General features: G+C 58.2%; 54 protein-coding genes and 2 pseudogenes (1 of these 56 running past the window's edge). 23 read left to right on the top strand and 33 right to left on the bottom strand.

Annotated elements, in window-relative coordinates; translation table 11 throughout:
* A protein-coding gene (locus FJ145_02560) for a TIGR03619 family F420-dependent LLM class oxidoreductase (protein ID MBM4260301.1) crosses the window boundary here: on the bottom strand, positions 1–558 show its 5' portion. The gene continues 378 nt to the left of window position 1, outside the view; only the first 558 of its 936 coding nucleotides appear in the window; its start codon is at positions 556–558; its stop codon lies beyond the left edge, outside the window.
* 204 nt (positions 559–762) lie between these two features.
* Here FJ145_02560 and FJ145_02555 point away from each other — a divergent pair, with 204 nt between their 5' ends.
* From FJ145_02555 to FJ145_02540, 4 genes are all read left to right on the top strand, one after another.
* Positions 763–2079 (top strand): hypothetical protein, encoded by a 1317-nt coding sequence (locus tag FJ145_02555; GenBank protein ID MBM4260300.1) that lies wholly within the window; start codon positions 763–765, stop codon positions 2077–2079.
* Between the two features lie 262 nt (positions 2080–2341).
* A complete protein-coding gene (locus tag FJ145_02550) occupies positions 2342–3649 on the top strand; it encodes a hypothetical protein (protein MBM4260299.1) in 1308 nt (435 codons plus the stop codon).
* A gap of 142 nt (positions 3650–3791) precedes the next feature.
* Positions 3792–4853 (top strand): glycine/betaine/sarcosine/D-proline family reductase selenoprotein B, encoded by a 1062-nt coding sequence (locus FJ145_02545; protein MBM4260298.1) that lies wholly within the window; start codon positions 3792–3794, stop codon positions 4851–4853.
* A 27-nt stretch (positions 4854–4880) separates the two neighbouring features.
* Positions 4881–5123: a glycine/betaine/sarcosine/D-proline family reductase selenoprotein B gene (locus FJ145_02540; protein ID MBM4260297.1), complete on the top strand. Its 243-nt coding sequence runs from the start codon at positions 4881–4883 to the stop codon at positions 5121–5123.
* 316 nt (positions 5124–5439) lie between these two features.
* Here FJ145_02540 and FJ145_02535 read toward each other — a convergent pair whose 3' ends face one another.
* Complete coding sequence (locus FJ145_02535) at positions 5440–6474, bottom strand: cupin domain-containing protein (protein MBM4260296.1); 1035 nt, start codon at positions 6472–6474, stop codon at positions 5440–5442.
* Between the two features lie 138 nt (positions 6475–6612).
* Complete coding sequence (locus FJ145_02530) at positions 6613–7509, bottom strand: hypothetical protein (GenBank protein MBM4260295.1); 897 nt, start codon at positions 7507–7509, stop codon at positions 6613–6615.
* Here FJ145_02530 and FJ145_02525 point away from each other — a divergent pair.
* The 7 genes from FJ145_02525 to FJ145_02495 all read left to right on the top strand — a co-directional run bounded on the left by FJ145_02525 (position 7421) and on the right by FJ145_02495 (position 17273).
* Positions 7421–8350, top strand: a complete 930-nt coding sequence (locus FJ145_02525) for an ABC transporter substrate-binding protein (protein MBM4260294.1) — start codon at positions 7421–7423, stop codon at positions 8348–8350. The genes FJ145_02530 and FJ145_02525 overlap by 89 nt on opposite strands.
* 152 nt (positions 8351–8502) lie before the next feature.
* On the top strand, positions 8503–10794 hold the full coding sequence (locus tag FJ145_02520; GenBank protein ID MBM4260293.1) for a xanthine dehydrogenase family protein molybdopterin-binding subunit: 2292 nt from the start codon (positions 8503–8505) through the stop codon (positions 10792–10794).
* A 63-nt stretch (positions 10795–10857) separates the two neighbouring features.
* Complete coding sequence (locus FJ145_02515) at positions 10858–13152, top strand: xanthine dehydrogenase family protein molybdopterin-binding subunit (protein ID MBM4260292.1); 2295 nt, start codon at positions 10858–10860, stop codon at positions 13150–13152.
* Positions 13153–13302: 150 nt separating this feature from the next.
* Complete coding sequence (locus FJ145_02510; protein MBM4260291.1) at positions 13303–14166, top strand: xanthine dehydrogenase family protein subunit M; 864 nt, start codon at positions 13303–13305, stop codon at positions 14164–14166.
* 90 nt (positions 14167–14256) lie between these two features.
* Positions 14257–14748: a (2Fe-2S)-binding protein gene (locus FJ145_02505; GenBank protein MBM4260290.1), complete on the top strand. Its 492-nt coding sequence runs from the start codon at positions 14257–14259 to the stop codon at positions 14746–14748.
* A gap of 7 nt (positions 14749–14755) precedes the next feature.
* Positions 14756–15724: an ABC transporter substrate-binding protein gene (locus tag FJ145_02500; protein ID MBM4260289.1), complete on the top strand. Its 969-nt coding sequence runs from the start codon at positions 14756–14758 to the stop codon at positions 15722–15724.
* A 145-nt stretch (positions 15725–15869) separates the two neighbouring features.
* A complete protein-coding gene (locus FJ145_02495; GenBank protein MBM4260288.1) occupies positions 15870–17273 on the top strand; it encodes a UbiD family decarboxylase in 1404 nt (467 codons plus the stop codon).
* 3 nt (positions 17274–17276) lie between these two features.
* Here FJ145_02495 and FJ145_02490 read toward each other — a convergent pair whose 3' ends face one another.
* The 12 genes and pseudogenes from FJ145_02490 to FJ145_02435 form a co-directional block, all read right to left on the bottom strand.
* Complete coding sequence (locus FJ145_02490) at positions 17277–18206, bottom strand: hypothetical protein (GenBank protein MBM4260287.1); 930 nt, start codon at positions 18204–18206, stop codon at positions 17277–17279.
* A gap of 224 nt (positions 18207–18430) precedes the next feature.
* Entirely contained in the window at positions 18431–18796 is a 366-nt protein-coding gene (locus FJ145_02485) for a hypothetical protein (protein MBM4260286.1), read from the bottom strand.
* Between the two features lie 39 nt (positions 18797–18835).
* On the bottom strand, positions 18836–19411 hold the full coding sequence (locus tag FJ145_02480; protein MBM4260285.1) for a hypothetical protein: 576 nt from the start codon (positions 19409–19411) through the stop codon (positions 18836–18838).
* A 177-nt stretch (positions 19412–19588) separates the two neighbouring features.
* Positions 19589–20197, bottom strand: a complete 609-nt coding sequence (locus FJ145_02475; protein MBM4260284.1) for a tetratricopeptide repeat protein — start codon at positions 20195–20197, stop codon at positions 19589–19591.
* 20 nt (positions 20198–20217) lie between these two features.
* A complete protein-coding gene (locus FJ145_02470) occupies positions 20218–20940 on the bottom strand; it encodes an aquaporin family protein (GenBank protein ID MBM4260283.1) in 723 nt (240 codons plus the stop codon).
* A 168-nt stretch (positions 20941–21108) separates the two neighbouring features.
* A pseudogene (locus tag FJ145_02465) lies at positions 21109–22203 on the bottom strand (hypothetical protein).
* Positions 22204–22305: 102 nt separating this feature from the next.
* Positions 22306–22755 carry a zf-HC2 domain-containing protein gene (locus tag FJ145_02460; protein MBM4260282.1) on the bottom strand — a complete coding sequence of 150 codons (450 nt, stop codon included), beginning with the start codon at positions 22753–22755 and terminating at the stop codon, positions 22306–22308.
* The gene (locus FJ145_02455) at positions 22682–22909 is read right to left on the bottom strand and encodes a hypothetical protein (protein ID MBM4260281.1); all 228 of its coding nucleotides are present in this window, start codon (positions 22907–22909) and stop codon (positions 22682–22684) included. Before FJ145_02455 ends, FJ145_02460 begins: the two co-directional genes overlap by 74 nt.
* Positions 22910–23154: 245 nt before the next feature.
* Complete coding sequence (locus FJ145_02450; protein ID MBM4260280.1) at positions 23155–23361, bottom strand: hypothetical protein; 207 nt, start codon at positions 23359–23361, stop codon at positions 23155–23157.
* Positions 23362–23533: 172 nt separating this feature from the next.
* Complete coding sequence (locus FJ145_02445) at positions 23534–23824, bottom strand: zf-HC2 domain-containing protein (GenBank protein MBM4260279.1); 291 nt, start codon at positions 23822–23824, stop codon at positions 23534–23536.
* 3 nt (positions 23825–23827) lie between these two features.
* A complete protein-coding gene (locus tag FJ145_02440) occupies positions 23828–24541 on the bottom strand; it encodes a sigma-70 family RNA polymerase sigma factor (protein ID MBM4260278.1) in 714 nt (237 codons plus the stop codon).
* Between the two features lie 37 nt (positions 24542–24578).
* Positions 24579–24848, bottom strand: a complete 270-nt coding sequence (locus FJ145_02435) for a hypothetical protein (GenBank protein MBM4260277.1) — start codon at positions 24846–24848, stop codon at positions 24579–24581.
* Positions 24849–25030: 182 nt separating this feature from the next.
* Between FJ145_02435 and FJ145_02430 the strand changes: the two genes are divergently transcribed.
* Positions 25031–27889 (top strand): GAF domain-containing protein, encoded by a 2859-nt coding sequence (locus FJ145_02430; GenBank protein ID MBM4260276.1) that lies wholly within the window; start codon positions 25031–25033, stop codon positions 27887–27889.
* A 58-nt stretch (positions 27890–27947) separates the two neighbouring features.
* Here the strand turns inward: FJ145_02430 and FJ145_02425 are convergent, their stop codons facing one another.
* The 7 genes from FJ145_02425 to mutY form a co-directional block, all read right to left on the bottom strand.
* Positions 27948–28568, bottom strand: a complete 621-nt coding sequence (locus FJ145_02425; protein MBM4260275.1) for a sulfoxide reductase heme-binding subunit YedZ — start codon at positions 28566–28568, stop codon at positions 27948–27950.
* 45 nt (positions 28569–28613) lie between these two features.
* On the bottom strand, positions 28614–29585 hold the full coding sequence (msrP, locus tag FJ145_02420; protein MBM4260274.1) for a protein-methionine-sulfoxide reductase catalytic subunit MsrP: 972 nt from the start codon (positions 29583–29585) through the stop codon (positions 28614–28616).
* A gap of 63 nt (positions 29586–29648) precedes the next feature.
* Entirely contained in the window at positions 29649–29969 is a 321-nt protein-coding gene (locus FJ145_02415) for a redoxin domain-containing protein (protein MBM4260273.1), read from the bottom strand.
* Positions 29970–30161 (bottom strand): hypothetical protein, encoded by a 192-nt coding sequence (locus tag FJ145_02410; GenBank protein MBM4260272.1) that lies wholly within the window; start codon positions 30159–30161, stop codon positions 29970–29972. It lies immediately after the preceding gene.
* A 160-nt stretch (positions 30162–30321) separates the two neighbouring features.
* A complete protein-coding gene (locus FJ145_02405) occupies positions 30322–30531 on the bottom strand; it encodes a hypothetical protein (protein MBM4260271.1) in 210 nt (69 codons plus the stop codon).
* 102 nt (positions 30532–30633) lie between these two features.
* Positions 30634–31395 (bottom strand): monofunctional biosynthetic peptidoglycan transglycosylase, encoded by a 762-nt coding sequence (gene mtgA, locus FJ145_02400; protein ID MBM4260270.1) that lies wholly within the window; start codon positions 31393–31395, stop codon positions 30634–30636.
* Positions 31376–32440 (bottom strand): A/G-specific adenine glycosylase, encoded by a 1065-nt coding sequence (gene mutY / locus FJ145_02395; GenBank protein ID MBM4260269.1) that lies wholly within the window; start codon positions 32438–32440, stop codon positions 31376–31378. The genes mtgA and mutY overlap by 20 nt, the downstream gene beginning before the upstream one ends.
* 204 nt (positions 32441–32644) lie before the next feature.
* Here mutY and FJ145_02390 point away from each other — a divergent pair, with 204 nt between their 5' ends.
* A complete protein-coding gene (locus FJ145_02390) occupies positions 32645–33508 on the top strand; it encodes a DMT family transporter (protein MBM4260268.1) in 864 nt (287 codons plus the stop codon).
* A 61-nt stretch (positions 33509–33569) separates the two neighbouring features.
* Here FJ145_02390 and FJ145_02385 read toward each other — a convergent pair whose 3' ends face one another.
* From FJ145_02385 to FJ145_02365, 5 genes are all read right to left on the bottom strand, one after another.
* Positions 33570–33971, bottom strand: coding sequence for a hypothetical protein (locus FJ145_02385; protein MBM4260267.1), 402 nt, complete (start codon positions 33969–33971; stop codon positions 33570–33572).
* A complete protein-coding gene (locus tag FJ145_02380) occupies positions 33968–35164 on the bottom strand; it encodes an MFS transporter (GenBank protein MBM4260266.1) in 1197 nt (398 codons plus the stop codon). Before FJ145_02380 ends, FJ145_02385 begins: the two co-directional genes overlap by 4 nt.
* An 84-nt stretch (positions 35165–35248) precedes the next feature.
* Positions 35249–36112 (bottom strand): mechanosensitive ion channel family protein, encoded by an 864-nt coding sequence (locus FJ145_02375; GenBank protein MBM4260265.1) that lies wholly within the window; start codon positions 36110–36112, stop codon positions 35249–35251.
* A gap of 61 nt (positions 36113–36173) precedes the next feature.
* The gene (locus tag FJ145_02370) at positions 36174–36950 is read right to left on the bottom strand and encodes a TatD family deoxyribonuclease (protein MBM4260264.1); all 777 of its coding nucleotides are present in this window, start codon (positions 36948–36950) and stop codon (positions 36174–36176) included.
* Positions 36951–36964: 14 nt separating this feature from the next.
* The gene (locus FJ145_02365) at positions 36965–38134 is read right to left on the bottom strand and encodes an MFS transporter (GenBank protein MBM4260263.1); all 1170 of its coding nucleotides are present in this window, start codon (positions 38132–38134) and stop codon (positions 36965–36967) included.
* A 167-nt stretch (positions 38135–38301) separates the two neighbouring features.
* On the opposite strand from FJ145_02365, the gene FJ145_02360 reads away from it, so the two are divergent.
* The 5 genes from FJ145_02360 to FJ145_02340 are packed head-to-tail and all read left to right on the top strand — an operon-like array spanning position 38302 to position 42092.
* The gene (locus FJ145_02360; GenBank protein MBM4260262.1) at positions 38302–38970 is read left to right on the top strand and encodes a site-2 protease family protein; all 669 of its coding nucleotides are present in this window, start codon (positions 38302–38304) and stop codon (positions 38968–38970) included.
* 11 nt (positions 38971–38981) lie between these two features.
* Complete coding sequence (gene trpS, locus FJ145_02355) at positions 38982–39959, top strand: tryptophan--tRNA ligase (GenBank protein ID MBM4260261.1); 978 nt, start codon at positions 38982–38984, stop codon at positions 39957–39959.
* Positions 39956–40732 (top strand): segregation/condensation protein A, encoded by a 777-nt coding sequence (locus tag FJ145_02350; GenBank protein MBM4260260.1) that lies wholly within the window; start codon positions 39956–39958, stop codon positions 40730–40732. Before trpS ends, FJ145_02350 begins: the two co-directional genes overlap by 4 nt.
* Positions 40722–41306 carry an SMC-Scp complex subunit ScpB gene (gene scpB, locus FJ145_02345; GenBank protein ID MBM4260259.1) on the top strand — a complete coding sequence of 195 codons (585 nt, stop codon included), beginning with the start codon at positions 40722–40724 and terminating at the stop codon, positions 41304–41306. The genes FJ145_02350 and scpB overlap by 11 nt, the downstream gene beginning before the upstream one ends.
* A 57-nt stretch (positions 41307–41363) precedes the next feature.
* Complete coding sequence (locus FJ145_02340) at positions 41364–42092, top strand: rRNA pseudouridine synthase (protein ID MBM4260258.1); 729 nt, start codon at positions 41364–41366, stop codon at positions 42090–42092.
* Positions 42093–42267: 175 nt separating this feature from the next.
* Here FJ145_02340 and moeB read toward each other — a convergent pair whose 3' ends face one another.
* From moeB to FJ145_02320, 4 genes are all read right to left on the bottom strand, one after another.
* Positions 42268–43437 carry a molybdopterin-synthase adenylyltransferase MoeB gene (gene moeB / locus FJ145_02335; protein MBM4260257.1) on the bottom strand — a complete coding sequence of 390 codons (1170 nt, stop codon included), beginning with the start codon at positions 43435–43437 and terminating at the stop codon, positions 42268–42270.
* A 262-nt stretch (positions 43438–43699) separates the two neighbouring features.
* Complete coding sequence (locus FJ145_02330) at positions 43700–44053, bottom strand: VOC family protein (GenBank protein MBM4260256.1); 354 nt, start codon at positions 44051–44053, stop codon at positions 43700–43702.
* A 386-nt stretch (positions 44054–44439) separates the two neighbouring features.
* Positions 44440–45240 carry an ABC transporter permease gene (locus FJ145_02325; GenBank protein MBM4260255.1) on the bottom strand — a complete coding sequence of 267 codons (801 nt, stop codon included), beginning with the start codon at positions 45238–45240 and terminating at the stop codon, positions 44440–44442.
* A gap of 32 nt (positions 45241–45272) precedes the next feature.
* A complete protein-coding gene (locus FJ145_02320) occupies positions 45273–46190 on the bottom strand; it encodes an ABC transporter permease (protein ID MBM4260254.1) in 918 nt (305 codons plus the stop codon).
* Positions 46191–46278: 88 nt separating this feature from the next.
* Here FJ145_02320 and rlmD point away from each other — a divergent pair, with 88 nt between their 5' ends.
* Positions 46279–47478, top strand: a complete 1200-nt coding sequence (rlmD, locus tag FJ145_02315) for a 23S rRNA (uracil(1939)-C(5))-methyltransferase RlmD (GenBank protein MBM4260253.1) — start codon at positions 46279–46281, stop codon at positions 47476–47478.
* Between the two features lie 183 nt (positions 47479–47661).
* Here the strand turns inward: rlmD and FJ145_02310 are convergent, their stop codons facing one another.
* Positions 47662–48936, bottom strand: coding sequence for an MFS transporter (locus FJ145_02310; protein MBM4260252.1), 1275 nt, complete (start codon positions 48934–48936; stop codon positions 47662–47664).
* 105 nt (positions 48937–49041) lie between these two features.
* Between FJ145_02310 and FJ145_02305 the strand changes: the two genes are divergently transcribed.
* Together FJ145_02305 and FJ145_02300 are read left to right on the top strand one after the other, a co-directional pair.
* On the top strand, positions 49042–50145 hold the full coding sequence (locus tag FJ145_02305; protein MBM4260251.1) for a hypothetical protein: 1104 nt from the start codon (positions 49042–49044) through the stop codon (positions 50143–50145).
* Position 50146: 1 nt separating this feature from the next.
* Entirely contained in the window at positions 50147–52441 is a 2295-nt protein-coding gene (locus tag FJ145_02300) for a VWA domain-containing protein (protein ID MBM4260250.1), read from the top strand.
* Between the two features lie 311 nt (positions 52442–52752).
* Here the strand turns inward: FJ145_02300 and FJ145_02295 are convergent, their stop codons facing one another.
* Positions 52753–53427, bottom strand: a complete 675-nt coding sequence (locus tag FJ145_02295; protein MBM4260249.1) for a Crp/Fnr family transcriptional regulator — start codon at positions 53425–53427, stop codon at positions 52753–52755.
* A gap of 1401 nt (positions 53428–54828) precedes the next feature.
* Here FJ145_02295 and FJ145_02290 point away from each other — a divergent pair.
* Complete coding sequence (locus tag FJ145_02290; protein MBM4260248.1) at positions 54829–56013, top strand: lipopolysaccharide biosynthesis protein; 1185 nt, start codon at positions 54829–54831, stop codon at positions 56011–56013.
* A pseudogene (locus tag FJ145_02285) lies at positions 56012–56290 on the top strand (dehydrogenase). The gene FJ145_02290 and the pseudogene FJ145_02285 overlap by 2 nt, the downstream one beginning before the upstream one ends.
* Positions 56291–56672 lie beyond the last annotated feature (382 nt).

Below are 56672 nucleotides of genomic sequence, written 5' to 3'. Positions count from 1 at the left end.
CCAGATCGGGATGCGCGGCTGACGGTGCGGCTTAGGCAGAAACGCAATGTCGTCGGCATGGTAGTAATTGCCGTGAAAGGTAATGTGCTCTTCGCTCCAGAGTTTTTTCAGCAGCGTGAGCTGTTCGTCGGAAATTTTGCCGCGCTCTTTGAACGGCAAGTTCATCGCTTTGAACTCTTCCGCCATCCAACCGACGCCGACGCCGAGAATCAGCCGCCCAGTGGCGAGCTGATCGATGGTGGTGGCAATCCGCGCCCAATGCAGCGGATGACGATACGGCAGTACCATGACGCTCATGCCGAGCTCGATTTTTTCCGTGCAGCCGGCGAGAAACGCCAAACAAGTCATGGTATCGAAAAACGGCCGATCCGGCGGCACGATGAAAGTCGCTTCTTTGCTGTACGGATAGGTCGTCGAGATTTTCCACGGAATCACGAGGCGATCTGCTGCCCACACAGAATCGTACCCGAGGGCCTCTGCTTCTTGTGCCGCTTGCATCAAAGTTTTGCGGCTGGCGGCTCTGCCGGATACGGGTAGAAAAACACCGAACTTGGTCATCGAAATTGCCTCCCAACGTGTCCATTCGAATAGCACAACGAAACGGTCAATTCACCATTATCGATGTTTGGCTTGTTCGTCATGCCGGCGCAGGCCGGCATCCACACTGTGGCGCGAAATGCTTCGGATGGATACCGGCCTGCGCCGGTATGACGTATCGTGATTACATTGACAGATTCTGAAAGCTGCCTGTATAAATGAAACATGCCGCCTGGTATGCGCCTCGAAATCGCCGATTTTCCGGTAAGTGAAATCTGCTTCAGTAAAGCTTTCGCGTACGAGAACGGCGTGCTCGAGGTTGATCGTCAAGAGCTGACGAACTTGATCCTGCAAGATTCTCGGGTGCTCGAGGTCTCCTTCGCCGTCGTGCATCCCGGTGAGAGAGTCCGGGTCACGGGCATTCGCGACGTCGTCGAGCCGCGCGTCAAAGTCGCGGGACAGGGTCAAGTTTTTCCCGGCACGCTGACGGAGGTTGCGCCCGTAGGTGAGGGGAGAACTCACCGTCTCTCCGGTATGGCGGTGTTTCCCACGGCGGCGTTTCAAGGACAAGCGCGCGCCGGTTTGTTGGTGCAGCGCAGCGCGATTCTCGACATGTGGGGGCCGGGTGCGGCAGCCTCCAAGTTCAGTAACCTGGCCGGGCTCGTGTTGATTCTAAAGCTCGCCGAGGAGCTTTCCGACTGGGACTATCACAGCGCCATTCAAACCGCGGAGTTCAAGACCGCACGACGCTTGGCGGAAGTTACCATCGATAAGACGCCTGCGAACATCGAGGTCCTCGACAATCGCAGGATCGCTGCGGGTTTACCCAAAGTTGTCCTGGTGCAAGGCTGCATCGCCCACGCCGAAGGATTCCACTCGGGGATCAGCTACTACGGCATGCCGGTGCGCGAGTCGCTGGCGACCTACGTGCACCCCAACGAGCTGATCGACGGTGTGTTTGCTAGCTCTGCGACACGCGCCGTGGGCTATTTCCCGATTACTTGGGACTGGCAGAATCATCCGCTGTCGCTCAACTTATATCGCGCCCATGGCAAGACGTTGAACTTTCTCGGCGTGGTTTTTGAGCGCATTCAGTTCGAGGTGTTTCGCAATAAGGAAATCATCGCGCAGAATACCGCCGGGCTGGTGCGCCAACTCGGCGCCGACGGCGCTCTGGTCGCGTGGACCGGGTCGGGCAATGCTTTTGTCGATTTGATGCTGACAGTGCAGGCCTGTGAGAAACGCGGCATCCGAACTGTGCTCGTGAGCTACGAATTTGGCGGCAAGGACGGCATCGATTCGCCGCTGTTATTCTATGTCCCCGAAGCGACGGCAGCGGTCAGCACCGGCAGCCGCGACCGCTGGTTAGAGCTACCGGAGCCGGAGCGTATTATCGGGCCGTATGAACGTTTTTCGGTTTTGAGTTATCCCGGCGCGCCGTTGGTGGAGGCGAAGGGGCCGTTGACCTTGGATGCGCGCGACTTGATCGTCGGTGGCGTTGACAACTGGGGGGCGCGCGATTGGCAGTGCGCGGTTTATTAACGAATACTAGAAAGAGTTTCGACAGAACACGAGTGCGCAGCGGCACTCTTCGCACGAGTTCGTGATCCCTATCCCCCTTTGGAAAAGGGGGATTTGTGCGGGTTGTGGAGAGGTATGTCGTCGCGAACCTTTGGCTTCACTACCAGTGATGCAAGAAATCTCCCCTAACCCCTCTTTTTCAAAGAGGGGGACCGGAGCGGATGAAACGCAGAAGGAATCTTACTTCGCTAAGCGAACCGTATAGTCAACACAGGGCAGTCCCGTGAAACTCGAACTCGCAGAATTTCCCGTTAAACGCATTCGCCTCGGCCGGCGCTTCGCCTACGACGCCGGTCAGTTGGAAGTCGACGAAGGGGCCTTGCTCGATCTGCTCCAACAGGACAAACGCATAGAAGACGTCTCCCTCGCCGTCGCTGCCCCGGGCGACAAAGTTCGCATCACCGGCATCCGTGATTTGGTCGAGCCGCGCGTTAAAGTTTCCGGCACTGGGCAGGTGTTTCCTGGTGTTACTAATCCCATCACCGATGTTGGTGACGGTAGAACCCATCGTCTGTCAGGAATGACTGTCATCGTCGCGGCGGAATACGAAGGTACTATTCGCGCCGGTACGACGATACAACGCAGCGCGATCCTCGATATGACCGGCCCCGGCGCCGAGGTCACGCGCTTTAGCACTTACAAGCATCTCGTCATTAGCTTCCGCATTGTTGACGGCTTGGGAGAGTTGGAAGCGCATCATGCGTTCCAACAGGCTGAGTGCAAAGTGGCGCAGCGCTTGGCCCAAGTCACCGAAGCTATGACGCCGGTCGCTGTGCAAACCTACGACTCACCGCAGCAGAACTCGTCTTTGCCGACGGTCATGCTGATTCAAGGCTGCATCACCGATCCGCAGCATGGCCATTCCGGGGTGGGCTACTACGGGTTGTCGTTTCGCGAATCGCTGGCAACTTTCGTTCACCCCAATGAGGTGTTCGACGGTGCTATTACAGTTGATACTACGCGCTCAGGCCGCGGCTATTACCCGACGACGTGGGATTGGCAAAATCATCCGCTGATCCTCGGCTTGTATGCCGAGCATGGCCGGACGTTGAATTTCGGCGGGGTGATTTTGCAGCGCATTCGCTTCGACACCGCGCATGGCAAGGAGGTCGGCGCGCAAAATACTGCGCGTCTGGCCAGGGCGCTGGGAGCCAACGGTGCGCTGATCACCTGGATTGGCGGCGGCAACGCCTTTGTCGATGTCATGTTTACGGTGCGCGAGTGCGAAAAGCGCAGCATCAACACGACTCTGGTGACTTACGAGGGCGGCGGCCAACAGGGCACTGACAGCCCGATATTGTTTTATGTCGCCGAAGCGACTGCTGTCGTCAGTACCGGCACCCAAGATCGTGCCATGACGCTACCGCAAATGGAACGTGTGGTCGGACCCTATGAGGATTTCAAGATACTGCCTTTTCCCGGTGCCAAACCGGTGCCAGCGTTGGGTCCGTTGGCGATCGAATCGCGCGAGGTCATCATCGGCGGGGCCGATCTCTGGGGGCAAAAAGAGTGGCGCTGCGTGGAGTATTGAAGATAACGGATTTCACCACGGAGACGCCGAGAACACAGATTTCAGAAGCAGAGGTCTGTCACAAGAAATATCTTTATTCCGATCTCTGTGCTCTCCGCGCCTCTGCGGTGAGTCTCTTGATTCCATCTAAGGAGGAATTGCCATGATCACTGTCGTCCATGTCGTCAATCAGTTTTTCGCCGGCATCGGTGGCGAGGACAAAGCCAATGTTGGTGTTGGCGTGAGTGATGGCGCCGCAGGTGCTGCACGAGGCTTGCAATTGCAGCTTGGTGACCGCGCGCAGATACTCGGCACGGTTTACTACGGCGACAACTATTTTCACGAGCACAAAGATGAAGCGTTCAAAGCAATTCTCGATGCGGTGAAAGCCAAACACCCGCAAGTCGTGGTGGCCGGGCCGGCGTTCAACGCCGGACGTTACGGCATGAGCTGCGTTGAGATCTGCAACGCGATTACCAAGGAGCTAAACATCCCCTGCGTCACTGCTATGCACGATGAGAACCCGGCCATTGGCACCTATCGCGATCACGTTAACCCTAACTATTTCTGCTTGCCGACCGCGGAAACAACGGCGGGGATGGCGGATGCGCTGAAAGCGCTGGCCAATTTCGCGGTTCGCTTGGCCTCCGGTGAAACCATCGGCGCGGCGAAAAAAGAGGGATACTTGCCGCGCGGCATTCGTCGCTTAGAAAAGACCGATCGCCCGGGTTTCGAACGGGCCATCGATATGCTGCTCAAGAAGATCAACAACCAGCCGTTTGAGAGCGAAATTGCCATGGAAGTATGGGACGATATCTCGGCGGCGCCCAAGCTAGACCATGTCAAAGACCGCAACATCGCGGTCATCACCACCAGCGGCGTCGTGCCCTGGGGCAACCCTGGCAAGTTCAAGACTTTTCGCAACACGCACTGGGAAAAATACAACATCTCTGAGGTCAGGCACCTCGAAGCAGGCAAGTGGGAGGCGGTGCATGGTGGCTACAACACGGCCTTCATGAACAAGAACCCGCACTATGGCGTGCCGCTGGATGCGCTGCGCAAATTAGAAGAAGAAGGCGTGATCGGCAAGGGCAAACTGTATCCGGCGTACTACGTGATACCCGGCAATCAAGGCTCGCCGGCAGTAATGCGCCGGGTCGGCAAAGAAATCGCCGACGATTTAAAAAAGGACAACGTCGAGGGCGTCCTCTTCGTCTCGACGTGAGGAACCTGCACTCGCAGCGGCGCTGTGATGAGCAAAGAACTCGAGAAGGCAGGTTTGCCGGTGGCGTTGGTCACCGCGATGTATCCCGTAGCGGAACAGGTGAAGGCGCGCAGAATAATAAAAGGCATCAGCATCCCGCATCCCTGCGGCGACCCAGCATTACCGGCCGAGCTGGATGCAAAGCTGCGCAAGCAAATCGTCGAGACCGCGTTAAAAGCGTTGGAGAGCGACGTGCAGGAGCCGACGGTGTTTGCCCCGAGCGGCGGGTGAAAACGAAAAGAAGCTTGGCCGCAAAAAAGCGAAAACGAGTTTGGATGTAGGGACGCGATTTATCGCGCCATCCGTATCCGGATTCGGAATTGCTAACCGCAAAGAACGCAGAGAACGCAAAATCAAGATGCGAATCGTTGGGGCGGGTCTGAGCGCTTTCAAGCGCTGCAAGCCTCGGTTGACTTGCCGATCGCCGCGATTTGCGTTGTCCATGCGGCGATTTCAATTTCACGCAATCGCCGGGATTTCGAGAAAGTTCCGGAGTTGTCGATCGAATTTAGGTCCTGAGCTGCGACTGTTTATTCGAATCCTGCCGTTAACTCGACTGTGCCTCCTCCCGATAGAGCCCAAAAACTCGCAAGATCGGCTCGTCGTGCATCGAAAACAGTAGGGCTTCGTCGCTCGCCGAAGCGTTGGCGTGCTCATGCCAGTGCCATAGCGGCACGACGAACGTGTCGCCTTTTTGCCAGCGAAAGGGATGGTCGTTGATCATTGTCGTGCCGCTGCCGCGGAAGGCGTGGTAGATGCTCGTGCTGGTGTGGCGGTGTGATTGAGTTTTCTCACCCGGTCGGAGCATTTGGATGCGGCACGACATGGTTGGGAAGGTCGGACCGCCGGTCTGCGGGTTGATGTATTCCAGCGCCACGCCGTCATACGGATTGTTCGCAGCGCGCGCCAGGCCTTGCAGCTTGGGGTAGGTTTCGCGCCAACGATAGTGCAGTACTTTCGGAGTTTCAGGCAGCTCGTTACCGACAGGGCGGGTCATGCCGTAAAAGCTTGCGGGATCGACGGTCTCTTTCACCGGTAGTCGGCCCTGCTTGTAGGGATCGAAAGAGATTTGTTGCAGCGCCTGCACAAAGGGCACGTCGAGGCCGTCGATCCACAGCATGTTTCGATCGCCCTCGTGCGCGTGCTCATGCCAGCAGCCCTGCGGCGTGAGAATCAAATCGCCGTCTTCCATCACCATCTTCTGGCCATCGACGTTGGTGTAGGCACCGTGGCCCTGCAGGATAAAACGAAACGCCGACATGGTATGGCGATGCCCAGGCGCCACTTCGCCGGGCTGGATCAATTGGAACGAGAGCAAAATCGTGTGGCTAGTCATTTCACTCTCAGCCATGCCGGGATTGACCAACCGGATCACGCGCCGCTCGACGCTGCCGCGCGCCACGGAAATCTTATCCTTGGCCTGCACCAGGCTGTCGTAGATATCGTGCCACTTCCAAAGATGCGGCTTGACCTTGGTCTTCGGATCGGACGGCCGCTCGGCATGATCGACGTTCCACAGGCCGGAGACCCAGCGGGGTTTTAGTAAGTCGTTTAGCTCTTGGATTTCTTTGGGTTGAGCCATGGGATCCTCGTTAGCAAGTAATTGCGAGCGGAGGAATTATTTGCACCACGAAGACACGAAGGACACGAAGTCCGGAAACATTTTCCATTATCCATTCTTCCTTCGTGCACTTCGTGTCCTTCGTGGTGATTAATAATCTTACGCGTAACGGCGATAAACCCCGTCGTAAAAATTACCGATCATCTGCACCGCGATCTTGCCGCAATATTCCAGCGGCCAGCCGGCGCGTTCGTTGCCGTAGCCTTCTTGCAGCGCGACTTCTAAGATCGCTTGGTTGGTGCCGCCGTGGTCTTCGTCCAGGTCGGCTTCTTCGTGGACGCGGAAATATTTCATGTCTTCGTTGGTGATGCCGTATTTCGGCAGGCTCTGACGAAAGTCGCGCGAGATGAAGCCGAAGATCTCCTCTTCCATGTGCACGGCGTAGCATTCGGCGAGTGGGATATCGATCCACGAGCGGACGAAGAAATCGACCAGGCCGCGCGCCTCAGGGATCAGCTCGCACTCGATCATCTGGTCCGCGGTCACGCCAAGAGCTTTGCCGAGGACGGGCAGCATGCGCGCGTGACCGCCGATGGCCGGCGTGGTGAATTCTTCACCGATCTTTTGCGCGATGCGGTTTTCCAGATCGGGGTGGCGTTTAAAAAAGCCGACGAACTGATGGTACGACGTTGCCATGCCAGTGTTCACTTCGAGGGCAAAGCTGTACCAATTGGTGATCCAGCCCTGCAGCCGTTTTTTTGACAGCGTGCCGGCGCGCAGGTCGGTGAAAAACGGCGATGGCTTTACTTCGTTGTGGTAGGTGTCGAGGATGACTTTGCGAATTCCTTCGGCTTTTTGCTTTGCTTGTTGAGCGGTCATTTTGATATGTTCGGCCACGTTTCTAATCCTCTCGTTGAGAGCACATGATCTTGTGACCGAACTTAGCGGAACGCTGTTGAGATTGTCAATGTTGGTGCTCTTGTGCTGCGCCCATGACTTCGCGTGGGCGCAGGGCGAGCGCGCGGTTATCAGCCACAACAGCGAGAGCATCACCATCGCGCCGATTCTCTACGGTATCGACAAGGGCTTCTACCGCAATGAGGGGATCCATCTCGAATTTCGCTTTCTGCGCACCGATCTCGCTGCCGCGGCCGTCAACACTCAGGAGTTGGACTACATGATCAGCGCGGGCACGGCCATGCGCGCGGCAGTGCGCGGCCTGCCACTCAAGATCGTTGCTTACAGCTTTACTCAGCCGCTGTTTTATCTGATGACGCCGCCAACGATTCAAAGCGTAAAGGAACTGCGCGGCAAAAAGATCGCCGTCAGTTCGCCGCAGGATAGTGGCGGCCAGGCGGCCAAAGCGGCGATCCGTGCCGGCGGACTCGACCCGGAGCGCGATGTTGTCTACATCGCCATCGGCGCGGCCTCGGTGCGCATGGCGGCGATGGAGATCGGCTCGGTGGATGCGGCGATCCAGCCGGTGCCGTGGAACTCGCGCATGAAGAAGAAAGGCTTCAAGGAGCTGCTGTTTGCCGGCAGTTATCTGGCACAGCCGCTGACCGGAATGGTGACCAGCGCCGCCAAGGTGGAAAAGAACAGCGATCAGGTGCGCCGGGTACTGCGCGCGTACCTGCTTTCTTTGCGGCGTCTGCGGCAAGAGAAAAATGAAGTCGTCGAGTTCATCGCCAAGCGGTTTGGCCTGGAGCGCGACACGGGTGAAGAGGTTTACAAAGTGATGCTGGACACCATGAGCAGCGATGGCACTATGCCCGCGTCGATCTTGGATCCCTATTTCGAACAGGTGAGGAACGAGCCGGGGGCGAAGAAGTCGATCCTGTTGAACGATATCGTCGATTATCGCTTGCTGCGCGAAGTGACCGCCAGCATCAAGTAGCACGAGATGATCGTATTCTGTGTCGCAAGTCGAGCATCTGTAGTATCGTGGACGCCAAGCACGCACTCGCGCCGTGGGAAAATCCCCCCTAGCCCCCCTTTGTCAAAGGGGGAAACAATTTGTCTGCGGACGAAGTAACGAAGGGAAATAGAATGGCAGCCGTAGGCGTCAGCGTTCGCCGCATCGACGGCGAGGACAAAGTTTCAGGCCACGCCATCTACGCCGGCGATCTCCGCTTGCCGGGCATGGCCATTGCCAAAGTTTTACGCAGCCCGGTGCCGCATGCGCGGATTCGCCGCATCGACACGAGCAAGGCGGCGGCGATTCCCGGCGTTTTGGCGATCCTCACACGGGATAACATCAACGTCGCGTCCAACTCCTTTGGCGCCTACGTGCGCGATCAGCAGATCCTCGCCACCGACAAAGTGCGCTACGTCGGCGACATGGTCGCCGCGGTCGCGGCGGTGGACACGCACACCGCGCAGGAAGCGGTAGGGCTCATCGAGGTCGATTACGATGAGCTGCCCGCGGTCTTGAACATCGATGAGGCGCTCAAGGCCGGCGCACCGCTGGTGCACGAAAACCTTGACCGCCGCGATCCGGGCTACGGCCGCTATGGCTCGCATGTCGTCCATCACGATACCAACATCTGTCTGCACTTCCGCCACGAGCGCGGCGACGTCGGCGATGGTTTCAAGAATTCAGATCAAATATTCGAAGACACTTTCTATTTTCCCAGCGCGCAGCACTATCCGATGGAGCCCCATGTCTGCGTCGCGCAGTTCGAAGGCGATGTGATGACGGTTTGGTCGGCGACGCAGAGCCCATTCCCTGTGCGCCAAGAGTTAGCTCGCGTTTTTGGCCTGCCGTTCAGCGCCGTGCGTGTCATCGTCCCCAGCGTCGGCGGCGGCTACGGTGCCAAGAGTGGCATCAAGACCGAGGGCATCGCCGGCTGCTTATCAAAAATGACCGGCCGTCCGGTGAAGCTCGCCTTCGGCTCAGAAGAAACCTTCAAGACGATCTGCCAGCCGCGAGCCAAGATGACTTTGAAAACTGGCGTGAAAAAAGACGGCACGTTCGTGGCGCGCCACTGCGAGGTTTATCTCGACGGCGGCGCCTACGCCAACTCGGGCCCATCGGTGACGGAAAAAGCCGGCTACCGCGCCCACGGCCCGTACCGTTTGCCACACGTGCTCACCAACGCCTACTCGGTTTATACCAACACGGTGCCGGCCGGCGCCTTTCGCGGTTTCGGCGGGCCACAGGTGGCTTACGCCTACGAGACTCACATCGACATGATCGCCCATCGCATGGCGCTCGATCCCTTCGAAATTAGAATGAAAAATCTGCTCGACCGCGGTGAGAGTTTTTCACCCGGTGACACGCCCATCGATTGCGATCTCAAAGCAGGACTCCGCAGCGTCGCCCAGGCGATCGGTTGGGACGCGAAGCCCGACGCACATCAAGACTCTGGTCCCAAGCGGCGCGGCATCGGCATCGCCACGGCGATGAAAGACGGAGGTGGCACCAACAAGCCGGCCAACGCGACGGTGAAAATTTTCTTCGATGGCAGCGCGCTCTTGTCGACGGGCTCCGTGGAAGTCGGGCAAGGCATGCGCACGGCGTTTATGCAGGTGGTCGCCGAAGAGTTGTCGATGCCAACGGATCAAGTGCGGGTCGCTGTGCTCGACACTCACTACACACCTTTCGATAAAGGCACCAACGCCAGCAGCGCCACGTCGATCATGGGCCAGGCGGTGCTCAAGGCAGCGCGCGACGCGCGCCGGCAGTTGATCGAAGCGGCCGCAGCCGTTTTGAAGGCACCCGTAGATAAAGTGAAACTTGAGAATGGTATGGCGAACCATGGCGAGCAAAAGCTGAGCTACCGTGACGTGATGCAACGTCATTTCAGAGAATCGGAAGGGGAGATCTGGGGCCGCGGCTATTTCAAGATTGAGAAAGACAACAACGTGCCGCTCGGTTTCCCGTCGCCGTTTTGGGAGATCGGCTTTGGCGCCGCGGAAGTGGAAGTCGACACCGAAACCGGCGAAGTGAAGTTGCTGCGCTATGTCTCGCTTACCGACGCCGGCAAGATGATCCATCCGCTGCAATGCCACGGTCAAGACGAAGGCGCGGCGGTGTTCGGTCTGGGCCAAGCTCTGTTTGAAGACTTGGCGTATGACAAAGGTCAGCTCTTGAACGGCACGTTGATCGACTATCGGCTGCCGCGCTTCACCGATTTGCCGTCGGCGTTTTCCACCCACATCATGGAAGGCGGCGGCGGCCCGGGGCCCTACGGTGCGAAGGGAATGGGCGAGGGCGGAATTCTCCCCGTAGCGCCGGCGGTGGGGAACGCGGTGTTTGCTGCGACGGGAGCGCGGATCCAGGCGGTGCCGTTGGTGCCGGAGCTGGTACAAAAGAAGATCGGAAGTGGCAAGGGGTAAGGCGATCCGGATCTAGACCCCCTTACCGCTTACGCCTTACCCCTTACGATTCGGGCTTAAGCGATGGAATCCAAAAGCCAAAATCTAAAGTCCAAAATCGATTCTGCGTCCCCCCGCATCGACATGCGCGACAAGGTCACCGGGGTGGCACAGTACGTTGAAGACTTGCCGGACTTGCCGAACACCGCCTACGGCGCGGCGTTGATGAGCCCCTACTCGCACGCGCGCATTCGCCGCGTCGATGCTTCCGAGGCGCTGAAGATGCCAGGCGTGCTGGCGGTCGTCGATCGGGAACACCTCGACGGCGTGAGCCCACGCTTGAAGCTCGCGCCGCACGAACACTTGAAGGGCATCGACGATCAGGACTTTGTCGCGACGAGCAAAGTCCGCTACGACGGCGACCTGGTTGCCGTCGTTGTTGCCGAAGACATGCGCACGGCGAAAAAAGCTTTGGAGAAAGTTCAGGTTGACTATGAGCCGCTGCCGCCGGTGTTCAATGCGATTGAAGCGCTCGATCCGGGAGCGGCAATCCTGCACGAAGAGCGCGGCACCAATCTGCTTGCCGAGGACAGTTTGATCTGGGGCGATGTCGACGAAGGGATGCGCCAAGCGGATCGCATTTTCGAAGAAAGTTACTCATCGCCGTCGATGTTCCACCATCCGATGGAGCCGGTGGGCGGCTTTCTCTGCCAATACTTGAACGGCGAAGCTAACGTCTGGATTCCCACCAGCTCGCCGACGCGCGACGCGCAGGAGTTCGCCCATTTTCTCGGCATCGAATCGGACAAAGTTCGCGTCCGCGTGCCCTTTGTCGGCGGCGGCTTTGGCTCGAAGATTCCGACGCCGGCCCATTTCGCGGCGCTGTTTCTATCGCGCAAGATCGGCCGGCCGGTGCGCTTGATTCCATCGGCCGAAGAAAGCTTTCGCCAGAACTCGCGCCATGCGGAATTCGTCAAGCTCAAGATTGGCGTGAAGGCCGACGGGACGCTGACCGCGCTGGACGTCGAACTGGTTGTCGATACCGGTGCCTACACCACGGGCGGACTGACCGCGGTGCATAATTCCGTGATTTCGGCCTGGGGCTGTTATCGCCTGCCGCACCTGCGCATTCGCGGCAAGGGCGTCTACACCAACAAAGTACCGGCGGGCCACACGCGCGCCACCGGAAAAATTCAAACCACTTGGGCCATCGAGTGCGCCATGGACAGCGTGGCGCGCCAGTTGGGCATCGACCCCTATGAGTTCCGCAAGAAAAACGTGCTGCTGCGCGGCGACTTCGTCTGTGCCGGCACACCGAAGATGGACACCGATTATCTTGACCTCATGCAAGAGGCCATCGACGGCATCGGCTGGGACGGTAAATCGAGTGTCGAACCGGCAAAGAATTGGGCCACTGGTTCGCGCTGGGTGCGCGGCCGCGGCATGGCGCTGAGCCTGCGCCACGGCTCACAGGGCGGCGGGCGCGCCTATGCGCTCGTGACGATGGACGCGCGCGGTGTCGTCACCGTGCAGCACAACGCGCCGGAGATTGGCCAGGGCACGCATAATCTTTTTAGCGTGGTGGCGGCGCAGACCCTCGGCATTTCCCAGTCACAAGTGCGGGTGAAAACCCCCGACACCGCAGTGAGCTTGCCGTTTGCTGGCGTCAGCGCCCAGCGCACGACGATGCAGATGGGCAACGCGGTCCATAATGCAAGTAAAACTTTAAAGGCCGATCTGCTCTCGCTCGCGTCGCAAGTGAAAGGCGGCAAGCCGGAAGAATGGCAGATCATCGACGGCCGGCTTTGCTGGGGCGAGACCAGTTTTTCGATCAACGAAATCATCCGCGTCGTCGGCAACAGCGTGGTGCTCAAAGCGGTGGGCTATCACAGTGTGCCACCGATGGTGAAAGACTCGGCATTTACCGGCATGGACCACTGGGCACCGAGCGGCGCCGCGGTGGAGATCGAAGTGAATCGCGACACCGGCGAACTGCGGGTGCTGGGCTACGCCGTGATCGCCGACGCCGGCAAAGCGATCCACTATCCGTCGGCGAAATCGCAGGTAGACGGCGGCGCCGTGATGGGCTTCGGCCACGCGCTGTTCGAAGAGACGATTTATCAGGACGGGCAGTTTCAAAATGGCGACCCGTTTCAATATCGCTTGCCGGTGCTGAAGGACTTGCCGGAGACTTTTTACTCATCAATGTTGGAAAAGGGCGACGGTCCGGGGCCGTTCGGATCGAAAGGCATGGCACAGACGTCGATCGTGACGGTGGGGCCAGCGATTGGCAACGCGGTTTATGATACGCTGGGTGTGCGGGTAAGATCGCTGCCGATTACGCCGGAGAAAATTCTAAAAGCGATGGGAAAAATTTAGCGACTTCCCGAACTCAGATTCCCTCGCCCTGTGGGAGAGGGCTAGGGTGAGGGCCGTTCGAAGCGTCGCAGAATCGTGTCACAACGCGCCCTCACCTCGATCCTCTCCCAGAGGGAGAGGGGGTAAGATTCGGAACTTCGAGACAACGACATGTTACAGCGACTACAGCTAATCCAACCAACGACCATCGCCGAAGCGTCCGCCGCGCTCGCCGATCTCGGCGAGGGCGCCAAGATCTACGCGGGCGGTGCGGAGCTGCTGCTCCTTTTACGCAACGGCTTGCTTGAAACAGAAACCCTAGTCGACGTCAAAAAGATCGATCGCCTGCACCGAATCACTATGGACACCAACGCGATCCGGGTTGGCGCCTGCGTCAGCCATCAGGAATTGGCGAGCCATCCCTTGATTCGCCAGCATGCACCGGCGCTCGCCTACGCGGAATCGCATCTCGCCAACGTGCGTGTGCGCAACCAGGGCACGCTTGGCGGCAACCTCGCGTTCAACGATCCCCATTCCGATCCGGGAACGGTTTTGTTAGTGCATGACGCTGCGGTTGTGCTTGGAAGTAGCCAAGGTGAGCGCAAACTGCCGCTCGCCGATTTTTTCGTCGACATGTATGCGACCGCTTTGCAGCCAAGCGAACTTCTAGTAGAGGTCGAGGTTCCATTCTTGCCCAGCGGGATGAAGAGCGGCTATCAGCGCCTGCACCGCTATCAACGGCCGACGCTGGGTGTGGCGGCGGCGGTGCGAATGAACAGCGGCGCCGTTGAAGAGGCGCGCCTTGCTGTCGGCTGCGTCGGGCCCAAATCGCTGCGATTGACGGATCTGGAAGCGAAGATAAAAGGTGCGACGATCGATGGTGCGAAGAGCATAATCTCGGAGGAAAAAAGCAAACTACGTGAACTGATCCGCCCGGTAGATGACTTGTTGGGCAGCGCGGATTATAAGCTCTACATGACGACGGTGATGCTAGGGGATGTATTAGGGGAGGCGGTGGAAAAAGCATTGAGCTGAGTTCTGAGTATGTTCCTTCCCCCGCCTCGGGGGAAGGTTAGGATAGGGGCCCGCGCGGGAGAAGAGATTGTCGGGGCCCGAAGCAATAAAATGAATTCTCAATCAAGATTTAATCTTTCAGTCTCCGTCAACGGCACCACCTGGTCCGGCGAGGTTCCCATCGAAGAAACGTTGCTCGAGTTTCTCCGTAATCGCATCCATTTCACCGGCACCAAGCGCTCCTGCGAGTCGGCAGTCTGCGGCGCCTGCACCGTCCTTGTCGACAACCACACCGTGAGCTCCTGTAACTATTTGGCCTTCGAAGCCAACGGGAAGTTTGTCCTAACCATCGAAGGCGTCGCCCGAGGCGACAAGCTCGATCCGCTGCAAGAAGCATTCATTCGCAACATCGGCGCCCAGTGCGGCTATTGCACGCCTGGCCAGATCATGGCGGCAAAGGGCCTTCTCCTCGAAAACCCGAACCCCACCCGTGAGCAGATCGCCGAATGGCTCAGCGGCAACATCTGCCGCTGCGGCGCCTACGGCGCCATCGCTCAATCGATACTTGAAGCTGCGCAGGCGCAATCCCATCCGAAGGGCTGAAATCTGAATGAGAAAAATCTTTCCGGTTCTATTTGTAACCTTGGCATTGGTGTGTGCCAATTGGCCGCAGGCGTTAGCCGCCGACAAGATTCGTATCGCCGTGGCGAACTTCAACGTTTCCTTTATGACCGCCGGCGTGGCCGCTAAGAAAGGCTACTTCAAAGACGAAGGCTTGGAACCGGAAATCATCGCCATGCGGCCGCCGGTGTCGATCACCGCGCTGGCGAGCGGTGACATAGACTACACGACGGTCTTCGGCTCGGTGGTGCGTGCGGCGGTGCGCGGTATGCCCCTGCGCGTGGTGGCGAGCTTCATCGACGGTTCGACCCATGCGCTCATCGCCCGCCCCGAGTACAAGGCGGTCAAAGAGCTGCGCGGCAAGACCATGGCGATCGGCTCCTACGGCGCGTCGGACGATATCGCCGGGCGCATGATGATCAAGCACTACGGCGTCGATCCCGACAAGCAAATGAAGATCGTTGCGCTAGGACCTGACCGCGCTCGCTTTGCGGCTTTGAAAGAGGGCATCGTCGATGTCGCGGTGATCGCACCGCCGGCCGATGCCGAGGGCAGAAAAGCTGGGTTCAATATTCTCGCTCGTGCCTACGAGATCTTTACGTTTCCCTTCGTTGGGCTCGGGGTGAATGCCAAAAAAATCGCTGAGAAACCCGACGAAGTAAAACGCACTCTCAAAGCCTTCGTGCGCGCCAATCGATTCATCCGCGAAAACCGCGACGAATCGATTCAAATCCTCGCCGCCTGGGGACGCACGGATCGCAGCTCCGCCGCCTCGGCGTACGACTCGGCGGTGAAAGTGTTCAATGCCGATGGCATGATCCCGGAGAGCGGTTTGCGTCTGGTGCTGGAGCAGGCGCGCGCCGAGGCGAATATCAGCCGCGAGATGGCGCTGAGCGAGGTGTCTGATCTGACGCTATTGCGCGAGGTGCAACGGGAACTTGGGATCAAAGGACGGTAAATTCTTGGGCTTCTCTTCTTCCGCGGCGCGGGAGAAGAAGGCGGAAGTTGAGGCGGTTTGAACTTCCGAAGACGGTTTGAACGGAACGAAGTGATTGAACGGAGCGCAGCGGTTGAACGGTTTGAACCAGTTCAGGAGCTAAGAGATGAAACAACCCGACGGCTTAAGAAGCTGGCTCAACGAAGCCGACAAGCTCGGCGAAATCAGAAACATCGATGGCGCCGATTGGGATTTGGAAATCGGCGGCGTGGCGGACATTGTGAATGAGCGGGGTAGCTCGCCGGCGGTGCTGTTCGATGCCGTGAAGGGCTATCCCAAAGGCTATCGCGTCTTGGTGAATTCACTGGGCTCGACAAAACGCCTCGGGTTGAGCTTGGGCATGCCGCAGAATCTAACCGCCATGGAATTCGTCTCCGAGTGGCGCAGGCGCTCACGCGTGCTGAAGCATATTCCGCCGCGTTTCGTGAAGGATGGTGCGGTGCTGGAGAACGTTCAGCGCGGCAACGATGTTAACATTCTGAGATTCCCGACGCCGCGCTGGTTTGAGCTGGACGGTGGCCGCTACATTGGCACCGGCAGCGTCAATATTACCCACGATCCTGAAGAGGGTTGGACCAATCTCGGCACGGCGCGGGTGATGATCCACGACGAAAACACCGTCGGTTTTTATATTGCTCCCGGACGCCACGGGCGGATTCATCGCGACAAAGCCTTTGCCCGCGGTGAGCCGTTCAAAGTCGCCATCTCGGTTGGCCATGACCCGCTGATTTTTCTCGCGGGTGCGTTGGAAGTTCCCTACGGCGTTTGCGAGTACGATTTCATCGGCGGCATTCAAGGCGAGCCAGTCGACGTGCTCAAAGGCGAGTTCACCGGCCTGCCGATCCCTGCGGCGGCGGAAATCGTTTTAGAAGGCGAGTGCGTGCCCGGCCCGGAGAAAATCGAAGGGCCGTTCGGCGAGTGGACCGGCTACTACGGCAGTTCCTCGCGGCCCGAGCCGATCGTCAAGATCAAGCAAGTAATGCATCGCAACGATCCGATCCTGCTCGGCTATACGCGCAAATGGCGCGCGCCGCTGAAAGCCGCGTTGGTGTGGGACGATCTCGAAGCCGCCGGTGTGCCGGACGTGCGCGGCGTCTGGTATCACGAAGCGGCCGGCGCGGCCTATTTGTTTTTGGTGATTTCCATCAAACAGCGCTATCCGGGCCACGCCCGCCAAGCTGGACTCATCGCGACAGAATGTCACGCTGCAGCGTATCTAGGCCGCTACACCGTCGTCGTCGACGATGACATCGCCCCGACCGACTTGAACGCAGTGCTCTGGGCGGTGTGCACGCGCTCCGACCCGGTGCAGGATATCGAAATCCTGCGCCGCTGCTGGAGCGGGCCACTCGATCCGATCATCCACAAAGATCATAAGGGTTTTAACTCGCGTGCGATCATCGACGCGACGCGCCCATACGAATGGAAAGACACTTTTCCGCAGGTGTCGCGCTCGAGCCAAGAATTGCGCCAGCGCATACTGGGCAAGTGGGCCGACAAGCTATCTTAGAGCTTAGACAAACTGCGGCACTGGGGTTTCCGCCCAATGGGGGTGCAGGCCTGCCATATCGAGCGAAGCCATGACCCGCTTGGGTTCGCCGAGATCGTTCCAACGGACGCCGGTCACTTTGAGCACCGCGAGCCGCTTCGGACATGCCGCTAAAACCTGGTGTGAGAAATTGACCTCTTCGAGGAGCTCGTAGAGCCGATGGATCGCTTTGGCCTCGCCGCGGCTGCCAAACAGTGGCGTTAGGCAATCAAACGAGCGATAGAGATCGGGTATCGTTTGCGCGATAATTTCGAGCAACACTTTGACGGACGCCACCATAACGAAGCTGTTCCACAGGCAACCGCGCAATTGCAGAACTTGCGCTAGCGTTTGATTGGGCTTTTCCCAAAAGCGGCGCACGCCTGAGACTTGGGGATGGCCCGGGATATTTGCCGCCGGTTCGATCCAGCCGTACTCGGTTTCAGGGTGCTCCGGCTCGACGCCCAATAGGATTAGCTTATCCGCGTCGGAGTGTATGATGGTGAACGCCTCACGGATGTGCGCCATGAACCTAGTGTCATCGGAAACGTAATGATCGGATGGAACGAATGCCACCGCGGCTTTGGGGTCGACGGTCGCGATACGCAGCAGGCTATAGAGGATTGCCGGCGCCGTGCCGCGGTTGCGAGGCTGCACAACAAGATTGTCAACGGCGTGTTGCGCCAAGATAGGCGCGTAGAAGGCTGTGTGAGTTTGATTGACGACAAACAGGGTTCTTTCATCAGCGACCACGAGGCGCGTGCGGCGCTGGGTTTGCTCCAACAAGGTTTCCGGGCCAAGAACCGAGCAGAATTGTTTGGGTCGTTCGTCGCCTGAAATCTTGCGCGTTAGCGATCTTAGGCGGGTACCGTCGCCGCCGGCAAGGATCACACACCATTCGCTTTTGTCAGGCATGATCACACCCAAGAGTTTGACAATCCGTCAATATTTTAACAGCGCCAGAGCGTCGACTGAGCAGCAAGCCAATGATTGTGGCCGCTTGGGCACCGATCCGTTGAAATGAGTCCTTCTTGCGGCACAGTGCAGCAATGTCGGGGCCAACCAAGTCCCGCTAGGTTGAATCCAATATTCCCCGCGCCTCAGGCGGGTACCATCGGCAAGAAGATGAGTGTCTGGAGCTATGCGAATTGTGGCATACCAGACTCCGCCCAATGGGGGCGCAGGCCTGCCATGTTGAGCGAAGCCATGACCCGCTTGGGTTCGCCGAGATCGTTCCAACGGACGCCGGTCACTTTGAGCACCGCGAGCCGCTTCGGACATTCGGCTAAAACCTGGTGCGAGAAATTGACCGCTTCAAGACGTTCGTAGAGCCGATGGATCGCTTTGGCCTCGCCGCGGCTGCCAAACAGCGGCGTTAGGCAAGCGAACGAGCGATGGAGCTCGGGTATCGTTTGCTCGATAATTTCGAGCAACGCTTTGACGGACGCCACCATAACGAAGCTGTTCCACAGGCAACCGCGCAATTGCAGAACTTGCGCTAGCATTTGATTGGGCTTTTCCCAAAAGCGGCGCACGCCAAAAACTTAGCGATTGCCGGGAATCACATGCGCGGGTTCGATCCAGCCATATTCGACTTCCGGCGATTCCGGTTCCAATCCCAACAACACAACCAAGTCCTCCCGGCGTCGGACCGTGTTCAACCCGGTGCGAATATGCGCCATGAATTTCTGATTGTCGGAGATGTAATGATCCGAAGGGAAAAACGCCACGACCGCCTTGGGGTCCTTGGCCGCGATGCGCAGCAAGCTATACAGAATCGCCGGCGCCGTGCCGCGGTTGCGCGGTTGCACGACCAGATTATCCATCGATTCGCCCGAGAATATTTGAGAATAGTAGGCTTCGTGCTGCTGATTGACGACGTACAGGGTTTGCTCGCGTTCGATTTCGAGCGCGGCACGGCGCTGGGTTTCTTCAAGGAGCGTGCCGCGGCCCATGACCGAGCAGAACTGCTTAGGGCGTTCATCGCCGGCGATCTGCCGGGTCAAAGATTTTAGCCGGGTGCCGTCGCCGCCCGCGAGGATTACGGCCCATTCATGTTTGCGGTTCTCGAGTTCGCTTTGTGCTGTGATTTGGATCATCTCGCCGCCCTGCGCTTTCATCGTTAGTTTACGTCCTTTGGGTGAATTGCGGATTGCCCAATTGTCACATTGGATGCTGCGCCGGGGTAAAAAGATGCGCTGGCCGGAGGCGGGATAGCGGTTGGCAAACGCAAAAAGGCTCGTGAAATGGTTTCTGCCATTTCACGAGCCTAAAGAGTTGAGACTCCTTGGGAAGTTTTAGCTGTTGCCGCCGGAGCTATGGCGCTGTTCGTCGCGCAAGGCCTTTTCGATTTCTTCGTCGAATTGCGTGCCGACGCGCTGGCCGGCAACGACGAGGTCCGCAGGGGCCAACATTGCCGCCAGGGCCTGCTGGATCTGCGAGCGGATGGCTCGGCCAGGGTCCCAGAATTGGCCGGAGTAACCCTGATGCGACACATATTCAAGCCAATCGTTGATGCCCTTTAGTCCAGCTTCCGCATCACGCCTGCCGCGCTCGTGCTCGCCGCCTTTGATCAGCGTCAACCCGAGATACAGCCGCGCCAAATGATCTTCTTTGTCGCGGGCGACGGCCCGCTCTAAGGTCGTACGCGCTTCTGGCAAGTTGCCGACCTCGTAGTAGGCGCGCCCAAGAAAAGCTAAAGCGCTCTCTTGCACACGATTAGGTAGGACGTAGTTCGGGTTGGCTTCGACAGCGCGGCGCAGATAGCCCACCGCGTCTTCGGGCTTGCCGGTTTGTAGGGCGTTGCGACCGGCCGCGGCGTCTTGGCTGACCTGCAGGCTGGCACAGCCGCCGGCTAACATCGCCGCAGACAGCAACACTGGAGCTAGCACTTTAATCGTCTTCATAAGATCTCCTTTGTTTGTAACTACGATGGCAATTTGATGGCTGGTTTGCCGCAAAAGATGCAACGCTGAGAATTTTCATGGTGCAGCTTGGCGCACGCGACGGCACGATTGCGGCGGAGATAGACTTCAGCAGCGGCCAGCATGCCGAGCACGGGTGCCGTGAAATAAATCCACAAATGCAGCCAATGGTGTGCGGGCACCGCCGAGGCAAAGCTCCGCGCCGGATTCATGCTCATACCCGAGAGCGGCGCTTCAAAGGTGATGTAAGTCGCGACCAATGCGCCGGCGCATAGGCCGGTGAGCTTGTGCAGCTGCGGATTATTCGACACATGGAGAATCACCGTCATGAGAATGAACGTGATGGCGACTTCAGCAAGGAACGCCACGGCAACTCCGGTGTGCCCCGGCGCGGTGACGACGTAGTGCACTGATGGATGACTTGCCCACTGCATGAGCATGAGCGCGGCCAGCGAGGCGCCGACCGCGCCGCCGACAAACTGCGCGACGATGTAGAAGACCGCGTCCCATTTCTTTACTTTGCCGAGCCGAAAAAAGGTCAGTGTTGTCGAAGGATTGGTGTGCGCCCCGGAGCGCTTGCCCCAGGGCGAATAGATAATGCTTATAGCGGTACCGCCCATCGCCAGGCCCATGAGAAACCGGCGCAATAGCGGATTAGGCAATGCTTGATGAATGGGCGAGTCCGGGTGCTCGAGCAACGCGCCGAAACTGAAGGCCGAAATCATGAACAGGCCGAGGCAGGCGCCTTCGATCAAGTATTCCGGCCAATGATTTCTGAGCGCGTCGGTCACGCGCTATTGGATGACGGATGCGGCTAGAACGATGCAGGAATCGTCGCTCGTGGCTCGTGCTCGGTTCGGAGTGACGACTACAAATACGAAACACGAGCACGATCAATTGAGCTTGATCACGTTCTTGATACCGGTTGCCTTGCCGACCAGAAGGTCGTGGTGATCTTCCATTTGGAAGCGGCCGCTGATCACCGACTTCACGGCGTCGGGCCAACGGGTGTTGAAAGCTGTCAGGTCGCGGATCGCGTCTTCGAAAGTGCCGCGGCCAGCGTTGACTGTGCCGAAGATGACCTGATTTTTGAGCACCAAATTGCGCATCATCAAATCGGTGTCGATCTGCACCGGCCCTTTGCGTCCGGGGACGCCGGTGAAGATAAAAATGCCGTTCATGCCCAGATACTGCACCATGTCGAAGGCCAGCTTGGATGCTCCGGTGGCTTCGTAGACGAGATCGATATTGCCGACGGCTCCGGCGAGCGCCTCCAGTGAATGGGTTTGCGCGGAGAAGTACTTGGCGCCGATCATTTCAACCACGCAGCTTTTTGAGTTGGGGGCCGGTTCGCGGGCATATACGGCGGTGTCGAAGCCGGCTTTGACCAACGCCATTGCGCCCAGCAATCCAACTGGGCCGGCGCCCAGCACCACGGCTCGGTGCGAGCCAGCTTTGGCTTTGCCCCAGGGCAAGCGTTCTTGGATGTCCCACACCTAGGCCATGCCCTTCTCTGCAATCGTTAGCGGTTCGACGAGGACGGCGACGTCGCGCAGGTTTTGCGGCACCGGATTCATATATTTCTCGTCGTCGACGATGAACTGCGCCATGAAACCGTGGTGTTCTTTGATGCCGCGCTCAGTAAAATCACCGGTGAAGCAGAAGTCTTGGCGTTCGGCGCGGCACGCGGCGCAGTGGTCGTGCGGGCAGGGGCGGCGCACCATCGGCACGACGATATCACCGACTTTGACTCGGGTTACTTTTGCGCCCACTTCGACGACCTCGCCAAGCGACTCGTGGCCGATAACCAGGTCGTCGAAGCCGCTCGGCGGCGTGCCGTATTCAGAAGCGCAGATTTCCCGGTCGGTGCCGCAGACGCCGGCTTCGATCATGCGCAGTTTGACATCAGTGGGAGACTCGATACGCGGTTCGTGCTGATTGATCAGACTGACCGATTTTTTTGCGGGCGTAACGGCGATGGCTTTCATCAACGGCTCCTTGGTTTGGGAAGAATAGTCAGAGCGGAAGCGTCGAGGAGTGTGGCTGCCACTCTATTTGATGTCGCGAGAAGTTGGAAGGATGCGCAGTCTTTATCGGCCCAGTGCCGTGGCGCGCAGGGAAGCGAAGCTGAGTCTTGGTTTGGGCGCTTCACGTTTCAGGAAAGAGCTCGTCAACGCCAGGGTCTTTTTGTAGGTCTTGAGAAAGGCGGTGCAGTCCTTGCACCCGCTCAGGTGCTCTTCGAAGAATCGTTGCACGGCTGGAGCCAAGCTGCCATTGAGATAGTCTGCGATCAGCCGAGTCTCATCAGCGCAGCTTAAACCTTCGTCGATACTGAGTTTGGTGGAATTACGATGAGAATTTCGGATGACCGAGCCGCGGTGATTGGCGCGGCTCGTGGTTTTGGTTCTGACGAGGTTAGTGGTGCGGTTCACATCCAGACCCTCCGGTGATTGCTGGAGACAATTCCTAGTGTAGACGGCGCCGAGGGTGGCGTGTGACGGGAACGGTTGCTTCGACCAAACGTACCGGTGCCAAAGTATTGGCGAGGCGGATTCGGTTCGAGCGAAACAGCTCTTTCATTGCCGCCAGCACCAGATTGTCGTCGCTGGTCTGGCTGGTGAGGGCCTGAAGCAGCTCCAACAGGTTGGTTCGAATCGGCTTGCTCTTGGCTTGGCTGCGGCCTGCGTGGTTCATGGTTCTTGTCCCCCTGTTACGACTTTTAGATGGCACGGGTCGGCAAAAGGTTGCATGCTCAATATTTTTTAGATCGGCGTCGGTTCAGTCGAGCTTAAGACGCGGCTGTCGGAACGATCCCCAGTCCCTCGATCCGCCGCACGCGCAGGCCTAATGCTTGGGCATCGCCAACGCATTCGCGACAGACGTTGATGTCGAGGATCTCGCCGACGATGCGGAATTCGGCCAGGTCGCCGCGATTGGACCTACATCGCTCGCATTTCACGGTGCCCCCTCGCTTTGCGGCTGCTCTTGACGCTCCAGACCGGTGCATGCTCGCGCACATAGTCCAGGCGCGCCTGGAACCAGGTGCCCTTGGGCCATTTCCAGTTGTGGCACGGCAGGTCGTCCAACGCATAGTAGCGTCTGCTATTCACGGGACTCTGCGTGAAAACGGATTCCCACGCGTTCATTGCTAAGACCTCCTGTTTATCTGACATTTTCTAAGTGTACCCGCGCAGTCGGATTGACTGCTGTGGCTTTGCTACTTAGACGTAAGAAACGTGAGAAAGATGTAGAGGAGCTGAGTGGGAAGGGGATGGAATCTGAGCTAGCTTGAGGCAACTAGACTAGCGGCAATGAACCCTATCCACGCCTCAGTTTTCGGACGCGCTGGCGCAGGAACCCGAGCAAGTTCTTTCGGGTCCTCTCGGGCATGACTTCGACGGGGACCGATTGGGTGGTGCTTATTGTCTTTCGATAGGTGTTGAGAAAGCCGATGCAGTCAGGGCAAATCTTCAGGTGTCGGTCGAAGCTCCGTTTGACCGGTGCGGTCAAATCTTCGTTTACGTAGTCGAGCAAAAGATTGCTGATCTCTTTGCAGGTCTTGTCGTCAGTATGCACGGCGGCTGGTTTTCGTTTTGGCATTAGCATCATTCCTTACGCTGCAGAATAGCCGAGATCAACCGCCAACTTGCCGCGCAGGAACAAGCGCGCTCGGTGCAGCCGAGTCTTGACGGCGGAAACCGTCAGGTCAAGGATCTCGGCGATTTCTTTGTCGGACATGCCCTCGACATCGCTCAGGACGACCACGCTTTTGTCGATTGGCTTAAGCTGATTCAAGGCCTTTGACAGCAATTGCCGCAGTTCCCGACCGGCATATTGTTCTTCCGCGGTGGCGCACCAGTCCACGACCGGACGGACCGCGTGGTGCCCGTCGTCGGCGAACTTGGGCAGAAACTCTTCGTACTCGACCTCTTTTTGTTTGTTCTTGCTCTTGCGGATTTTGCCCAGGGCTTCGTTGACGGTTAGACGATACAACCAGGTGGAAAATTGCGAGTTGCCCTGAAAACTTTCGGCCTTTCGGAAGACGGTCAGGAAGACCTCTTGGATCACTTCTTCGGCATCGGCCGGCTCGCCTAAAATGCGTTGGGCAACGTTGTAAAGCTTGGGCGAGTACTTGTTGAAGATGGTCTCGAAAGCCTGCTCATCGCCCGCTTGCAGCCGTTTGATCAGCGCGGCCTCGTTTTCATAGGAGCGAAGTGCTCTGGTCTCGGGAAATTTCCCTGCCGGCTTGCGATACCCCTTTTTTGGCGCTTGGTTCGCCGCTGTCGTCGGGCTGTCTTGCAGTGCCTCATTGTGCATACCAACCATAACCTCTCCTCCTGTTGGCAACTCAATCCTTCTGGGTTTAGTACAGAGCTGAATTCAAAAGCATTTCGATAAATGGCGAACCGTTCACGATGTGCAGCGATTGATTGCGCAATTTGGCGAGCTGGTTGGCCGCCTGTTCGTTCATGAACGTGACGCCCGCCGTATCCAATATAACCGTTAAGCCATTTGTGTCGTTCCCTTGCGACAAAACGTTTTGCAATTCTGTCAATGATGTCGAGTCAACGGTACCATCCAATCTGAGCCGCAAGGTTTTTTCGTTTTCGTATTGCTCGGTGATCTTCAGCATCTTGTGCTCCGTCGCTGTTGGTTAGGCTATAAAGCAGCCTTTGTGCCAATCTTGTAAACAATTGAAATGTAATGCGATTGTTAATTTTTGCGACTGGCCGTTACGACCCTTCGCAGCGAAATATCGCAAGCGTTGCGAAATGTCGCGACGAAATGGTATGACCACGGTGGCCAGGAAACGCTATGTCTGACATCAATTTGGGAGCGGCGGTTGGAGTAACGACAGCGGGTGAAGAGCGCTTTCGCTCGCTCTTCGAAAACAGTATTGACGCAGCGCTGCTCTCCGACCTTGCTGGCAAGATCGAAGCCGCCAACCCCGAGGCCTGCCGCATGTTTGGTTATACGGAATCTGAAATCTGCGCCTTGGGCCGCGACGGCCTGGTGGATCCTGAGGACACGCGCCTGGCGTTGCTCTTGGACGAGCGGCACCGCACTGGTCGATTTCGCGGTGAACTCACTTATCGGCGCAAGGACGGTTCGAAATTGGTCGGCGAAGTCTCCAGCTCGCTATACCACGACAGTTCGGGGGCGGCCAAAGCCGCCGTGATTATCCGTGACGTGACCGAGAAAAAGCGGCTGCAAAGCGTGTTGTTGACGCTAAGTGAGAGTGCCACGGGGATTACGGGCGAGCAGTTCTTTCACCTTTTGGTCAAGAATCTCGCGCAAGCGCTGCAAACCAAAATCTGCTATCTGGCGCAGTGCACCGATCGAAGCAAAACCCAATCGCGCACATTGGCCGTTTGGTGCGGCGGTGAGTTCGCACAAAACGTGGAGTATCGAGTAAAGGGGACGCCCTGCGCCAAAGTGCTTGAAGGCGAAGCCTGTCAGTTTGGCGAAGGATTGCAACAACTGTTCCCTGAGGACAAGCTCCTGGTCGAGCTCGGCGCGCAAAGTTACGCGGGCGTGCCGATCCCCAATCAATCCGGAGATAGTTACGTCCATTTGGTTGTGCTGGATGATAAGCCGCGCTGGTTTAGCGCCGACGAGCAAGCCATCCTGCGGGCGTTTGCCACGCGCGCGGCGGCGGAGCTCGACCGCGAGCGCGCCGACGAAGTCTTGCGCATGATCACCGAAGGTACGGCGGGGACCACCGGCGACGATTTTTATCGGCCGATGGCGCAGCACCTGGCCCAAGCCTTGGATGTGCGCTACTGCTTTCTCGCCGAGTGCACCGATGCGACCAAGTTAAATGTTCGCATGCTGGCGTTTTGGTCTGGCGACGGTTTCGCGGAAAACATGGAGTACAACATCAAGGGGCATCCGTGCGAGCGGGTGATTCCCGGTGAAACCTGCGTGTATCCGAAAGATCTGCAGCAGCTTTTTCCCACCGATCAAAGCCTTGTGGCGCTGGGCGCGCACAGCTATGTGGGGTTGCCGGCAAAAAATATTCACGGGGAAGTGCTCGGCCATCTGGTGATTCTCCACACCAAGCCGCGCGAGTTCAGTGAGCGCGAGCTATCGGTCCTGACAATCTTCGCTGCCCGCGTCGGCGGCGAGCTCGAACGGCGCAAGGTGCAGCAGGCGCTGCGTTCGAGCGAACTTCGCTTTCGCACATTGCTCGATATCAACAATGCGATCGTCTCGAATTTGCATCGAGATGATCTGTTCAAGTCGATTGCCGAGGCGCTAGATCGGGTGGTCTGGTTTGACCGTCTGGCTCTTTCTCTTTACGACACCAAGGCCAACGTTTTACGTATCGTCACCCATGCTGGGACTTACGAGCGCGCTGACTACACGCCCATTGGCCGTGAATTGAAGCTCGACGACAGCCCCGTGGGACAAGCGTTCTTGCAGCAGAAGCCGGTGGTCCGTCCCAATCTGGAAGCCGAACGCTTGACCTCGTCGGAGGATCGGGCTTACGCGCACGGCTTTCGCTCCATATGCGCGCTGCCGCTGGTGATCCGCAGCAAAAGCATCGGCGCGATCACGCTGGGGAGTTTGACGCCGCTGCAATATACGCAAAATGACGGCGAGTTGTTGATGGGCTTAGCCGGCCAGATTGCCATCGCCATTGACAACATGATGGCGCACGAGGAGACCGACCGTCTCAAAGCCCGCTACGAAGCCGACGCGGTTTACCTGCAGGAGGAGATCAAAACCGAACATAACTTTGAAGAGATCATCGGTCAAAGCGCGCCGGTGCGCGAGATGCTACGCAAAGTCGAGCAAGTCGCGCCCACCGACGCCACGGTCTTAATTCGCGGCGAAACCGGCACCGGTAAGGAATTGTTGGCGCGCGCGGTGCACGACCGCAGCAAGCGCAAAGACCGGCCGTTGGTGAAGGTGAATTGCGGCTCGATTCCGTCCGGCTTGGTCGAGAGTGAGTTGTTTGGCCATGAGAAGGGCGCCTTTACCGGCGCCCTGCAACAGCGCATTGGCCGCTTTGAGCTCGCCAACAGCGGCACGATCTTTCTCGACGAAGTGACCGAGCTGCCGCTCGATACTCAGGTGAAACTCCTGCGGGTCCTGCAGGAAGGCGAGTTTGAGCGCGTCGGCAGCAGCAAGACCCTCAAGGTCGACGTGCGTGTGATTGCCGCGAGCAACCGGAATTTCGAGGAGATCGTCAAGAATGGTTTGTTCCGCGCGGATCTGTATTACCGGCTCAACGTTTTCCCACTGGACGTACCGGCTCTGCGCGAGCGCAAGGGCGATATTCCGTTGTTGGTGAATTTTTTCTTGAGCAAGTTCGGTAAGAAGATCGGCAAAGAAGTGCGCGGCGTCGATCAACGCTCGATGGAGAGCTTGGTCAACTATGGTTGGCCCGGCAATATCCGCGAATTGCAGAACGTTGTCGAGCGCTCGGTCGTCGTCGCCACCGGCCCGGTAGTGAAAATCGATGATTCGCTGGTGCAAAAAAGCGACGCAACGCAATCGACCGGGGTGGGGACTCTAGAAAACGCCGAGCGCAGTCATATTTTACGCGCGCTCAAGGAAACCAATTGGGTGATTCATGGCAAGAAAGGCGCCGCGGAGTTGCTTGGCATCAATCCGAGCACGCTGCGCTCGCGCATGGAAAAGTTGGGGATCAAACGGCAAACGTAGGAGCAGGCAACAGCCGCGAGGCAACAGGCAACAGTTTTGGAATTGCCAAAGCAAGGATCTAGGATTTTGCCGTTACTGCTTTATGTCCAGCTCCGTGGGGCTTGGTTGCCATGAGCTTTGCTGCAATTCGATAGCCCAGTAACACGGCCAACACGATGGCGTATTGCGCCGGCCGCGTAATGTCTGATTTTACCAGCCAATAAAAGTGCAGCACGCCTAAGGTCGCCGCGACGTAGACCAAACGGTGCAGTTGCTGCCAGCGTTTTCCCAGCCTGCGAATCATCTCTGCCGTCGACGTCATTGCCAAAGGGACCATCAGCATGAGCGCCGTAAAACCGGCAGTGACGTAGGGGCGCTTGACGATGTCCTGGCCAATGCGCTTCCAGTCGAAGAAGTGATCCAAAACCAGAAAATTGGCGAAGTGTAGCGTCGCATAGAAAAACGCAAACAGGCCGAGCATGCGGCGCAGTTTGATCAGGTCGTGCCAACCGGTCAGGCGCCGCAGCGGCGTGACTGCCAAGCTCGCGAGCAAAATAAACAGCGCCCAGGAGCCGGTGAACTTGGTCAAAGTTTCGATCGGGTTGGCGCCCAAGTCGTCGCTGTAGAAACGATGGACGAGCTGTCCCAGCGGGATGAGGCAGGCAAGAAAAACTATCGGCTTTAGCTTGGAAACGCTCATCGCAGTCGATCCGTCCGATCGGTCCAATCCGTCGGATCCGTCAGATCAGTAGTTTTTCTTTAGGTCCAGCCCCTTGTACAAGCTCGCCACCTGCTCGCCGTAACCGTTGAACATGAGCGTCTTGCGCCGCAGGATCTCGCCGATGCGCCGCTCCGTGCCCTGGCTCCAGCGCGGGTGGTCGACTTCAGGGTTGACGTTGGAGTAAAAGCCGTACTCCTGCGGCTGCATCTTGTTCCACGAAGTCGCCGGCTGCTTTTCCATGAAACGGACCTTGACGATCGACTTGATGCTCTTGAATCCGTATTTCCATGGCACCACCAAACGCAGCGGCGCACCGTTTTGCGCTGGCAATACTTCGCCGTAAAGGCCGACGGAGAGAATCGTCAGCGGGTGCATCGCCTCATCCATGCGCAAGCCCTCGACATAGGGCCAGTCGATGGCGCTGCCGAAGAGGCTCGGCTGTTGGCCGGGCATGCGCTTGGGATCGACGAGCGTGACAAACTGCACATACTTGGCGTTGTTAGTCGGCTCAGCTTGATTGATCAAAGCGCTCAAGGGAAAGCCAACCCAAGGGATCACCATCGACCAAGCTTCGACACAGCGCATGCGGTAGATGCGCTCTTCGAGCGGTGCCAGCTTCATGATCTCTTCGATACTCAAGGTCTTCGGCTTTTTTACTTCGCCTTCTATCTCAACGCTCCAGGGCTTGGTGGTGAGGTACTTGGCATTCTTTGCCGGTTCTTCCTTGTCGAGGCCAAGCTCGTAGAAATTGTTGTAAGTGGTGATGTCTTTCAGCGAGTTGGCTTTCTCGCTGGTGCTAAAAGAGCTTTTTTTGACGTTGGGTAGTTTTTCCAGGGCATGGGCTGGAAGCGGATCCGCGAGCTCGATGCCGGCCAGCGCCGCGCCGGCGCCGATGGCGGCGAGGCCCGTCGATTTCATGAATTGGCGGCGGTTTATGTAAACCTCTTTGTCGGTGATCTCCGATGATTTGATGTCGCTCGGCTTCAATATCAACATCGCGGCTCTCCTCGTCCCGTACCTAATATTACGTCGCGCCTGACTCGACAGATTGCTCCAGCGTCATTCCGCCAACAGTTGTTTGATCATCGCTTCGGTCTTTTCGTAGGCCCCTTCGCCAACGTGGCTGTAGCGGACGATTCCCTTTTTATCAATTAGAATCGCCGATGGCCACGCCCAAACGCCAAAGCGCTTCCAGATGGTAAAATCGTTGTCCTGTACCACGGGATAGCGGACTTTCAGAGTTGCCGTCGCCGCCTTTACTTTGTCGAGGGGTTTCTCCCAAGCGAATTCCGGCGAGTGCACGCCGATGATCGTAAAGCCTTGCTTCTCGTATTTATCGTACCAACCCCGCAACTGCGGGATCACGTTCTTGCAGTTGATTCAGCCATAGGTCCAGAATTCGACGAGGACAACTTGGCCGCGGAGGTCTTTGGTCGTCAGCGGCGCGCTGTTGATCCATGAGCTGCCGGCGATTTCCGGCGCCGGCTTCCCGAGTGGAATCGCAGACGCGCGGTCGCTGACAACCCCGGCTAGAACCAGTCCGAGTAGAAGTGCCCCAAGTTTACGCCGCATATTGCTGCTCCTTTGCGGGTCAGAGCGTGCAAACCGTTAGATGTCGCGCGCCGACCGAAAGTTTCTTGCATGAGAAACCGGTCAAGTGGCGACAAAGTTCCAATTTATTGTGGCTGAAAGTGACAACGCTACGGGGCAATTCTCCCCGCAGCGTGAATCTTTAGTGGACGGTGGCTTTGGTGTCGGTCGGAAAGTCCAAATCTTTGTCAAACTGGATCGCCTGCGCGCGATTTCTAATCAGCTCAATCAGCGCCAAACGGGCCAGGCGGTGGCCATCCTTGTCATTGTCAGAGTAGGCGAACGCGACTTCACCGGCAGTTGCGATCATCTCGCCCAACGAGCTGCCGAGGCCTTTGGGGTTGCGTTCCATAAAGTTTCCTTTCGAGTTGTGCGGCTCCGTACTGCCTCGTTAAATTAGACGAGTGACCTTGGTAAATCTTCCAAAGTGTCATCTAGGCAGCAAAAATAACCATTATTCCGCCGGTTGCAAGAGGGGCGCCTCTTCTTCCACCTTCTGAAACAAGCCGGTGCGCCGGCCCCGATCCATTTCGTCACGGCTCAGGTAACCAACGCCGGCGAGCCGGGCGAGAATCGTGTTGCGACGGTTCAGCAGGTCGCGATCTTTAGGGGTGCGCGGGCTCGGCAACAGCGCCGCCAGAGTCGCTGCTTCCAGTGGGTCGAGGCCAGCCGCAGACTTGCCGAAGTAGTGGCGCGCCGCAGCTTCGACGCCGTAAATATTGCGGCCGAACTCGACGATGTTGAGATAGATTTCGAAAATGCGCCGTTTGGTCAAAGCCGATTCCAGTTGCTTGGCGATAATGATTTCTTTGACTTTGCGCAAAGGATTTTTCGTCGGGCTTAGATAGAGATTCTTCGCCAGCTGCATGGTGATGGTGCTGCCGCCGCGGGCAAAGCTGCCAGTGTCCCAGTCGCGTTTGAGCGCTTCTTTCAGCTCGTTCATGTCGACGCCGCTGTGGCTGAAAAACGCCGCGTCTTCGGCGACCAACACGGCTTTCTTCATGTGCTCGGAGATGGCGCCATAGGAAACCCAGTAGAATTGCCGCGCGATCTTGAGGTTTTTTTTCTTATACTCCGCGCTGCGTAAATCCATCATCGCCGAGCTTTTGGGGTTGCTTCTCTTCAAGGCAGTCACATCGGGCAGGCTGAAGTAAAAATAGTAAACCGCAGCCACGATGAGACCAATCAGAATGCTGCTAAAGAGAAGCTTTCTCATGGGCGGTGAAAATCTTCAGGGCCTTCGCTGTCATGGACGAGGTCGGATAGCGGTGCAATGAGGCCGGCGCAACCCAGCGCCAGTTAGATGACGGCAATCGGATCTCTTTGTGATCGGCCAATGTCACGAGAAAAACCGGCGCGTGGATATTGCGATGGGTGATCGCGTGGCGCAGCGTGCCGATTTTGCGCGGCGTTGCGTTATGGCAATCGATGGTACGAAGCTCGGCGCCCAGAGCCTGCTGCAGGGTTTCCCTTTTTTTTAACTCGCCACCGGGCAGCTCCCACATGCCGGCAAGCAAGCGATCTTTTGGGCGGCGGCGCAGGAGTATCTTGCCGTTGCGCCAGACAATCGCCAGCGGCCAGGCGACGCGGGTTTGATGCAGGTGTTTTTTGGTACCGGGAATAGACACCGCAGACGGATTTCGGCGCGACGCGCAGCATTGCTCAAACGGACAGGCCGCGCAGCTGGGCGCCGAGGGTGCGCAAACGGTGGCGCCCAATTCCATCAAGGCTTGATTGAAATCGCCGGGGTGGTGGTGCGGCACGAGCGTGGCAGCCTGGGAGCGCAAGGTTTTTTCATCGGTCAAAGCAAAGAGCCGACTGAGAACGCGCCGCACGTTGCCGTCGACGGCTGGATAACGCTGGTCAAAGGCAATGCTCATCAAGGCGCCCGCCGTGTAGTCGCCAACCCCCGGCAGGGCGCGCAGCGCATCGTAACGATTTGGCAGCTCCCCACCATGCTCTCGCGCGATGGTCTCGGCAGCCCGCTGCAAATTTTCGGCGCGGCGGTAGTACCCCAGGCCCGACCACAGCGTGAGGACTTTCTTCAGCGGCGCTTGTGCCAGCAGCGCCGGAGTCGGGAACGCTTTCATGAAACGCTCGTAATAGGGGATGACGGTCGCCACCTGGGTCTGCTGCAGCATGGTCTCGGAGATCCAAATGGCGTAGGGATCGCGCGTGCGTCTCCATGGCAAGTCGCGCCGTTGGGCGTCGTACCAACGCAGTAGCTTGCGGCGCAGCGGCGCGAAATTGTTAGCGGGCATCAATGCAGTTGGGTGGGTTTTCAGTTATAACGCAATGTAAACGAAAACCTCCGGGAAAGAAAACCTGTGGTACATGACATATCTGGGAGAGTCACCATGAAACCCACGAAATACACGAAATTAAAGAGGTAGACGTTTTGGTTTCGTGATTTTCGTGGGTTTCGTGGTTTCCCCAATGCCGATTCTTAACAGCTCAGTTACATTATGCTGCCGATCTTCTTTGGCCTGCTAACTTCTATCTGCTTCGGCATTGCCAGCTTGCTGGCGCAGCGCGGCTATCATGTTGGCGCGGCGCCGTGGGGTGCCTGGATTACCATCGCTTTCAATGCGTTGTTCCTCTTGACCGGCCATTTCTTGTTCGAGGGCGAGACGCGTTTGTTTGTTCGCGACAATCTTATCTACGTGGCCGTTGGCTTGTTTGTCCCCGGTGTCACCCGCGTTTTGAGTTTCCGTGGCATTCGTACTTTGGGAAGTTCCGTCACCTCGACCATCGTCAATACGACGCCGATGTTCTCCACCGTCCTCGCGATTATTTTGCTCGCCGAACGGCCATCCCCGTTGGTGTTGTTGGGTGTGCTACTGACGGTGGGCGGTTTGGTGACGGTGTCATGGGGCGGAGAGAAGACCTCCTACTCCAAGATCGAGCTGCTGTTTCCCTTTGCATGCGCGCTGCTGTTTTCGATGAAAGACATCGCGGTTCGTTGGGGATTGGGCGGCGGCAGCGGCCAGCCGATTCTCGCGGCGGCGATCGCGGCCGTGACCTCGACCATCGAAATTTTTCTTTTTACCCGCTACCTACAGGGAGAAAAATTCGCGTGGCCGCCTGCCAAGGTGGCGCGTTGGTTTGTCTGGTCCGGCGTTTCCACGGGAGGTTCGTTCTTGTTCATGTATCTCGCCTTTAGCATGGAGCGAGTTTCCATCGTCGCGCCGCTGGTGAATAGCTACACGGTGTTTGTCTCCATCCTGACGCCCTTTATGGCGCGCCAGATCGAGACTGTGACGCCACGCAAGTTGCTTGGCGCGGCACTGGTAGTGGCGGGAATTTTCGCCGTCTCGCTGGGAAAGTAGCGGCGCTAGACAGTCGCTTGTGCTGTCGCGAAATAGCCACCGTCGTGGTCTTGACGGCGGCTTATTTGCCCACGCCGCCGACGGTGAGATTCAACCAGGTTTGGTCCTGCTCTTTGCTGATCGCGATCAGCACCCGTTTGCCCTCTTTGCTGTAGGCGAGCATGGCAGCGCCGCTGCGCAGGTTCATGCTTTCCTGCCAACCGCGGGCCGGTAATTCTTTCTTGTAAAATTCGACAAGCTTGTCTGGCTCCATGGTGCCGCTAAACGACGCCTGGCCGGCGCCAAAGCCGAACAGGGCAATCTCCACCGGTTTGTCGCCGGAGCGCTTCATACCGTTGGGCACGGGAAGTTTGGTGCCTGCCACCGTCTCTTCGTAGCTGCCGCCGCCGCACGCAGCCAGCGTCAATGCGACTACGAGGGTCAAGCGCATTGCGATGCCACGCGCTGTGAAAGGCACGTTCATGACGCCACCTTCCTTTCCGTGTCAGGGCTTTCGGTGGTCGATGGCAATCCGAGAAAAAACCACAGCAGCAAGAGTGCCACGCCACAAAGTTCTGGCAGCGCAGGCGAGACTGAAATCAGCGCGCCGCCGAGCATGCCGCCGAGCGACGAGCCGACAAAGCCAAACAGATTGTAGACGCCGGTGGCGGTGCCGCGCCCGCCGGGCGGGATGCGACGGGTGAGAAAGGTCGGCAGCATGGGCTGGTAGACGCTGTAGCCGAAGAAGAACGCCATGCCGCCGGCGTAGAGCAAAAAATCGTATTGGGCGCCAAACAGATAGAGCGCGTAGCCGAGCAGAGCGGTGAGCCAGCCGACGCGGATCGGCTTTTGGAAGTGCCCCGACTTCTCCGCGCGCCGCATGTAGGGGAAGACCAGCAGTACGCTCGGCAGAAAGATGACCAAGTAAACCTTCCATAGGTCGACTTTCTCCATGCCGAGCTGCGTCCAGCTCAAAGGATAGGTGAAGAAAAAAAGATTCAGCGTAAACGACAGGACGAAGGCCGCGATGAAAATTGGCCGCAGGCGCGGGTCGCCGAGAATCGGCCGCAGCGCCATCGCTTGTTCCCGATGGGGGTTGCGTTGCACGCGCGGAAACGACGTCGCCGCCAGAATCAGCGAGAGAATGCCGACCCCGGCGAGGATGTAAAAGAGTCCGTTAAGGCCAAGATGGGCGGCGAGAACGGGGCCGGTCAACAGGCCCAGCATAAAGGCCGCGCCGATGGCGATGCCGGTGATGGTGAAGGCTTGGGCCAACACTTGCGGCCGCGTGACATCCGCCAAAGCGGCCATGGCGACCGCGCCGATGGCACCGCTGCCTTGCAAGGCGCGGCCGATGATCAAGCCGTAGATGCTGGTCGCCAAGCCGCAGGCGACGCTGCCCAAGCTGAACAACGCCAAACCAACGATCAGCACGGGTTTGCGTCCCCAACGGTCGCTCGCCCAGCCGAGCGGGACTTGGAAAACACATTGGATCAAGGCGTAAATGCCGAACGCGACGCCGGCCAAGGCCGGGTTGGCGCCAGGATAGCGCACCGCATAGGCACTGAAGATTGGCAGCATGAGAAAAATTCCCAGCAGCCGCAGCGCGGAAATAAGACTGACGACGATGACCGGTCCGAGCTCGGCTCGGGTGAAAGAGTGGGACGAATCAGTCAAGGCGCGCGGATTTCTCCATCGAAGAAAACTTCATAAACGATTCGGTCCAATGTACACGCTTGGTGAAAAATGGGAAGGGCAAAGCTAACGGGCAACCGCGCGGACCGGAGCGAAGTCGATGCCGGCCGCTTCGAAGGCCCGCTTCAAGCGGGCGCGATACTCCCGGCCGACGGTGTGTTGTTGTGAAGATTGAGTCTTGAAGCGTGCCTTGATGACGACGCCGGCGTCGGTGAAAGCATCGATGCCGAAGATCTCAATGGGCTCGATCATGAGCGCCGCGAAATTTGGCTCGGCACGCAGTTCTTCCGCCGTTGCGCGCATGATGTCGACAACGCGGTCGCTGTTTTCCTTGTAGCTCACCGTCACGTCGATGACGTAGGCGGACCAACCCTTTGACTGGTTCGCCAGCGTATTGATGGCGCCGTTGGGGAAAACATGCAGGACCCCCGCCAGGTCGCGCAAGGTGACGGTGCGAAACGAGATCGCTTCGACGACACCGCTCGTGCCATTGATAGTCACCGTATCGCCGACCCGAATATGATTTTCCAGAATCAAGAAAAAACCGCTGACCAAATCGCGCACCAAATGCTGGGCGCCAAAACCGACGGCCAAACCAACGATGCCGGCGCCTGCCAGGATTGGACCGAGATCGATGCCCAACTGGCCGAGTGAAATCAGCACGGCGACAAACCAGATGAGCCCGACCGCAACGGTCCAGAGCACGCTGGTGAGCGTGCGTATGCGCTTGGCGGCTGAGTTAGGATCTCTGTCGGTCGCCTGGGCCGCGCGGATGAGCAGCGTCTCTAGTTGGGTGAGGCCGAAGCGCAAGCATCTCATCGCCACATAAGCAATGGCGAGGATCACTAAGATGCGCACGCAAGCGAGCATCACGTTGACGCCAAGCTCGACCAGCTTGGTGGCCAAGTGATCGGTGGATTGTCCTACCATAAGAGGCCTCCGAGTTGCCTCGATCTTGCCATGGCCCAGAGCGAAAAGCGCGCCACCTGTCTTACAAATCCAGCTTGATGCCGCGCAACCACGGGTCGCTGCTAATAAGCCGGGCAAAATTGCTTTGCACGAGCTGTTCGATTCGCAAGGGCGTCGATTGCCGCAGTATGGCTAACTCGTCGATGACGCTTTGAATCGCGCTTGGCATGCCGACTTCGTCGTTTTTATTGAGCCAGCGTAATGCACCGGGGTTGTCGGTTTCCGTTAGCAGCAGATGATCGGGCACAGCCTTGGCAATGGTCTTGATGTAATCGGAAAACAGCACTTCGACACCGATGGTAAAATAGCAGCCGTAGGCGATCATCGCGCGCAGCACGTCCAGTGGGCCGGAGTACCAGTGGATGATGGCGCGTTTGACCTCATACTTTTCCAGCAGATCTAAGATTTCTTTTTCGCCCGCTTTGGTGTGCAGGTTGACGAACTTGTTTTGCGCGCCGGCGGCGGCGATGAAATATTCCAACACCTTTTTCTGCGCCGGATAGGTCGCAGTGTCGCGCACCCAGTGAAAGTCCAGGCCGATCTCACCGATGGCGGGGCTCGATTCGATATGGCGGGCGAGTTCAGGCAATCGGTCGGCATACTCTGCGGCGCGGCGCGGATGGATGCCGAAGGTCGGTAGAACTAAATCGGACATGGCGCCGATGCGCTGCAATTCGACATACGATGGGATGTCCATCGCCGTGGCGACGGTGAAAATGCGCCGTTGGTCGATTTCGCGAAGAGCGGCGTCGAGTTGGTCGCCGTATTTGTCCAAGTGAACATGGGCGTCGATCAGCATTGTCTTACCTCCCGCTATTTCGTTCGCCAATTGATCCACAGGCCGAGCAGCGCGACGGCGGCGGTGGTGAGATACATAATTAGAAAACTTTGATCGACCCAATCCAGCAGCGCGCCCATGGCGAGCGAGCCAATACCGATGCCGAGATCGTAGAAGAACTGAAACTGAGCGAGTGACTGGCCGCGTTGGGCGGCGCTGCTTTGATCCACCGACAAGGTCATCAGTGCGGGCTGGGCAGCGCCGGTGCCGAAGCCGCCGATGATGGCAGCGACGACGAGCAGCGTCGGAGAGGTGGAGAATGCCAACAGCACGATGCCAAGCAGATTCAAGATCAGCCCAGGGATGATGACGGCGCGCCGGCTGATTTTGTCCGAGATCGGGCCGGCGATGGGGCGGCTGGCGAGAATGCACGCGGCATAGGCGGCGAACCAGATGCCGGGGTTGCCCATGCCAATTTTCAGAGCGTGAATTGGCAGAAAGGTGAGAATGGCGCCATGGCCAAAAGAGAGAAAGGCCACGCCGATGGCCGGGTCGAGGGATTCCTTGACGATCAGGTTGTCGATCCAGCGGGCGGATTTTTTGACGGTGGCTTGCGGACGCTGCGGTTCGGCCACCGGCACGGCGAAGACAAAACTCAAGACGAGGAGCGAGGCGGCGCCGAGAAACACGCCCGGATAACCGAACGAATGATAGATGGCGAAGCCCAGCACCGGACCGAGCGCGGAGGCGAGGCTGCTCGCCATGCCGGCGTAGCCCATCAGCTCGCCGCGGCGCGCCTGCGGCACGATGTCCGCGGAGATTGTCGACACCGCGGTGGTGGCGCCGGACCAACCGAGGCCGTGGAGCACGCGAAACGGCAGCATAAGCGCGATCGACGGCGCCCAGATGTAACCCAGCTTGCCGGCGCAGAACAGCGCGATGCCCCAGAGCAGAAATGGCTTGCGACCGATCTTATCGATCAACAGGCCGATGGGGATGCGGCTCACCGTCGCGGTGATCGTGAACACCGCCATCACCGCGCCGATCACCGTGGACGAGGCGCCGAAGGTGATCAAGTACAGCGGGATCAGCGGCCGCGTGACATGGTGCGCGAGAAACACGCCGAAGCGGCTCGCCCAGGTGAGCAGAAAATCTTTGAGCCATGGTTTGACTGGCTGGTCTTCAGAGGAGCTCACGGAATGCAATTCGTTGAGTTTTCATCATTGCGGCAGGCGGCACGGGAAGTCAACGCGCGTGTCTGTGATCCGCCCAACTCCGAGCCTCATAAGCGCAACCTGGTTGCTCGCTGGCTGCCTTGAGTTTTCCCAGGCCATACCGTATCTCTATAAAACGTTGCCAAAATAGAGAATTCATGGAAGAAACGATTCGACAGATTGCAGTCTGGGCGCTGCCGGTGTTGTTGGCCGTGGTGCTGCATGAGATCGCGCATGGTTGGGTGGCCAATCGGCTTGGCGATCCGACGGCGGCGCGGCTCGGGCGCCTGACGCTCAATCCGATCGCCCACGTTGACCTTTTCGGCACGATTCTGATTCCGCTGATGCTGATCCTTTCCAATGCGCCGTTCTTGTTTGGATACGCCAAGCCGGTGCCGGTGAACGTTTACAATTTGCGCAATCCCAAGCGCGACATGATGTGGGTGGCGTTGGCCGGGCCGATGATGAATTTGATCTTAGCGTTGGGTTGTATTCTTTTTCTCAAAGCGGCGCTGCCTCTGCTGGCTGGGGTGGGCGGATCGTCAGGGTCGGCGCTGGCCAACTTCTTCATGCCCATCGCCGTGATGGCCAAGAACGGCGTGCTGATCAATGTTGCGCTGGCGGTGTTTAACGCTTTTCCGATGCCGCCGCTCGACGGCGGCCGCGTGCTGGTCGGTTTATTGCCCGACCGCGCTTCGGCGTTGCTGGCGCGGGTCGAGCCGTTTGGCTTCTTGATTCTCTTTGCTTTGTTGTTCACGCGCACCCTCGATAACGTGATCGATCCGCCGACTCATTTTCTGATCAAGCTTTATCTCGGACTGTTGTAGACTGGAAAGATATGAACACGATCGTTAGCGGCATGCGCCCGACGGGCCGATTGCATCTCGGTCATTTTCACGGCGCGCTAACCAACTGGATCAAGCTGCAAGAACAGTTTCAATGTTATTTCTTCGTGGCGGACTGGCACGCGTTGACGACGGACTACGCGTCGCCCCAGGGCATCAACCAAAGCACGGTCGAGATGGTGATGGATTGGCTGAGCGTCGGCCTCGATCCGGAGCGCTCGGTGATTTTTCGCCAATCGCGCGTCCGCGAGCATGCCGAGCTGCATTTGCTCTATTCGATGATCGTGCCGGTGCCCTGGTTGGAAAGAAATCCTACCTACAAAGAGCAGATCAAAGAAATCGTCGGCAAGGATCTGTCGACCTATGGCTTTTTGGGCTATCCGGTGCTGCAGGCGGCGGATATCACTATTTACAAAGCCAACAAAGTTCCGGTGGGTGTCGACCAGGCGCCCCATGTGGAACTGACGCGCGAGATCGTGCGCCGCTTCAACCAAATTTATAAGCCGATTTTTCCCGAGCCGGATGTGTTGCTGACCGAGTCGCAGAAAGTGCCGGGCCTCGACGGCCGCAAGATGAGCAAGAGCTACGGCAACGCGGTTTTCCTCTCCGACTCGCCGAAGGACATCGATCAGAAGATCAGCAAGATGACCACCGACCCGGCGCGCGTGCGGCGCACCGATCCCGGCGAGCCGGAGAAATGCCCGGCGTTTCAGTTGCACAAGATTTACTGCACGCCGGAGGAAATCGCCGAAGTCTCCCAAGGCTGCCGCACCGCCGGCATCGGCTGCTTTGACTGCAAGAAAGTGATGATCAAGCATGTCATCGAAGAGCTCGCGCCGGTGCGCGAGAAGCGCGCGCAACTGGAAAACAAACCCCAGGAAGTCGAGGCGATTCTCGCCGACGGCAACCAACGGGCGCAGAGAGTAGCCAACGAAACCATGATCGAAGTGCGTGAGACCTTGGGACTGTGAGCACCAACGTCCAACTCGAAATCTTCGAAGGTCCCCTCGACCTCTTGCTCCACCTCATCAAGAAAAATGAGGTGAACATCACCGACATTCCCATCGCGACGATCACCGAGCAGTATCTGGCAACCCTGGAGTTGATGCAGACGTTGAATCTCGACGTGGCCGGTGAGTTTCTGGTCATGGCGGCGACCTTGATTCATATCAAATCGCGCATGCTCCTACCCGCCGGCGAGACGGCGCCGGACGAGGACGAAGACGAGGGTGCCGACCCGCGCGACGAGCTGGTAAAACGCTTACTCGAGTATCAACGATTCAAGGACGCCGCCGAGCAATTGGAGCAGCGCGAAGTACTGACCCGCGACGTCTTCGCGCGCAACGCCGCGCCGACGGAAACGCCGACGCCGGCCGGTTTTCGCGAAATCTCGGTGCTCGAGTTGCTGGCAGCGATCCAACGGGTGATCGAGCGCTTGCCCAAGGACGTTGTCCATGAAGTCATTCTCGACAAGATCACGGTGCGGCAGAAGATGACGTTGCTGCTCGATCGACTAAGGGCGCAGGCGCAGGTCTACTTTGAGTCGTTGTTCGACGACGCCAAGACGCGCATGGACGTTGTCGTGACTTTTCTCGCGATGCTTGAGCTGGTGAAGGTGCGCGCCATTCGCATTGTCCAGGAAGAGCTGTCGGGGCCGATTATGATCGAAGCAGCGGTGGGCATGGACCAGGCGGCGGAGCAGGTGACGTTAGACGAAGCTGAGGAAGAGCAGCATGGAACGTGAAGATTTAAAATCAGTCTTGGAGAGCTTGCTGTTTGTCGCCGACGGGCCAGTACCGCTGCAGCGCTTTGTCGAGATCGTCAACGCGGCAGGCAAAGACGAAGTGAGCGGCGCGTTGAGGGAGCTGCAAGGCGACTACGAAAACAGCAAGCGCGGCGTGCGGCTGGTGGAGGTGGCGGGCGGTTTTCAGCTGCGCACGGCGAAAGTCAACGCCGATTTTGTCAAAAAATATCTCGGCGGCCGCCCAGCGCGCATGAGCCGGGCGACTCTCGAAACCCTGGCGATCATCGCCTATCGCCAGCCGATCACCAAAGCCGAAATCGAAGCGATCCGCGGCGTCGATGCCGACGGGGTGGTCAACACATTGTTGGAGCGCAACCTGATTCGCGCCGTGGCGCGCAAGGATGTTCCGGGACGACCGTTTCTCTTTGGCACCACCGATGACTTCCTACAACTGTTCAATCTAAAAGATCTGGGCCAACTGCCGACGCTCAAAGAAGCCGACGAGATCAGGCTGCCAGAGCTACCGGGCGAGAGCGAACAGGTCGCGCTGGAACAGGCCGAAGCGGAAGAATAGTACAGGTCCTCTGCGCGAAACCCGAAACGCGCAACCCGAACCTCGAAACGCATTCCAATCATGGAGCGCTTACAAAAGATTCTCGCCCATGCCGGGCTTGCATCACGCCGTGAAGCCGAGCGTTGGATTGCCGAAGGGCGCGTCATGGTCAATGGAGCGGTGGTCCGCAAGCTCGGCACCCAGGCTGATCCGGCGCAGGACAGCATCAAGGTCGACGGCAAGCGTATTCGCCCGCCCGCCGCGCCGCTCTACTACGCTTTTCACAAACCGCCGGGAATTATCACAACGCTAAACGATCCGGAAAAGCGTCCCGATCTCACGCCGTTCTTGCGTGAGCTCGGTGAGAAACAGCGGGTCTTTGCGGTGGGCCGGTTAGACTACAACACGGCGGGCCTATTGCTGCTGACCAATGACGGTGAGTTGGCGCAGCGGCTGATGCATCCGCGCTTTGGCGTGAAAAAACTCTATCATGTGAAGCTCAGCGCTTGTCCCAGCGAAGAAGAGCTGGGCCGACTGCGCAAAGGCCTTCGCCTCGAAGATGGCATGACCGCGCCCGCGCGCGTGCGCGTGCTCGAAAGGCTCAAAAAAAACGCCTGGGTGGAAATCGAAATTCACGAAGGGCGCAAACGCGAAGTGCGCCGCATGTTCGAGGCGTTGGGTTACTTCGTTGAGAAATTGATCCGCATGCGCATGGGCACGGTGACGCTAGGCAAACTCGCGCCGGGGGATATCCGGCCGTTGTCGAGAGTCGAAGTGGCGTCGCTCAAACGAGCGGTGGGGCTATGAATCGGTTTGGATGATCCACCGCGGAGGCACAAAGGAAACGAAGTTCGGCAGAAGAATAGCCACGAAAAGCACGAAAAGGTGATGCGACATTTCGTGATTTTCGTGTGTTTCGTGGTTGCTTCTTAAGTTCCCGTCTCCGTGTGCTCCGCGCCTCTGTGGTGAGTCTTCTAATCTTCTAGTGCCGTAAGCTGCAAAATTCCTCGTAATCGATCAACTCTTTGATCGTCGGGTTGTCGCCGCACATTGGGCAGGCGGGGTCGCGGCGCAATTTCAAAGTGTTGATCTCCATGGTCAACGTGTTGAAGCAGAGCAGGCGGCCGATCATGCTGTCGCCTTTACCGAGGATCAGCTTGATCGCTTCCAACGCTTCAATCGTGCCGATCAAGCCGGGCAGCACGCCGAGCACGCCGGCTTCGGCGCAGCTCGGCGCCATCTCCGCCGGCGGTGGCTCCGGGTACAAGCAGCGGTAGCATGGGCCTTTGCCCGGGTAGAAAACAGTTGCCTGACCTTCGAATTGAAAAATGCTGCCGTGGACATTCGGTTTGCCGGTGAGCACGCAGGCGTCGTTGACCAAATAGCGCGTCGGAAAATTATCGCAGCCGTCGACCACCATGTCGTAGTCTTTGAGAATATCCAAGATATTTTCCGAGGTTAGCTTGGCCTGATAAGGAATCACTTTGATATCGGGGTTGAGCCCCTGCAAAGTTTTCTGGGCCGACTCAACCTTGGGCATGCCGACGCGGTCGTTGGCGTGGAGAATCTGCCGCTGCAAGTTAGAGATGTCGACGACGTCGTTGTCGATGATGCCCAACGTGCCGACACCGGCGGCGGCGAGATAGTAAGCCGACGGTGAGCCCAAGCCGCCGGCGCCGACCATCAACACTTTGGCTTGCAGCAATTTCGCTTGACCTTCTTCGCCGACCTCGGGCAAGAGGAAGTGACGGCTGTAGCGGATCAGCTGTTCGGGCGTGTACTGGAAATCTTGCACCCATTTGAAGCCGCCGTTTTTCCAGCCGTTGTAGCCGCCGCTCATGGACGTGACGTCTTTGTAGCCCATTTCTTTCATGGCCTTGGCCGCCAGCAATGAGCGCACGCCGCCGGCGCAGTAGGCGATGACCGGCGTATGCTTGTCGGGAACGGTGCTCTCGACTTTGATTTCGAGAAAGCCACGGGGCAGCGGCACGGCGCCTTCAAGATGTCCCTGGCGCCACTCGTCGCTTTCGCGAACATCAAGGATTACATGGTTCTTGCCATTCTTTGTTAAAAGTTCATTGACTTGTTGCGGCGTCATCTCCGGAACATCTTTGCGCGCATCGGCCATTAATTCTTGAAACGATTTGGCCATAGTTCCTCCTGCAGCATTCCTGACTTTGTTGACCTTGTAGGTGCAAATTAAGTCGCGGTCGGGTGAAAGTCAATCCGATCGGGACTCACCACGGAGGCGCGGAGCACACAGAGACCGTAACTCAGCTAAGAAGCAACCACGAAGCACACGAAAATGGAGGCTCCGGTTGAATCACCTTTCGCGTGTTTCGTACTTTTCGTGGTTATTCTCTTTCCGAACTCTGTGCCCTCGGTGCTCTCTGTGGTGAATCTTCGCATCTTGTTCAGCGTGGGATGCGCACTTCCATGCTGAGACCGTTACAATCCTTCACGAAAATCGTGGTCAGCTTACCGTCTTGATCGCGGATTTCACGAATGATCTCGGCGCCCTTTGATTTTAGCTCCGCCGCCGTGCCGTCGATGTTGTCGGTGACAAAGCCATAATGGTTGATGCCGGCCGCGTCGTTGGATGCGATCAGCTGCACCGACGGCGCGCCGGTGATGTTCATAAAGCAGAATTCGCCGCCGCCGCCTTTGCGGATGGGCGTCGGAGTGCCGTTCATAAATTTTTCGTTGAATTGAATCGACTGCTGCAGGTCTTTGCAGTTGATCGCAATGTGATCGAGGCGGTACGCCATGAAAAATTCTCCTTGTTCGACTTGATAAGGAAGGAGAACTTAGCGGGAAAGCGCGCGGGCGGTCAAGGGGCGGATGGCGCAGACGATCGGCGCACGAAGTAGTCGCAAACTAGAACAGCAAATAAGTTGAACAGGCGATACATGCCAGCAGGTAAATAATGATCGGCAGGATCTCCGTTAGGGCTGAAAATCTTTTGCTCATGGCTGCTCCTTCCGCGGTTCGCTCTCGATCTATGTAGAGCAAGCGCCATGCCGGCAATTATAAAGTTGATTTATCTTAGTCTGATCGGACAATTTGCCGATTGTGCGGCTGTCGGAGCATCGGAATGTCAACTTGGTTCACAGCCTAGCGTTGGAGATGTCTACTGCTTTGTCTCTGCCGAGCGTCATGTGCGCCGCGGATCGAGGCGATCGCGCAGCGCGTTGCCCAAGGTGTTAAAAGCGAGAATGGTGAGAAAGATCGCCGTCGCGGGAAAGAAAATTACATGGGGATAGGTGCGCATGGCGCGGTAGCCGTCCTGCGCCAGTGTCCCCCAGCTCGTGCCCCAAGGGCTGTAAGGGTCGTTGATGCCGATGCCGATGAAGCTGAGTGTCGATTCGGCGAGAATTGCCGAGGGGATGCTGTAGGTCAGCGTCACGATGATCGGGCCGAGAATGTTGGGCAGAATGTGGCGCCAGATGACCCGGCCACGCGACGCGCCGATGGCGCGGGCGCCTTCGACAAAGAGATATTCCTTGGCCTGCAGCACTTGACCGCGGGCGATGCGCGCAAAGCGGACCCAGGAGACCAGCCCCAGCGCGACTAAGAGGCCGGCGATGTTGCGGCCGAAGACGAGCGACAGCAAAATAAAAATCAGCATGTCCGGCAGGCCGTAGAAAATATCGACGATACGCATCATAAAATTATCCGTGCCGCCGCCCTTGAAGCCGGCGATCAATCCGTAAACCGTGCCCAGCACCAGTGCGATGATTGCGGTGCCGACGCCAACGGTGAGCGAAACCCGCGCACCGTAGAGCACGCGCGTCAAAAGGTCGCGGCCCAAACCGTCGGTGCCCATCCAGTGTTCGTGGCTGGGCGGTGTCAGGATGCGCTTCGCTTCGAGACCACTGGCCGAATAGGGCGACAGCCACGGTGCCAACGTGGCGGCGAGGGCGATGGCGACGACGAAGCCCAGGCTCCAGTGCATGAGCAGGCTATGCTGTTTCACGCCGGTCATGATCAATTGGCTCGGATGCGTGGGTCGACGACGCCGTAGAGTAAATCGATCAGCAGATTGGCGCACACCAGCAACACCGTGTAGACCAGCGTCACACCCATGATCAATGGATAGTCGCGATCGGTGACAGCGGTGATGAAAAATCTCCCCATGCCGGGGATCGCGAAAACGTATTCCACCACAAACGAACCGGTGAGCAGCGCCGCCGTCAGCGGTCCCATCACGGTGAGGACGGGTATGAGTGAAAGGCGCAGGGCGTGGCGCAGAACAACAATCGATTCTTTGAGTCCTTTGGCGCGCGCGGTGCGAACGAAATCTTCGCCGAAGGTTTCCAGCAGTGTTGAGCGCAGGAGCGCGGCGAGATAGGCGGCGGGCGCGGCGCCGAGCGTGATCATCGGCAGGAGCACGCTCTCCCACAAATCCCAGCGGCCGGCTTGCAGCCAATTGAGCTGGAGGGCGATGACCCAGATCAAGACTGCCCCCAAAACGAAATGCGGCATAGAGATCCCAAGTGATGCGACGAACATGCAGGCGCGGTCGATCCACGAGCCGCGAAAATAGGCAGCCAGCAGTCCGCTGGGTAGCGCTACCGCGAGAGCGAACAGCAGCGCCAATAAGCCCAGCAGCGCAGATGTGGGCAGGGTGTCGGCGATCACCGCGCCGACGCCGCGGTCGAGATATTTGTACGAGGGCCCCAAGTCGCCCTGGGCGATCGCTGAGAGATAGCGCAGGTATTGCGTGAGTAGGGGCTTATCGAGGTGATATTTGGCTTCAATGTTGGCGAGCACCTCGGGCGGCAGCTTACGCTCGCGGTCAAAAGGGCCGCCGGGCGCCAGGCGCAGCAGCAGAAACGTCAACGTCGCGACGATCCACAGCACGATGGCGCCGTGGAACAAACGTTTAAACAAAAAGCGCAGCATCGCTGCGAAGTGTAGCTTAGCAGTGGAGCAAAGAGCAAAGAGCCGCCCTCGCTTTGCTTCGTGTGTGGCGCCACGGTAGTTTGGTCCGGTGCGAGAGAACCAACATCGAGCCGCAAGATTGATCGGCGCGCGCGCAGCCATTGCTTGCCGACATTTTCCGCATTGTGTCGGCTGCCCGCTTATCGATGTGCCGTACCCCGAACAGCTCAAACGTAAACTGGCATTGGTGCGCGAGGCGTTTGCCACATTTCCGCGATTGGCCGGTTGGGAAATTCGCGAAGTCGTGGCGTCGCCGCGCCGCTTGGGCTACCGCGGACGGGTGAAGCTGGTCGTGCGACGCCATCGCGGTGATATCGCAATCGGACTCTACGCGCCGCAGAGCCATCACGTCATCGATATCTCTTCCTGTCCGGTGCATCCGTTCGAGGTCAACCAGGTTGTTCAATACCTCAAAGCGAAGCTCGCCGAGTTTGCCATCGCGCCCTACGACGAGCGCGATGACAGCGGCGACCTGCGCTATCTCGATTTGCGCTATAGCCACGCCCAACGCGAAGTCAGCGTGACCCTGGTGACGCGCCATCCGGCTTTGCCGCAAGGTGAGAAATTGGCGCGTGCCCTGCAGCGTAAATTTTCTTTTGTCACGGGCGTAGTGCAAAATATCAACGAATCGCGCGGCAACGTGATTTGGGGCGATCAATACCGGCCGCTGGCTGGGCGCAACACCTTGCTGGAAGAAGTTGTCGGCCTGAAATTGGTTTTCCCCGCGGGGGTGTTCTCGCAAGCCAATCCGGCGACGGCGCAAAAGCTTTATCAAATGGTCGCAGCACTAGCGTCATTGACCGGCCAAGAAACGGTGCTCGATCTCTATTGTGGCGTCGGGCCGATGTCATTGATGCTGGCCCGCGGCGCCAAAATCCTATGGGGCGTCGACGACAGCGCGGTTGCGATCGACGCTGCGAAACAAAACGCGCGGCGCAACGGCATCGGCAACTGCCGTTTCTTCGCCGGCGACGTGGCTGAAACCGCGCGTATGGCAAAAGCCCAGTTGGGCAAGATCGATTGCCTGGTGCTCAATCCACCGCGCAAAGGCGTGCAGCCGGCTGCGATGGAAGCGCTGTTGGATGTGGCGGCGCGGAAGGTGATCTATGTTTCGTGCAACCCGGCAACGCTGGCACGCGATCTCGATCGGCTGATTCAGGCTGGCTATTTGGTTCAGGAAATCCAACCGTTCGATATGTTTCCGCAAACTGGCCAAGTGGAGACTGTCGTGCGGCTCGGGAGAGACTAAGGCACTTCAATTGTCCCGAGCGGCAATATGCTCGAGCTTTGCGACCCAACTTGGAAAACGGGCATGCCAACGCCCACCTACGAAGAAATTGTTGGGAAGTAAAGCCGTTGCCGGTTTTGAGTCCCGCGTTTCGGGTTGAAGCTCGGCAACGCGTAACCCGAAACCCGCAACTCGAAACTGGTTTCAATCCGACCGATACTTCCACAATTGGGGAATCGCCCAGCAAGTGCCAAAGACCGTGAGGGCGCAGAGGACACAGCCGACTAGGGCCGCGTTCTGTGCGCCTAAGAGTGCCGCGCCAGCGCCGGCGATGACTGCGCCGGTGGCGTTGGTGGTTTGGGCAAATACGGTGAGAAAACTCGTCGCGCGGCCGCGCATGTCGTCGGGCGACAGGAGCTGGACCACGGTGCGGCGCATGGCGACGCTAATGGCGTCGCTGAAACCCAACAACCCCACCGATAACAGACCCATCCAGAACCAGTGAGACACTCCCAGTAGCCCCAGGCTCAATGCGAATAGCAGGGTGACAACTACGGCAAGCGCGCCTTTGCGCTTGATGTCGCCGAAGGCGAGCAAAATGCCCGAGCCGATCAGCGCGCCGATGGCCGGGGCGGCGTAGAGGATGCCGAGACCGCGCGCGCCGACGTGGTAAATCTCTTCGGCAAAAATCGGCAGGATCGGCCGGTAGAAGCCAAACAGGACAGCGAAGAAGTCGAGCAGAAAGAGTGACAGGATGATCCGCGTGTGCCAGAGGAACTCGACGCCTTCGACCAGGCTATGCCAGCCAATCTTGCGCTTTTCTCCCTGGGGGATACCTGAAGCGCGGATCGCCAAGGCACACAGCACCGTCGGAATCTGCAAGGCGGCGTCGACGAAATAAGAAGTCGCGACGCCGAAGAAATCGATCAATGAGCCGGCGATCACCGGGGCTGTGAGCTGGCTGCCCTGCATCATTAGCGTCGTCATCGTGACTGCGTTGAGCAGGTGCGATTGTGGGATCAAGCTCGGAATGATCGCCTGGCGTGCTGGGCCGCCGAGCACTTGCAGGGCGCCGGCCAGCACCATCAAAACGTTGATATGCCATACTTGAATATGACCACTGACGGTCAAGATCCCGAGCAGGAGGCCAGGGACAATATTCAAGCTATGCGTGATGGCGATGAGTTTCTTGCGATTGAGCGTGTCGGCCAACACACCGCCGAACAAGCCGAAGAAAATAAACGGCGCAGCTTGGAAAAAACCGGTGAAGCCCAGCTGCACCGACGAACCGGAAAGTTGATAGACATGGTAAAGCGTCGCCACATTGCGCATGTGATTGCCAGTGTTGCCGCATAGGATGCCGGTGAAGATCAAACGATAGTCACGGATCAGCAACGACGACCATGGGCGAATAGTGACTTGCGGCTGGTGCGGATCGGTAGTGTTACTTGTGTCAGACACGCGCGGCTCGCTGAGGATTTTCCAATCTCGCCAATCTAACGGTCACGGCCGCCCGCGTCAAACGATTGATCTCTTTTGGCTCCAGTCATAGAATCGAAAAAATTGTCTCCGAAGAGAAGCGCGATGTACATTGACGGCGATACCCACTATTGGCCGGTGCGATTTATCGAGAAGGTAAAGCATTCCGGCCGCGGCCATTTGGAATTTCACAAAGGCGCCGGCGAAATGATTCGCTACGGCGAGAAATTTCCGGGGGACGCGGCGACTTATTTTCGCGCCGGCACGAAAATTCACTCCTTCAGCGAAACCCGCTGGAACCTCGACATGCATCACGATGTCATGGTGCGCGAAGGCTTCGATTATCAGGTCGTCATCGCCGACAATCGGCCGCTGATTTACGAAGTCGAGCGCGATCTCGGCGTCGCCATGGCGCGCGCCTACAACGACACCGTTGCCGAAGACATCGCCGGGCGCGAGCGCTTCATCGGCATCGCCTGGGTTTATCTGCCCGACGTCGACGAGTCGATTCGCGAGCTGCGCCGCGCCGTGAAAGATTTGGGCTTCAAAGGCGTCAAGCTCATGGGCGGCCACGACAACTGTGACCTCGACGCCGAGATTCTCTGGCCGTTCTACGAAGAAGTCTGCAAGCTCGACGTGCCGATTCTAGTTCACCCGGGCACGCGGGTTTTCGAGGCGCAGGACTGCCATCCATGGCTTGTCGGCAGCGAGCGCTACGACGGCTTTAAGATGCTCGCCACCGCTTTGGGCTTTCCGTTGACCTACATGGTCAGCGCCGCGCGCCTGATCATGAGCGGCGTGCTCGATCGCTTTCCGGACCTGCGCGTTTCGTTCTTCGAGGGTGGCGTCGGTTGGGTGCCCTGGCTGATGACGACATTGAATCATCACACGCTATCGGAATCGCCGGGGACAACTTCGCTCAACGATTTCTTTCGCAAGCGCGATAAGCTCAAGAAAGCACCGAGCGCCTACTTCGATCAGCTTTACATCGCGGCGATCGCCTGGGAAGAGTACTTGCCGAAACTGGTCGAGATGTGGCCCGATCATAACATCATCATCGGCAGCGACTTCGATCACGGTGACGCGATTTCCACCTGGCCTCACACCATCGCGCCGATCAAAGCGATGCGGGGCATTTCCGACGCCGACAAAGAGAAAATCCTCGGCGGCAACGCCATGCGCTTGTTCGGCATGAAAGCAGCCGCGTAAGATGCCGGAAGCCGAATCCAACGCCATCGAGCTCGCGCCGCTGCGCGAGATGTTGCGCATGTACTGCCATGCGCTCTCCGAGCGCAACATCGAGCTGCAGGATCTCGCCCAGCTGGTCGAGAAAAACATCGGCTGGACGCGCACTGATATTGCGACCAGCGACGGCACGGCGATCTTTCTGCCTTCCATTGTTGAGCGCTTCGACGGCAGCGCGGAAAATTTCGAATTTCTCAAAGTGATGTTGACCCAGCAGGCAGGTCATCTTGAGTTCGGCAGCTTTGATTTTGAATTCAAGCGTCCCTCGAAGCACTTCGACGACCTGCGACCCAAACTGGCGAAGGCCGTCAAGCATGAACATGTCGACGATCACGGTCATCATCACACTCACGATCACGAGCATGACGACGACAGCAGTTTGCCGGAATTGAGCCGCTTCTTCGATTTGTTTCCGAACAAAAGGCTCGCATTGGATATTTTCTCAGTGGTCGAGAGCTCGCGCATCGAAGCCGTGGTGATGCGCGCCTATCGTGGTATCGCGCCGATTTATGGAATTTTGCGCCAGCGCACGCTGGCGCTGCGGCAAGAGCTGACTCTACTGCCAGCGCGCGAGTCGCTCATCGAGATGGCGATTCGATTTAGCCTTGGCCATGTGGGCGCGATCAAGGTTCCAACAAAGCACGTGGGCACTGCCAGCGAGATTGCGCAGTTGCTCAATTGCGCAATTGCGCAAGGGGCGACGATTGAAGACAGCGCCGAGGCGACTCTGCGGCTGTATCATTCTCTTGCGCAGGTCCATAACGAGTTTCTCGAAGCCGATCAGTTCGTCGCCATCGAGCTAACGAGCAAGATGGCCCCTCGATACGTTCCTTCGGAACTACTCGGGGTCACGGAAGCGAGTTTATCCGTTTTCCCGAGTAAGCCCGAAGGGCTGTATCGAGGGGGCAAGTCGGCAAGGGGACCGGCCAAGGCCGAGCAACTCTTGATCCGCCATTTCGCCAGCCAAGCCCAGCCCGTCGGCCGCAATCAAGATTATCTGGCGCCGCAGGGGGTCGATTACCGCGGTGAGTTCAAACCGGAGCTGGCGCAGTTGCTAACCAAGCCGCAGTCCAACGCGCGTGAGCAGCGCAAGGCGCTGACGCCGGAGGAGCTTTCGGACTTGCTGAAGAATCAAAACCGGCCGCAGAACCGCAACCAAGATAGCAACGACGACGATCAGGACCCGCAGACCGCGCAGATGGTGCAGAATCTCATGCGTGAGCTGGAGCGGCGCGATCCGCGCATGCAGTCGATCGAGAAGCGGCCATGGTTTCAAAACGACGATGACGCCGGGCCGCTGTCGGCGACCCAGCCGAATACGTTTATCTACGATGAGTGGGATGTGTTTCGCGCCGCCTATCGCTCGAGCTGGTGCAAGGTCTACGAAAAGACCATGGGCATCGCCGATTTGAAGTTTTATCGCGACACGCTCTTGGCCAACGCCGGTCTATTGCAGCAGATTCGCCGTGAGTTCGAGTTGGTGGCGCCGGAGATGTACTTGAAAGAAAAGCGCCTGCCGGATGGCAACGATCACGATCTCGACGCGGCCATTGAGGCGATGACCGATCTGCGCATCGGCGTGACGCCGTCGGAGAAGATTTTTTGGCGTCATCACAAAACCGAGCGCGACGTCGCCGTCGCGTTTCTGCTCGACATGAGCGGCTCCACCGGCGAGGCGATCAGCACCACCATCGAGCCGATGCAGCAGGGCGGCCGAGTCGAGCGCTCGCACCGGCGCATCATCGACGTCGAGAAAGAGGCCATCGTCTTGATGATCGATGCGCTCGAAGCGCTCGGCGACCGTTACGGTGTCTACGGTTTTTCTGGCCACGGCCGCGACAACGTCGAGTACTATGTCATCAAAGATTTCGACGAAGAGTTCTCGCAAGACGTCGCCAAGCGCACTGGCCGTGTCGGTCCGCTGCACGCCACGCGCATGGGGCCGGCGATTCGCCATACGGTGGCCAAGCTGCGCGCCCAACAGACGCGCTCGCGCTTTTTGTTTTTACTGAGCGACGGGCGGCCGCAGGACCGCGGCTATTCGCAGGAGAGCTCGGAAAAAGGCTATGCCATTCAAGACACGCGCATGGCGTTTACAGAAGCGCGCCGCGAGGGAATTACGCCGTTTTGCCTGACCGTCGACAAAGAGGGCAACGACTACATGCGCGCCATGATGGACGACTTTGGCTATGAAGTGCTGGCTGAAGTGGCGATGCTGCCACTAAGGCTACCGCAGCTCTATAGAAAGCTGACGATGTAAGGAGCGTTTGGCGTCTAGCGTTGTTCGAAAACGCCAAACCCTAGACGCCAGACGCTAGACGCGAGATTTCAAGGCAGAGTTTTGCAGATACGATGGCCCGTTCCTATAAGATTATTTCAGGCGATTCGCATTTAGATTTGCCGCCCGATCGTTGGACGGATCGGGTGGCGGCGAAGTGGCAAGAGCGCGCGCCGCGGCGGTGTCCACGAGCGTTTTCCGAAGTTACAAATCTATTGGGCCGAAACGCAGATCGCCTGACCTTGTGCGCTTCTTTCACCTGAGTGAATGAAAACCGCTGTACAACGGAGGCGCTAGACCTGTTTGAGTTTGTCGCGGTTGACGATGATGCGGCGCCCTTCGCGGGCAATGATCTTGTCGCGGTCGAACTGGTTTAAGTACTCCGTGACTTGTTGGCGCGAGGCGCCGACGATCGCCGCCAGCACTTCGTGGCTGATCCTGAGGTCGATGCGCACGCCCTGTTCGTGGGGTTTGCCGAAGCGGTCCGCCAGGTGTCCCAGCTCCATGGCCAAACGCTTGCGCAGGTCCAAGCTGATGCCTTTAATGCAATGCACTTGCATATGGCGCCAGGGGAGCACCGTGCTGCGGTGCCAGTTCAAATAGGACTCGTAGGGCGTTCCCAGGAGACACTCGACGAGGGTCTTCGCTTTGATGGCCGCCGCGACACAGTGTTCGAATGCCGTTGCGCGAAATGGGTGGGCCGCATTGGCGATGGCGTCGAGGCCAAACAGCTCGCCGCCCGGCACCAAAGCGACAACGGTTTCGCAGTCATTGTGAAGATAGGCAATCTGCACCACGCCGGAGATGAGCACGTAGACTGATTCGGCCTTGCGATCCTGCTCGAAGATGATCTCGTGCCGTTCATAGTTGCGCACGGTGAGCCGCGCCGCCAGAGCATCTAGTTTGGGTAAGGAGAACGCCGCTAGCCCAGCGGTTTGCTGAAGCATTTTTCCGGTAACGTTAAGCATCGAGTTCTTTCAGCCTAATCATTTGTCGACACCTTGGCAAGCTCGCTTGGGCACTTTCACAGTCGACCTTGAGATGTGCGCCGCGCGACGGTGGCATTGCCGCGATCGAGCCGCGCCCAAGATAACCCCTCCATCGCATCCCGCCGCTGCGTATTTCTTCTCGGCCGAACGCGATCTCACCAGAGTTAGATCGAGGAGATGCAAATAGCGCAAGCGCAGCGAGAGACGAGAAATCGTGGCATGAAATCAAAGGCGAGCAAATCGCTTCTGGCAGACTTGGCGGACTCTTGTCTGTCAGGTTACCGACTCGGTAGAACATTTTTTTACTTCCTTACCGCTGGGTGGCGGGCGTTCAGATGGGCGAATGCTCTAGGTCCATTGGCCATTAGCAGCTTGATGCGTGTCGGAGTCGATATCGGCTTCGATGGACATCGATCATTGGCTGCTACGCAGACGTTGACCGCGACCTCCAACCGGCCGCGTAAATCTTTGATGCTTGCCGTCGGTCATTGGTTTCATTTGTGGCGCCGGTGCTCGGCTACTCTGGCGGCACCCGGGTTCGCGAAAATGTAAATTGGCGCGGTGGAAGCTGGCGGCGCAAAGTCAAGCGAAAATCACCATTTGGGGTCCAATTTGACTGCCCATATCGAGTCAAAAGACGACGAATTGACGCGCTTGACATTGCCCCGTTGAGTATGATGAAAGTGATCCGACAAGCAAATAAAGGCACATAACTGCAACGGGGATGAAGAGAGCCTTTATTGGAGTCTGTCGTTGGCCTTTTGGTTTGTGACGGCCGAACGGATTGGGTAGTTTTTTCCGGCCTTCGTCCACTGCCCACATCCCCCAAGCAGTTTTCGCCTTTCGGCAGAGGCAGCGATCCATGAACCGTTTGGTTCAGGGTCTCAGCCCAGTGGCGCAACTTGTACGGCAACTTATGATCCTGACAGCCACTTTTCCATCCAATTTGGTTGCACTTTGGCGTGCCCGCTGGGGCACGCCGCGGGCAAATTTTTCCTCTCATTTTTCGTTTCCCCTTCGGCTCCGGGTGACCTCACCGACAGCTTCGACTCAGACCTCGTGCCACTGTCGAGCGCGCTAACACCGCAGGACGCGGCCAAGGGATTTTTTCGCTGCCCATGGGCATTGACGAAATCGCAACGTTCCGGGAGGGAACCAAAGCACTATGGCTAGCGCCGCCGGCGCCAATCATTTTCGTTTTTCAACAAGTTAGTTTCGCGCGCCACTGTCATCGCGGGGAGTGGCGCGCTCCGAGCGATACCCCGATCGTGTTTTTAGTCAGGCCTTGATTGCCAGAGGGCTCACACTAGGTGCAGCAATGGCGGAAGCCTATCAAGCACAATTCGAAGTCTTTCATAAGTTGAATCCAGCCGGTGCGCGATGAGTCTGTCACTGGCGCGCAAACTTGTTTCCGGAGCCTTTCAACTGACGTTGAGCAATGGCTTGGTGCGGGTTTTCGGTGTCGTGACCATGCCGATTCTGACCCGGCTCTTGAGTCCGCAGGCCTACGGCGCGGCGAGCTTGGCCGGCACGGTGATTTCGCTCATGTCCGTGTTTGCGCTGGCCGGCATCGACATGTCCTACGCGCGTGCCTATCACAGCGCGCAGCCGCCCAGCGGCGCAGCCGTCGAAGCCTATTGCTGGCGCTTGTCATTGCTGGCGGCGCTCGCCGCGGCAATCGTCGGCGCACTCGCCTGGTGGTTTCTGAGCAGCGATGCCGCCGAGCGCGATTTGACTTTGACCATCTTGGTGGCGCTGGGCATCGGTTTTTCCGTGGCACAGACAATGGCGCAAACGCGCGCCCGTCTGGCCGGTCGATATTTTGCCATGTCACTGAGCATTGTCGGCAGCGGTTTCGCGGTCGTGGCGGCGAGTATGGCCATCGCCGCGTTTTGGCGCCAGGATGCGCTGGCGCTGGTGATCCCCTTGGTGCTGGGTTACGCGCTCTCAGTCGTTTTCCTCGGCGTCCCGACGTTCGGCAGTTTCGTTCGACCCTCCGGGTTATCAAGCGGCGCAGGGCTTGGGCTGATCAAGATTGGCCTCGCCGGGGTTGTCACAGCGCCGCTTTACTGGTTGTTGTCCTCTTCCGATCGTTGGTTCCTGCAGCACTTCCATGGTGACACGGCGGTGGGCATCTATTCGATCGGCTACAGCGTTGGCATCGTCGGCATGATGATTAACAACGCCGTCACCGCGGTATGGCTGCCGGAAGCCGCGCGCGAGTTTGAACAGGACCCGCGGCGCGCACAAAACACCCTGGGTCTGCTGATGACTCGCTTGATCGCAGCGATGGCGATCATCTGGCTTGCGGTGGCGGCCGCCGGCGGCGATCTGGTGCGCTGGATGGCCAACGAACGTTTCCATGGCGCCGCCGCCTGCGTGCCCTACGTTGCCGGCGGAGTGTTCTTCTATGGCGTCTTGCACTTGGCCAACACCGGCTTATTGCTCGTTAAACAATTGAAATGGGCAGCGCTTTGGTGGTTGGTCGGTGGCGCGCTCTGTCTGCTTGTGCTCGGTGCAGGCACTGGCGTTGGGAACGGGGCAAACCAGTTTTCCCGGCGATGATAAGGTGACGTTTACCCTGGGCTTTGCCGATGGCTCGGTGGGCACCGTGCACTACCTCGCCAACGGCCACCGCGCCATCGCCAAAGAGCGGCTGGAAGTTTTTTGCGGCGGCCGCGTCCTGCAGCTCGATAATTTTCGCCGGCTCAGCGGCTTTGGTTGGCGCGGCTTCAAAAAGATGAATCTTTGGCGCCAAGACAAAGGACAAAACGGCTGCGTCGCGGCCTTTGTCGCCGCGCTGCGCGAGGGCAAGCCGGCGCCGATTCCTTTTGCCGAGTTGGCGCTGACCACGCGAACCATGTTCGAGGTTGCCGAAGTTTTAGCGGCGCCGCCGCCGCGCAGTGGGCCTGCGGTCGCGACGGGCGAACCCAACGGTGCCGTAGGCGACTGCGACCCGAGCACGGCAAAGCCGACGGTGCACTAGCCCGGATTATTCATCGCTGCAACGCGATCGAAGTGAAACTCTTCCGGAGCGAAGGCAACAGATATCCGCTTCGATGCCGCCCTGTAGGGGCGACCGGCGGTCGCCGTGCTGTGCGAATGGCAGTGAAAAGGTCGAAGAGATGCCAAGCATCGGCGAATCAAACCGAACGATCTGCGCTGATGCCTTCGCTCCTCCAGAGTTCCACTTCGATCGACACAGTGTCATGGGTTTTCCTCGT

The sequence above is a fragment of the Deltaproteobacteria bacterium genome (genome assembly GCA_016874755.1).
In the GTDB taxonomy this organism is placed as follows: domain Bacteria; phylum Desulfobacterota; class Binatia; order UBA9968; family UBA9968; genus DP-20.
Note: the sequence above shows the minus strand (reverse complement) of the source record. Positions and strands in the feature narration are given on the sequence as shown.

Bases quoted from the DNA above. Each gene is read 5' to 3' on its own strand.
- FJ145_02530 (MBM4260295.1), bottom strand. From the start codon at position 7,509: ATGGTGATGCTCTCGCTGTTGTGGCTGATAACCGCGCGCTCGCCCTGC.
- FJ145_02540 (MBM4260297.1), top strand. From the start codon at position 4,881: ATGAGCAAAGAACTCGAGAAGGCAGGTTTGCCGGTGGCGTTGGTCACC.
- FJ145_02385 (MBM4260267.1), bottom strand. From the start codon at position 33,971: ATGAACGTGCCTTTCACAGCGCGTGGCATCGCAATGCGCTTGACCCTC.
- FJ145_02495 (MBM4260288.1), top strand. From the start codon at position 15,870: ATGAAACAACCCGACGGCTTAAGAAGCTGGCTCAACGAAGCCGACAAG.
- FJ145_02535 (MBM4260296.1), bottom strand. From the start codon at position 6,474: ATGGCTCAACCCAAAGAAATCCAAGAGCTAAACGACTTACTAAAACCC.
- FJ145_02440 (MBM4260278.1), bottom strand. From the start codon at position 24,541: ATGGTTGGTATGCACAATGAGGCACTGCAAGACAGCCCGACGACAGCG.
- FJ145_02520 (MBM4260293.1), top strand. From the start codon at position 8,503: ATGGCAGCCGTAGGCGTCAGCGTTCGCCGCATCGACGGCGAGGACAAA.
- FJ145_02435 (MBM4260277.1), bottom strand. From the start codon at position 24,848: ATGCTGAAGATCACCGAGCAATACGAAAACGAAAAAACCTTGCGGCTC.
- FJ145_02305 (MBM4260251.1), top strand. From the start codon at position 49,042: ATGTACATTGACGGCGATACCCACTATTGGCCGGTGCGATTTATCGAG.
- FJ145_02295 (MBM4260249.1), bottom strand. From the start codon at position 53,427: ATGCTTAACGTTACCGGAAAAATGCTTCAGCAAACCGCTGGGCTAGCG.
- mtgA (MBM4260270.1), bottom strand. From the start codon at position 31,395: ATGAGAAAGCTTCTCTTTAGCAGCATTCTGATTGGTCTCATCGTGGCT.
- FJ145_02475 (MBM4260284.1), bottom strand. From the start codon at position 20,197: ATGAAGACGATTAAAGTGCTAGCTCCAGTGTTGCTGTCTGCGGCGATG.
- FJ145_02485 (MBM4260286.1), bottom strand. From the start codon at position 18,796: ATGCTAGCGCAAGTTCTGCAATTGCGCGGTTGCCTGTGGAACAGCTTC.
- FJ145_02450 (MBM4260280.1), bottom strand. From the start codon at position 23,361: ATGAACGCGTGGGAATCCGTTTTCACGCAGAGTCCCGTGAATAGCAGA.
- FJ145_02545 (MBM4260298.1), top strand. From the start codon at position 3,792: ATGATCACTGTCGTCCATGTCGTCAATCAGTTTTTCGCCGGCATCGGT.
- FJ145_02330 (MBM4260256.1), bottom strand. From the start codon at position 44,053: ATGGCGTACCGCCTCGATCACATTGCGATCAACTGCAAAGACCTGCAG.
- FJ145_02430 (MBM4260276.1), top strand. From the start codon at position 25,031: ATGTCTGACATCAATTTGGGAGCGGCGGTTGGAGTAACGACAGCGGGT.
- FJ145_02480 (MBM4260285.1), bottom strand. From the start codon at position 19,411: ATGAAAGCGCAGGGCGGCGAGATGATCCAAATCACAGCACAAAGCGAA.
- FJ145_02360 (MBM4260262.1), top strand. From the start codon at position 38,302: ATGGAAGAAACGATTCGACAGATTGCAGTCTGGGCGCTGCCGGTGTTG.
- FJ145_02405 (MBM4260271.1), bottom strand. From the start codon at position 30,531: ATGGAACGCAACCCCAAAGGCCTCGGCAGCTCGTTGGGCGAGATGATC.
- FJ145_02505 (MBM4260290.1), top strand. From the start codon at position 14,257: ATGAATTCTCAATCAAGATTTAATCTTTCAGTCTCCGTCAACGGCACC.
- FJ145_02470 (MBM4260283.1), bottom strand. From the start codon at position 20,940: ATGATTTCGGCCTTCAGTTTCGGCGCGTTGCTCGAGCACCCGGACTCG.
- FJ145_02290 (MBM4260248.1), top strand. From the start codon at position 54,829: ATGAGTCTGTCACTGGCGCGCAAACTTGTTTCCGGAGCCTTTCAACTG.
- FJ145_02425 (MBM4260275.1), bottom strand. From the start codon at position 28,568: ATGAGCGTTTCCAAGCTAAAGCCGATAGTTTTTCTTGCCTGCCTCATC.
- FJ145_02390 (MBM4260268.1), top strand. From the start codon at position 32,645: ATGCTGCCGATCTTCTTTGGCCTGCTAACTTCTATCTGCTTCGGCATT.
- FJ145_02525 (MBM4260294.1), top strand. From the start codon at position 7,421: ATGTTGGTGCTCTTGTGCTGCGCCCATGACTTCGCGTGGGCGCAGGGC.
- FJ145_02410 (MBM4260272.1), bottom strand. From the start codon at position 30,161: ATGCGGCGTAAACTTGGGGCACTTCTACTCGGACTGGTTCTAGCCGGG.
- FJ145_02510 (MBM4260291.1), top strand. From the start codon at position 13,303: ATGTTACAGCGACTACAGCTAATCCAACCAACGACCATCGCCGAAGCG.
- FJ145_02325 (MBM4260255.1), bottom strand. From the start codon at position 45,240: ATGCACTGGAGCCTGGGCTTCGTCGTCGCCATCGCCCTCGCCGCCACG.
- FJ145_02300 (MBM4260250.1), top strand. From the start codon at position 50,147: ATGCCGGAAGCCGAATCCAACGCCATCGAGCTCGCGCCGCTGCGCGAG.
- FJ145_02370 (MBM4260264.1), bottom strand. From the start codon at position 36,950: ATGCTGATCGACGCCCATGTTCACTTGGACAAATACGGCGACCAACTC.
- FJ145_02490 (MBM4260287.1), bottom strand. From the start codon at position 18,206: ATGCCTGACAAAAGCGAATGGTGTGTGATCCTTGCCGGCGGCGACGGT.
- moeB (MBM4260257.1), bottom strand. From the start codon at position 43,437: ATGGCCAAATCGTTTCAAGAATTAATGGCCGATGCGCGCAAAGATGTT.
- trpS (MBM4260261.1), top strand. From the start codon at position 38,982: ATGAACACGATCGTTAGCGGCATGCGCCCGACGGGCCGATTGCATCTC.
- FJ145_02375 (MBM4260265.1), bottom strand. From the start codon at position 36,112: ATGGTAGGACAATCCACCGATCACTTGGCCACCAAGCTGGTCGAGCTT.
- FJ145_02455 (MBM4260281.1), bottom strand. From the start codon at position 22,909: ATGAACCACGCAGGCCGCAGCCAAGCCAAGAGCAAGCCGATTCGAACC.
- scpB (MBM4260259.1), top strand. From the start codon at position 40,722: ATGGAACGTGAAGATTTAAAATCAGTCTTGGAGAGCTTGCTGTTTGTC.
- FJ145_02445 (MBM4260279.1), bottom strand. From the start codon at position 23,824: ATGATGCTAATGCCAAAACGAAAACCAGCCGCCGTGCATACTGACGAC.
- FJ145_02555 (MBM4260300.1), top strand. From the start codon at position 763: ATGCCGCCTGGTATGCGCCTCGAAATCGCCGATTTTCCGGTAAGTGAA.
- mutY (MBM4260269.1), bottom strand. From the start codon at position 32,440: ATGCCCGCTAACAATTTCGCGCCGCTGCGCCGCAAGCTACTGCGTTGG.
- FJ145_02500 (MBM4260289.1), top strand. From the start codon at position 14,756: ATGAGAAAAATCTTTCCGGTTCTATTTGTAACCTTGGCATTGGTGTGT.
- msrP (MBM4260274.1), bottom strand. From the start codon at position 29,585: ATGTTGATATTGAAGCCGAGCGACATCAAATCATCGGAGATCACCGAC.
- FJ145_02515 (MBM4260292.1), top strand. From the start codon at position 10,858: ATGGAATCCAAAAGCCAAAATCTAAAGTCCAAAATCGATTCTGCGTCC.
- FJ145_02320 (MBM4260254.1), bottom strand. From the start codon at position 46,190: ATGCTGCGCTTTTTGTTTAAACGTTTGTTCCACGGCGCCATCGTGCTG.